We start from the raw sequence: 56870 nt of genomic DNA on the forward strand, positions 1-56870 counted from the left end.
ATCACTGCGTCCCAGGACGACGTTCAGGCGCGGTATGAGATTTACGGCCGCCACGACGCCCAGGGCCGCTACAGCTGGGAGACCGAGCCGGAACTGCTGGCCTCCATCGCCAACCCTTATGGTGGCGGGCAGGTGAGCAGCGATATCCAGCTCATTCCGGACCTGCCCTACGCCACCCTGAGCGACGCCCAGATCACGGCGCAGTGCGCGCTGGTGCGCATGTTGTCGCCCGGTGCGGACGGCAGCCCCGCGCGTATGCCGGTGCTGAGCCCCGCCACGGCCCGGCGCCATGCCACCGCCGATGAGCTGGCGACCATCCGCGACTGGCTGCGCACCCTGCCATATCCGCGCGGCGCCTGAGGGCCGAAGGCCGCGACTCACGCCGCCACCCCATGGATACCATATCCTAATTCCCGGCGGGCGGAGGGTCCCGCTGGTTGCGCTCGGGGCCGCCATGGGGCCATTCATCAACCCAGGGTCCGGCGCAATTGGCACCCCGATGCCGCAGGGGATGCCATGGACTTGCGGGGGCGGTGGCGGCCATGGTCTAAAAGTCGCCATCAGGCACAAAGATGCCGACCGTTCAGGGGGACCATCCTTCATGCGCATCACTACGTTCGTCTCGTGCTTCGCCCTGCTGATGGCCATGGGCGCGCCCACCTATGCCGCTGACAAGCCCGCCGACAAGCCGGGCAAGGAGGCGCCGAAGGATGACGGCGAGCTGGCGCCGTTCCCGGCCCCGAAGTCGGTCAAGCAGACGGCCACCATCGCCGGCAAGCGCGTCGAGTACACGGCCACCGTCGGCTCCCTGCCGGTGAAGGATGAGAAGGGCAAGACCATCGGCGAGGTGGTGTACACCGCCTACACCGTCGCCGGTTCCGGCGCAGCCGCGCGCCCGGTGACCTTCGCCTTCAACGGCGGCCCCGGCGCCTCCTCTGTCTATCTGAACCTGGGGGCCATCGGCCCGAAGCAGGTGGCCTTCGGCAAGGCCGGCGACAGCCCGTCCGACCCGGCCATTCTGAAGGACAACGCCAACAGCTGGCTGGACTTCACCGACCTGGTCTTCATCGACCCCATCGGCACCGGCTTCTCCCGCACCAAGGTGGATGAGGAACAGACCAAGAAGGCCTTCTACACCGCCGATTCCGACATCCATTACCTCAGCCGCATCATCTATGACTGGCTGCTGACCAACAACCGCCTGACCAGCAAGAAGTACCTGGTGGGCGAGAGCTACGGCGGCTACCGCCTGCCGCGCCTGGCCTATTACCTGCAAAGCCGCATCGGCGTGGGCGTGTCGGGCATGACCCTGGTGTCGCCCTACCTGGACCCGCCGGCCATCGGTGAGGCCGACGCCCTGTCGCCCCTGCCGTGGATGATCAACCTGACGGCCATGGCCGCCGGCAATTTCGAGCGCCAGGGCAAGCCCCTGAACGAGACCACCATGGGCCCGGTCGAGAAGTATGACCGCACCGAGTTCATGCAGGATCTGATGGCCGGCCCGCGTGACAAGGCCGCCACCGACCGCCTGTCCGCCAAGGTGGCGGAGCTGACCGGCCTGGACCCCAAGCTGGTGCGCCGCATGAACGGCCGGGTGGACATCGGCACCTACCTGCGTGAAATCCACCGGGCCGAGGGCAAGGTGGGCTCGGTCTACGACAGCAACGTCACCGCCTTCGACCCGTTCCCCTCCAGCGCCGAGGCCCGGTACAACGACCCGCTGCTGGACGGCCTGATCGCCCCCACCACCTCGGCCATGGCGGACTTCGTCACCAACCAGGTCGGCTGGAAGGTGGAGGCGCGCTACAACGCCCTGTCGTATGAGGTCAACAAGCTGTGGGACCGGGACGACACCGACAACCCCGTCACTGACCTGCGCAAGGCCATCGCCAACGACCCCAAGATGGCGGTGACCATCGTCCATGGCTGGAACGACCTGTCCTGCCCCTACTTCGGCTCGCGCATGCTGATTGACCAGATGCCGACCTACGGCGTCGCGGAGCGAGTGAAGCTGCGCATGTACCCCGGCGGCCACATGTTCTACGCCCGCCCCGACAGCGGCGCCGCCTTCCGCAAGGACGTGATGGCGATGTACGACGCGAAGTGAGATTGAACCTGAGGTAAAATGAGCGCCGGCCGGGACACGCTCCCGGCCGGCTTTTCATTTGGGGGGATGGGCATGTCGGATTTCGACGCGGTCGTGGCGCTGGCGGCTGGCCGCCATGGGGGCATGGATGCGCTGGAGGCCAAGCTGGCCGATCACCGGTCGCGCACCGCCGATGCCATCACCGCCATCCCCGACGCCCGCATCCTGGCGGAGATGACGCGCCACCTGTTCCAGGGCGGCTTCTCCTGGAAGGTCATCAACGCCAAATGGCCGGGCTTCGAAGAGGCGTTCGAAGGTTTCGACGTCCACCGCTGCGCGGCCATGTCGGAAGAGTGGTTCGACGACCTGCTGAAGGACACGCGCATCATCCGCAACGCCGCCAAGGTGCGGGCGGTGCAGGTGAACGCCCAGTTCCTGCTGGACCTGGCGGCCGAGCACGGCAGTGCGGCCCGCTTCTTCGCCGGCTGGCCCGACGCCGACTTCGTGGGTTTGCTGGACGTGCTGAAGAAACGCGCCAGCCGCCTGGGCGGCGAGACCGGCATGCGCTTCCTGCGTACTCTGGGCAAGCCCGCTTTCATCCTCACCCAGGACGTGGTGACCGCCCTGATCCGCGAAGGCGTGCTGGCCAAGGCGCCCGGCGGCAAGGGCGACATGGCCAAGGTGCAGCGGGCGTTCAATGACTGGAGTGCCGAGACCGGCCGCGACCTGACGGCGCTCAGCCGCATCCTGGCCATGAGTGTCGAAAGCGGGCCGTATCACTAAGACAGGCGGGCGCCGTTCACCGGATCGAACAGCAGCGGCGCGCCCGGCGGCACGACCAGGCCCACAACTTCACCTGGCGCCAGTGGGCGCGTATCCATGGTGAACAGCTTCAGGCGTTGCGGGCCGAGCGCCAGGTGCACCACCCGGCCGGTGCCCGTGGTCTCCACCACGTCAACGCGGACAGCCGTGCCCTCGGTTGGATCGGTCAGGGCCAGGCGCTCCGGTCGCAGGCCCAGGGTGAGGGTGGTCCCGGCCGCCAGGCCGGTGGGCGGGGAGACGCGGGCCAGCGTTTGGCCCTCCACCACCAGGGTGCCGTTGGGCGCCAGCGTCGCGTCCAGAAAATTCATGGGCGGGGAGCCCAGGAAGCCCGCCACGAACAGGTTGGCGGGCTGGTCGTACAGCTCTTGCGGAGCGCCCACCTGCTGGATGGCGCCGTCGTTCAGGGCGACGATGCGGTCGGCCATGGTCATGGCCTCCACCTGATCGTGGGTGACATAGACGCTGGTGGCGCCCAGCTCGCGGTGCAGCTTGCGGATCTCATAGCGCATCTGCTCGCGCAGGCGGGCGTCCAGGTTGGACAGGGGCTCATCGAACAGGAAGGCCTTAGGCTTGCGCACGATGGCGCGGCCCATGGCCACGCGCTGGCGCTGGCCGCCCGACAGGGCTTTGGGCTTGCGTTCCAGCAGGCTGGTCAGGCCCAGCTTGGATGCGGCGGCCTCCACCGCTGCCTTGATCTCCGCCGGCGGCAGGCGGCGCTGCTTCAGGGCAAAGCTCATGTTTTCCCGCACCGTCATGTGGGGATAGAGGGCGTAGGACTGGAACACCATGGCCAAGTCCCGGTCCTTGGGCGCCACGTCGTTCACCAGCCGGCCGTCGATGTGGATTTGGCCACCACTGGGTTCCTCCAGTCCGGCGATCAGGCGCAGCAGGGTGGACTTGCCACAGCCCGACGGCCCCATCAGGGCCACGAACTCCCCTTCCCGTATCTCCAGGTCGATGCCGCGCAGCACCGGGCCGCCGCCGTAATCCTTGCTGACGTTGGAAAGCGTGATGGTGGCCATGGGGTTGGGTCAGCCTTTCACGGCACCGGCCGTCAGGCCCTGCACCAGATAGCGTTGGATCAGCAGGAAGAAGGCGCCGACCGGCAGCAGGGCCAGCACGCCAGCCGCCATCATTTGCCCGAAATCGACCGAGAATTTGGAGACGAAGCCCAGCAGGCCGGCGGGGAAGGTGCTGACGGCGGCGGAGGAGTTCAGCATCAGGCTGAACAGTAGCTCGCTCCACGCCGCGGTGAAGACGAACCCGCCGGTGGCCGCCAGCCCCGGCAGGGTCAGTGGCAGGATGACCCGCCGCAGGGCCTGGAAGCGAGTGGCGCCGTCCATCATCGCCGCCTCCTCCAAATCCTTCGGAATGGCCTCGAAGAAGGACTGCATGAGGAAGGCGGCGAAGGGGGTGTTGAAGGCGGTGTAGACCAGCACCAGGCCGCTCAGGCTGTTGGTCAGGCCCAGCGGCGCCAGCAGGCGGAAGATGGGCGCCACGATGATGACCAGGGGGAACATCTGGCTGACCAGCATCACCCCCACCACCCAGGCCTTGCCCCGGAAGCGGAAGCGCGAGAAGGCATAGCCGGCGGCCGAGGCGGCGGCGGTGGCCAGCAGGCCGGTCGCGGCGGAAACGATCAGGCTGTTGCGGAAGAACAGCGGGAACTGGCTGTGGCGCAGGACGGATCCGTAATGGTCCAGCGTCACGCGCGACGGCCATAGCCGCAGGCCCTCGCCATACATCAGGTCGTCGGGCGTCAGCGACACCTTCAGCAGCCAGAACAGGGGAAACAGGGCGAAGGCGAGGAACGCCGCCAGCGCCAGGGCATGGGCGACACGGGTTGCGGCTTTGCTCATGCCCGCTCCGTCATCGCGTGGCGCAGCACCATGACGGCAGCGGCATAGGCCAGCAGCAACACCAGCAGCACGGCGGCCACGGCGGAGGCGTAGCCGAAGTCCAGGCGCTGGAAGGCCAGGGTGAAGATGTAGCTGGACAGGATCTGGGTGGCGTCGGCCGGCCCGCCCTTGGTCATCACCACGATCAACTCGGCGAAATTGGCCACCCACACGGTGCGCAGCATGACGGTGATGGCGATGGTGGGGGCCAGCAGGGGCAGGGTGACGCGGCGAAAGCGCAGCAGCGGGCCGGCACCGTCCATGGCCGCCGCCTCATAGATGTCCTTGGGAATGGACTGCAGGGCCGCCAGCAGCGTGATGGCGAAGAAGGGGATGCCCCACCACACATTGGCGGCGATGGGCCCCCACAACGCCAGGTGCGGGTCGGACAGGATGTTCTCCGGCGTGGCCAGCAGGCCCAGCCCGTGCAGCCAATGGGGCAGCGGGCCGATCACCGGGTTGAACAGCCAGGCCCAGGTGAGGCCGGACAGGAAGCCCGGCACCGCCCAGGGCAGGAAAACCAGGGCCTGCACCAGGCCGCGTCCGGGGAAGGGCCGGTTCAGCAGCAGTGCGAGGATGAGGCCGAAGCCGAACTGCAGGGCCACCGATACCGCCGTCCACACCACCGTGTTGCGCAGCGCCGTCCAGAAGCCGTCGTCGTCCAGCATCTCCCGGAAATGATCCAGGCCGACGAAGTCGCCGCTCAGGGGGTCCAGCAGGATCAGGTCATGGAAGGCGTAGGACAGGCCGGTGACCAGCGGCACCAGCATGATGGCGGCGATCAGCAGCAGTGACGGTGCCGCGTAGAGATAGGGTTCCAGCCTCAGGGCCAGGGCGCGGCTCATGGTTTCACACCTTCCGCCTGCTTGCGTCGCGCCTTGGTCAGATAGGCGGCCCATTGCTTGTTCATGGTGGTGGGGCTGATCTGGCCCAGCAGCGCCTGCTGGCTGCTGCGCACCACCAGGCTGTCGGCGAAATAGGCGAAGCCCGGCAGGTAAGTGGGCATGAGGGTGGGCACCACGTCCGGATCCGCCAGCTCCGCGAACCAGCCCTGGTAGATGGCGCCGGCATATAGCGGGTCGTGCGCGGCGGCGGTGTAGACGGGCAGGGCGCCGGTCTGCTGGTTCCAGGCCAGGTTGCCGGCCGGGTCGTTCACCGCCACCACCAAGTCCCAGGCCAGATCCTTGTGGGCGGATCGCTTGAAGATGGACCAGCCCGCGAAGCCCAGGGTGGGATAGGCCTTGCCGTTGGGGCCCTTGGGCCAGGGCGCCACACCGAAATCCTCCGCCTTCATGCGGGCCTTCAGCGCGATCAGGGCGTCGGGGTCCTGGTCCACCATGGCGCAGGTGCCGGTATAGAAGCCGGCCACCACCTCGTTGAAGCCCCAGTTGACGCTGTCCCTGGGCGCCAGCCCGTCCTTGTACAGGTCGATCAGCCAGGTGGTGCCGGCCACCCAGCCGGCGTCGTTCAGGGTGCTGGTGCCGTCGTCATGGAAGAAAGCGTTGCCGCCGGCGATGCTGGCCCCGAACATGACCCAGCCGTTCAGGCCGCCCGGGCCCCCACGCAGGCAATAGCCGGACTTGCCCGGCAGCTGGGCGATCCGGGCGGCGTCGGCGCGCAACTCCTCCAGGGTCTTCGGCGGCTCGGCGATGCCGGCCTGGCGGAACACCGCCTTATTGTAATAGAGCGCCCTTAAGTAAAAGCCGTAGGGCAGCATGTAGGCGGTGTCGGCCACCGAGCGCGCCACCGTCAGGGCCCGGTCGTTCAGGCCCTGGGTCTCCGGCCAGCGGGCCAGATAGGGCTCCAGGCTTTCCAGCTGGCCGTTGCCGGCGTACAGCGACAGCCAGCGGTCCGGCATCTCCACCACGTCGGGGATGTCGCCCGCCGCCACCATGGTGGCCAGCTTCTCAAACGCCGATCCCCAGGCCAGGGAGGTGATCTCCACATGGGTGCCGGGGTGGCGGGCCTCGAACCCCGCGACCAGCCGCTTCAGCGTCTCCGTCCGTTCCGGGCTGCTCAACACCTCCACCAGCCGCAGCTCTTCGGCGCGGGCGGTGACCGCTGGCAGAAGCAGAGTGAGGGCGAGGAGCAGGCGTTTCAGCATCATCAGCGTTTGGCCGCCGTCAAGGCCTGGTCCAGGTCGGCCCACAGCGCCTCCGTACCCTCCAGCCCGACATGCAGGCGCACCATGGTGGCCGGCACGCCGAAATCGAGGGCGGAGTTGGGGCCGGCGGCCTGGACGTGGGTGACCAGCGCCGGCACCACCAGGCTTTCATGTCCGCCCCAGCTGACGCCCAAATGGAAGAACGCCAGGGCGTCGCACAGCGCGGGGATATCGATACCGTCGTCCACAGTGAAGGAGAACAGGCCCGAGGTGCCGGTCAGGCCCGGCGGCAGGGGACCCATCAGCGCCGGATGGTGCACCTTGGCGACGTTGGGATGCTCGGCCAGCCGCCGCGCCAGGGTCAGGGCCGACGCCTCATGCGCCTTCATGCGGATGGGCAGGGTGCGCAAACCGCGCAGCAGCAGCCAGGCCTCGAACGGCCCTAGCTTGGCGCCGATATAGGGGCAGATGGTACGGCGGATGAGGCCGGTCAGCTCCAGCCGCCCGGCCACCACGCCCGCCACCGTGTCGCTGTGCCCGCCGATGTATTTGGAGGCGGAATGCAGCACCAGGTCCACGCCCAGCGCCGCCGGCCGCTGGAAGACGGGTGTTGCCCAGGAATTGTCGATCAGGCTGACGGCGCCGTGCTTCCTGGCCAGGGCCGCCAGGGCGGCCACGTCGTGCGCCTCCATCATCCAGCTGTTGGGGCTTTCCAGGTACAGCAGGCGGGCGCCAGGTAAGGCGGCGTCCACGGCGGCCAGGTCAGCGCCATCGACGTAGGTGGTGGTGACGCCCCACTTCTTCAGCAGCGTCTCGAACAGGCGGTAGGCATCCGGGTAGACATGACGGACGCAGACGATGCGGTCGCCCGGTTGGACCAGCGCCAGCACGGCGCCGGAGATGGCGGCCATGCCGCTGGGGAAGCCGATGGCGTCCTCCGTCCCCTCCAGCGCTGCCATCTTGCGCTCGAACTCCGTCACCGTGGGGTTGGTGGTGCGGGAATAGACGTTGCGCGAGCGCTTGCCGGCGTAGGTGTCCGCCATCTCCTGGAAATTGGGGAAGGTGAACAGCGAGGTCTGGACGATGGCCGGCACCACCGCCTCATAGGCGTGGCTCCCCTCGTCATGCGCCACCAGGCGCTGGGCCAGGGCCACGGGATCTTCGGTAAGGTCGGTCATTGCGGGGAACCGGTTGTGGGGGACATGGCCTGGATGTCTTCTTCGACGATGGCGAGGATGCCCAGGGTTTTCAGCCGCGCGGCTTCCGGATCGCCGGCGCGGATGGCGTCGAAGAGCTCGCGGTGCAGGGCGAAGGATCGGCGGGCGAAGTCGGGGCGGTCGAACGGCTTTTCGAAGAAATGCTCGAACGTCTCGCGGAACTGCTCCAGCAACTGGCGGAACAGTGGATTGTGGGTGGCGTCGTAGATCGCCAAATGGAACTGCAGATCCTCCGGCCCGGCGGTGCCCTGGTCCATGTGCACGCGTTCCATGGCCACCAGCTTTTCCTCCAGGACGGCCAGGTCGGCCGGGGTGGCGCGGCGGGCGGCGGCCTCGCTGGCCGCGACCTCCAGCCCCCGGCGGATCTCCAGGGTCTGCAACAGCCGGTCGCGCAGCAGCCCGGCATCTATTGTCAGCGAGACATGGACGGCGCCGGGCGTTATGGCCCGCAGCAGATAGGTGCCGCTGCCCTTGCGCGTCTCCACCAGGCCCCGCGCCTGGAACTGGCGGATGACCTCCCGCACCGTGGACCGCCCGACGGCCAGCCGCGCCATCAGCTCCCGCTCCGTCGGCAGGCGCTCGCCCGGCTGCAAGGCCCCCTCGGCGATGAAGGCCGCCAGGGCGGCGCTGACCGCCGCGATGCGGTCGGCGCTGGGCAGCGGCTGCAGGGCCGTGCTGGCGGGAAGGGGGGCGGCGGGCGGAACCACGGCACCTCGACTGTCATGCGGGGCTTCAGCGCTGTCCCGACGCCGCCCCAAATTGGTCTGACATCTGATGATCGGTGCGCGGTCAGGGGCTGTCAAGCGGCTCTCGACGCCCGGGGCCCTCGACCCCATATCCCTGGCAGCGATCGCAGGAGGCAGCGCCATGACCGAGAAGACGATCAAGATTCCAGGTCCCGATCATCCCATCACCATCGAGCGCAACCCCAGGCGGGTGGTCGTGACGCTGGGCGGCAAGGTGATCGCCGACACGCGTGATGCGCTCAGCCTGCGGGAGGCGCGCTATCCCGCCGTCCAGTACATCCCGCGCAAGGACGTGGACATGGCGGCGCTGGAACGCACCGACCACGCCACCCACTGCCCCTACAAGGGCGATGCCTCCTACTTCAGCATCCCCGCCGGCGGCGCGCGGGCGGTGAACGCGATCTGGACCTATGAGGCGCCGCACGCCGCCGTCGGGGCGATCAAGGACCACCTGGCCTTCTATCCGGACCGGGTGGATTCCATCGCCGAGAGCGACTGACGGGAAGGCGGGCCCAGCTCAGGGCAGGCGGTTGGCCGACAGCTTGTCGCGCAGCTTGGCGGTCAGCCTTTGCGCGAATTCCACGCCGCGCGGATGCTCCTCCCGCAGTTGCGGGCGGTGCAGCAGGCGCAGCTGGCGGCGCACGGTAGGGCCGTCCAGGCGGATGCGCCGCAGGCGGTCCTCGGGGAAGCCCAGGGTGTACAGCCAGGGCATGACCCCGATGGCCAGGCCGCTCAGCACCAGGCCATAGAGGGAATTGACCTGGTCCACGCGATAGCGGGTGGACGGCGCGAGGTCGTTCTGCTGCAGGGCGGCCGAGGTCAGCTCGCCGATGCTGCCGCCGGCGAAATGCACGATCTCCTGGCCGGCCAGGGCGCGCCACGGCAGGCGGTCGTGGGCGGCCAGGGGATGATCGGCGCGGGCCACCAGCAGCATCTCATCCTCGAACAGCGGCACGCCTTCCAGATCGTCGTCGGGCAGGGCCTGCACCGTCACCACCAGGTCATAGGTGCCGCCGCGCAGGCCCCGGATCAGCTGGTCGGCGCGCCCGTCATGCAGGTGGGGAACGACCCCCGGCATGTCGCCCGCCAGCTCCGCCAGCGAGGCGGCCACCGCCTCCATCGCCGTGGGGATGGCGCCGATGCGCACCGTGGCGATTTCCCGCCCCGCGACCTCATGCATGTCGCTGAAGGCGTTGGCCGCCGTGGTCAGCAGGCGCTGGGCGTGCGGCAGCAGCGAGATGCCCGCGTCGGTCAGCGTCACCTTGTGTGTCGTGCGGTCGAACAGGCGTACGCCCAGGTGCGCCTCTATCTGGCGGATGCCGGCGCTGATCGCCGGCTGGGACACCGACATTTCCTCCGCCGCGCGGCAGAAGTTCCCCGTGCGCGCCAGCTCCACGAAGAAGCGGAGTTGGCGCAGCGAGACGGGATTCTTCCAGGCGGGGGGCGCGTCGATGGTCCGGGACATGGCGGTTTTGTAATAAGGCAAAGTTATAAAAACATAAATGTAAAAACTTTCCCCTCTGAAGGAGCGCGCGTCATACTACATTCATAGTTCAGACGGGGCGGGCCCAAACAGGGCAAGCAAGGTGGCGGGCAGCCGCCGGGTACTGCACGGACTGGACGGGCGACGGGCGGCAAGCCACGCGCCACCTCGGGGGAGGAGCCGCCGACCGGGCAAGTGTCGGGCGCGAAAAAATCAGACGGGGGCTCCATGTCAATCAGCAGGAAGGCGCGTGCGCGCGCCGGGCGTTTCACCGCGACCATCGTCGCCATCGCCGCGGGGCCGCTGGCCGCCGGCCCAGCCACGGCGCAGACCGCGTCCAGCGACACGGCGCTGACCGAGATCATCGTCACCGGCTCGCGCATCCGCAGCCCCGACGCCACCAGCGTCAGCCCCATCAGCACGGTCAATGGCGAGGAGCTGCAGCAACGCGGCGTGACGCGGGTCGAGGACCTGATCAACACCTTGCCGCAGGCCTATGCCGACCAGGGTGCCGGCAATCGCGGCGGCACGGTGGGCGCCAGCGGCACCGCCACCATCAACCTGCGCAACCTGGGCAATCAGCGCACCCTGGTGCTGATCGACGGCCGCCGCCTGATGCAGGGCGACCCTGACCGCACGGCGGCGCAGGCGCCCGATATCAACAACGTTCCGGCGGCGCTGATCGAGCGCATCGACGTGGTCACCGGCGGCGCCTCCGCCGTTTACGGCTCGGACGCGCTGGCCGGCGTGGTCAATTTCGTCCTCAAGAAGGACTTCGACGGCGTCCAGGTCGACACCACCAACGGCTTCTACAGCCACACCAACAACAACCCCATCCGCGCCGTTTCGGCAGCGGCCAAGCAGGCCTATCCCGGCGGGGCCACCTTCGATGGGCCGCAGAACGACGTTTCCATCACCGCCGGCAAGAACTTCGCCGGCGGGCGCGGCAACATCACGGGCTTCTTCAGCTATCGCCATGCCGTAGGGGTACGGACGTCGGACCGCGACTTCTCCATCTGCGGGCTGTCGGCCGGCGCCAGCGGCTATTCCTGCTCGCTGTCCAGCGCCACTTACCCGGCCCAGTTCCAGCCGCTGAACCCGACCACGGGGGCGGCGCGCGGCACCTACACCCTGGACGGTACCACCGGCAACACCCTGCGCACCTACAAGACGTCGGACGGCTTCAACAACGGTCCCACCTACGACCTGCAGTCGCCGGACCAACGCTATAACCTGGACCTGTTCGGCCACTATGAATACGCGCCCGGCCACCAGGTCTATGGCGAGTTCATGTTCATGCGGGACGAGGCGGACATCCGCCTGTCGCCCACCGCCGTGTTCAGCGTGGCGGAAAAGGTCAACTGCAACAATCCCTACCTGTCGGCGCAGGAGGTCAGCGTCTTCTGCACCACGGCGGGGCTGACCTCCGCCCAGACCGCCAACGTGGTGGTGTCGGAACGCGACGTGCAGGCCGGCTCGCGCCACGACTACACCACCCACACCGCCTATCGCGGCGTGCTGGGGGCCAAGGGCGACATCAGTGACGACTGGCAGTACGACGTCTATGCCCAGTATGGCCGCACCAATTATGACTCGCGGCTGACCGGCGACATCTCGCTGTCCAACTTCGCCAACGCGCTGCAGGCCGTGACCAATTCCAGCGGCCAGATCGTGTGCAAGACCGGTGCTGCCGGCTGCGTGCCCATCAACATCTTCGCCATCGGCGGCATCACCCCGGCGGCGCTGGGCTATGTGCAGCAGGATTTCTACCGTACCGGCTTCACCCAGGAAGTGGTGGCCAGCGGCGCCGTCACCGGCCAGCTGTCGGCCCTCACCAGCCCCCTGGCCCATAGCCCTCTGGGCGTGGCCTTCGGCACGGAATACCGCCGGGAGTCGATCGGCCTGACGCCGGACAGCCACTATTCCTCCAAGGACGTGGCGGGCAATTCGGGCGGTGAGTTCCCCATTTCCGGCGCCTTCGACGTGAAGGAGCTGTTCGCCGAGGTGACCGCGCCGCTGGTCCAGGATCGGCCCTTCTTCCACAGCCTGTCCCTGAACGCCGGCGCCCGCTATTCCGACTACAGCACCGCCGGCGACACCACCGCCTACAAGGCCGGTGGCGAGTGGGCGCCGGACACCGACATCCGTTTCCGGGGCAGCTTCCAGCGCGCGGTGCGCGCGCCCAACCTGGTGGAACTGTACGGGCCGCAGCAGATCACCACCGCCAACCTGACCGATCCCTGCGAAGGCGCCCATCCCACCGCCAGCCTGGCGGCCTGCCAGGCCTCCGGCGTGACGGTCACGCAGTACGGCAACATCGCCCCGGCGGCGGGGCAGAAGTCCGGCGCCATGATCGGCGGCAACCCGGGCCTGAAGCCGGAAGAGTCCAACACGGTGTCGTTCGGGACCCAGATCACCCCGTCCTTCCTGCCGGGCGTGACGCTTACCGCCGATTATTTCGATATCGATGTGAAAAAGCTGATCTCGACGGTGCCGGCCACGATCGAACTCAGCCAGTGCATCGCCACCGGCACCTTCTGCAACCTGGTGGTCCGCAACCCCACCACCGGCTCGCTGGTCACCAGCGGCTATGTCGTCACCACCTACATCAATGCGGGCTATCTCGACACCTCGGGCGTCGATTTCTCGCTCTCGGCCAAGTACGATGTGGCCGACCTGATCGGGGTGAACGGCCTGGGCCGGGTGGGGCTGAACTTCTCGGGCACCTTCACCGACAAGTATGAAATCCAGGTGCTGCCCAACACGCCGTCCTACCGGTGCGAGGGCTACTTCGGCGTCACCTGCGGCATGCCCATCCCCAAGTGGCGCCACCGCATGGTGGTGGACTGGACCCTGCCGGACGGCGTGGACCTGATGGCGACCTGGCGTTACATCGGCGGCACCCGCAACGACAAGTCCAGCAGTGCCGTCTACCTGGCGGGCGCCTACCAGCCCTACGACGCCACGCTGCCCAGCGTCAGCTACCTGGACCTGGGCGTGTCGCTGGCCCTGACCGACGACATCAGCCTGCGGATGGGCGTCAACAACGTGTTCGACAAGGACCCGCCCGTGACCGCCAGCACCGGCGGCCAGGTTTCCAATGGCGCTTTCTACAGCGGCATCTACGATGCCCTGGGGCGCTATGTCTTCACCAACGTCAGCGCGCGGTTCTGATGGGGTCATCGATGAAGCTCGTTCATGCGGCGCGCGCCGCCGCGCTGGTGCTCTCCCTGGGCGCGGCCTCTGGGGGCGCGGCGGTTCCCGCCGCCGCGTCCGACAAGACCCTGGTCTATTTCGACAATGATTTCCTGGGGCCTGGCCAGAGCAACATCCAGGCGATGATCCCGCTGTTGCGCGACCCCAAGGTCGAGTTGTTGGGGGTGGGCGTCGTCACCGGCGACGCCTGGCTGCAGGAGGAGACGCGGCACCTGCTGCGTTTCCTGGAGATCGCCGGCCGGCCGGACGTTCCGGTGGCCAAGGGGGCGGAGATGCCCCTGCTGCGCACCCAGGGCGAGATGCGGGCCTGGGAACAGCGCTACGGCGCCATCCCCTGGAAGGGGGCGTGGAACGCGCCGCGCCCGGGCCGGAGCTATCATCCCGACGACCCGGCGCTGGTGCCGCCCCTGCCCGAGGGCGAGCCGCAGATCGCGGCGGTGCCGGAAGACGCGGCGCACCTGCTGATCAGCCTGGTGCGGGCCCACCCGGGAGAGGTCACCGTCATCACCGCCGGACCGCTGACCGATATCGCCCTGGCGCTACGCCTGGCGCCCGACCTGCCGGCGCTGGCCAAGGAGATCGTGATCGAGGGCGGTGGGCTGGACCTGGCGGTGGCCCGGGTCACCGGCAACACCGACTACGCCACCGACTTCAATTTCCTGTTCGATCCCGAGGCGGCGCACATTGTGCTGACCGCGCCGTGGAAGAAGATCACCGTCATGGGCAACGTCACCGGCAGTGTGAAGGTGACGCCGGAGCTGGTCGGGCAGGTGGCATCCGCCGGCACGCCGCTGGCCCGCTATTTCCATGACTACGCCAAGGTCGGCCAGCCGCTGTGGGATGAGCTGACCGCCGCCGTCGCCATCGACCGGTCCCTGGTCACGGAGGAGCTGGTGGCCCGCATGGACGTCGACCTGCTGCCGGGGCCGGCCTATGGCACCGCGCAGATCTGGAAGGACGAATTCGCCCCGCACCAGGGAGAGCAGACGGTGCACATCGTGCAGAAGGTGGACACCACCCGTTTCCTGTCCACGTTCACGGCCCAGGCTCGGCAATGAGGACCCCGGCGATGAGGGTGCTGCTCGACCGCCGCTTCCGCCTGGCGGAGCGTGGCACCAGCGTGGGGCGCGAGGGCGTCGCCGGCCTCACCGCCTTCATGGCGGCGGCCTACCTGATCGTGGTGATCCCGTCGCTGTTGGCCAGCGGCGGCATGGATCGCGGGGCCGCCACCACCGCCGCCATCGCCGTCATGGCTGTGGGCAGCCTGTTCATGGGCCTGTACGGCAACCTGCCCTTCATCGTCGGACCCGGCCTGGGCGGGTCGGCCATCCTGGGCATCACCCTGGCGCAGACCGAGCACATTCCCTGGCCGGCGGGCCTGGGCATCGCGCTGCTGTCGGGTGTCCTGTTCCTGGTGATGACCCTGACGGGTGCGCGCACCCTGGTGATGCGGCTGGTGCCGGCCCCCATCAAGCTGGGGCTGGGGGCCTCACTGGGCCTGTTCATCGCCCTGCTGGGCTGCCGCGACGCCGGCATGGTGGCGCTGAACACCAGGAATGTGGCGCTCTCGCTGGGGGATTTCAGCCAGCCGGGCCCCATCGTGGCCCTGATCGGCTTGGGCGTCGCCGTGGCCCTACAGACGCGCCGGCTGCCTGGCGCCATGCTGGCGGGCATCGTGGCGGCGACGCTGGCGGGCATCCCGCTGGGGCTGACGGTGCTGCCGTCCTCCCTCGTGGCCTTGCCCCGGTCCTTCCAGCCGATCTCGTTCCAGATCGATATCGGCAGCGCCTTTTCGCTCACGGCCTTGCCCTATCTGTTCGCCTTCTTCGCGGGGGAGTTCTTTTCCACCCTGGGCACCACGCTGGCCGTGGGCGCCAAGGCGTCGCTGACCGATGAGCACGGCAACCTGCCGGGCATCGAGCGGCCCTTCCTGGTGGATTCCGTGATGGCGACGCTGGGGCCGCTGATCGGCATCCCGTCGGGCACGGCCCTGGTCGAGTCCGCCGCCGGGGTGGAGGCGGGGGGCCGCACCGGCCTGACCTCGGCCTGGGCGGCGCTGTGCTTCCTCGCCACCCTGCTGGTGACGCCCCTGGTGATGGCGGTGCCCCGGCAGGCGACGGCGCCGGCCCTGATCCTGACCGGCCTGTCCATGTTCGGCACCATCCGCCACCTGGTGGCCGATGAGATCGCCGACCTGCTGCCGGCCCTGGTCATGGTGCTGGTCACCCTGGTCGCCAACAATTTCGGCACCGGCATCGCCGCCGGCATCCTGGCCTACGTCCTGGTGCAGATCCTTGCCGGGCGGGTGGCCCGCGTGCCCGTCGGGCTGCTGATCCTGTCCGTTCCGCTCGGCTACTACTTCTATGTCGCCGCGACCCGGCATTGACCGCCGCGGCGCTTATCATGGGCCTTTCATGACCATTCCCATCACCGACACGCTTGCCACCGTGCCGCCGGCGCAGACCGGCCGCACGGTCACCGAGGCGCAGCGTGCCTTCTTCCGCGCCATGCCCAAGGTGGAGCTGCATTGCCACCTGTTGGGGGCGGTGCGGCCCCAAACCTTCGCTGACCTGGCCGCCAAGCACGGCGCGCCCATGAACGGGGCGGAGATCGAGGCGTTCTACCGGCGCGGGGCTAAGCCGGTGGGCGTGCTGCACGTGCTGCGCGCCCTGGAACGCCACCTGCTGCTGGAGCCGGACGACTTCCGCCGCATCGCCTATGAATACCTCGAGGATGCGGCGGCGGAGAGCGTGCGCCATGCCGAGTTCTTCTGGAACCCCACCGCCACCCTGCGCGACACCGGCCTGGCCTATGGTGAGGTGCAGGCGGCCCTGGTCGCCGGTATCGCCGAGGCGGCGGCCGACCACGGCATCAGCGGCCTGCTGATCCCATCCATCGACCGTGAGGCCGATCCGGCCGCGGCGCTGGAGATGGTGGAACTGATGGCGGCTGCCCGCCATCCGCTGGTACCCGGCATCGGCATCGATTATCGCGAGACGGACCGGCCGCCTGAGCTGTTCGCCGAGGCCTATGCCTTGGCCCGCCGCCAGGGCTTGCGCCTGACCGCCCACGCGGGGGAGTTCGGCACCCCCTGGCACAACGTGGAAACCGTGGTCGACCGCCTGGGCGTGGACCGGGTCGACCACGGCTACAGCATCGTCGACAATCCCGACCTGATGCGCCGGTACGCCGACCGCCGCATGGTCTTCACGGTGGTGCCGACCAACTCCTACTACCTGCGCACCCTGCCGCCGGAGCGGTGGGCGGCCGAGCATCCCATCCGCCGCATGGCCGCCGCCGGCCTGGCCGTCCACCCCAACACCGACGACCCGACCCTGCACCGGGTGAGCCCGGCCGGGGCGTGGGAGTTGATGTACAGCCACCTGGGCTTCGGCATTCCCGACCTGCGGAACATGATGACCGCCGGCATCGCCGGCAGCTGGGCCGATGCCGGGCAGCGGTCCGCCTGGCACGCCCAGTGGCCGGCGCTGTTCGACACCCTGGCGGCGGGGCTGGATTGGGAACCCTCGGCCCTATGACCAGCGCCACCTTCCAGGTCATCCGCCTCAGCCGGGCCGCCGCCGCATCGGTGTCGCCCGCGACGGCGGCGATGGTCCGCCGCTGCATCCTGGACTGGCTCGGCCTGGCGATCGCGGGGGCGAACGAACCTGTCTCCCGCACGTTGCGGGCCATCGCCCTCGCGGAAGGCGGGCGGCCCGCCGCCGCCGCCATCGGCGGGGGCGAGGAGGTGAGCGCCCGCCAGGCGGCCTTCCTCAACGCCGTGGCGGGGCACGCGCTGGATTATGACGACGTCTCGCTGGCCATGCATGTCCACCCCACCACCGTCATCCTGCCGCCGCTGCTGGCGCTGGCGGAGGAGCGTGGGCTGGGGGGCAGGGCGGTGATGGCGGCCTTTGTCGCCGGATATGAGGCGGCGGGCATGATCGGGCGCTGGCTGGGGGCGGGTCCCTACGATCGTGGGTTCCACATGACCGGCACCCTGGGCGCCCTGGGGGCCGCCGCCGCCTGCGCCCACCTGCTGGGCCTGGATGAGGAGGCGACCGCCCGCGCTTACGGGCTGGCGGCGTCACAGGCGGCGGGGCTGAAGGCGCAATTCGGCACCATGGCCAAGCCCATCCATGCCGGCCGGGCGGCCGAGGCCGGGCTGTGCGCCGCCGTGTGGGCCGAGGCGGGGATTTCCAGCCGCACCGACATCCTGGAGGCGCCCCAGGGCTACGCCGCCACCCAATCCGCCATCCCCGCTGGCCCCATCACGTGGGACGGCCATGAGCTGGACCGCAATTCCTTCAAGTACCACGCCTCCTGCTTCGGCACCCATGGCGCTATCGAGGCGATCGCGGCACTGCGCGCCCAAGGTCTGGAGCCGACGGATGTGCGGCAGGTGCGCCTGACCGTGGATGCCGGTGCTGACCGCATGTGCAACATTGCCGCCCCCCGCACCGGTACGGAGGCGAAATTCAGCCTGCGTTTCGTCGCGGCCCTGGCCCTGTTGGGGGCGGACACCGGCAGGCCCGGGCTGTTCACGGATGCCGTGACGGCCCAGCCGGACTTGGTTGCCCTGCGGGACCGGGTGACGGTGGCGTTCGGGCCCCGGGACTGGCCGGCCGACCTGACGGCGGTGGAGGTCACGCTGGCCGATGGATCGCGCCGCGAGGCGCGGTGCGACACCAGCTTGATCGGCGCCGATGACGACCGCCTGCGCGCCAAGTTCCTGCATCTGGCGGCCTCGCTGCCGGACGGGCACGCGCAGCGCCTGGCCGACCAGGTGGCCGGCATCGAGGCCATGACGGACTTGCGGGCGCTGTGCCGCCTCGCAACGCGGGTGGTGTAGGGCAGAGGGCCAGCCCTTTTTCAACGAAGGGGCGAAAGGGGCCTTATGTCCGCCACATTCCGGCGGCCATGATCCTGGCAATACTGTTCGACGGCCCCGGGATGTAGACCTCAGGGCGCGGGCTTGCGCGGTGGGGCGCGGGGCCGTTACAGTATTACATGGATTGGGGGGCGGGATGCGCGACAGGCTGATCGGGCGCTGGGGCATGGGTCGTGCGGTCTGGGTGCTGCTGACGCTGGCGGTCTTCCTGGGCCTGCTGTTCTGGGCGCGCACAGGTGGGGCAACACCAGCGCCGGCCCGGTCCTATAGTCCCGAATTGGTCGCCCGCAATTATATGGCGCCCGGGGGTGCCCAGCCGACCCATGCGCTGACCATCGGCAACCTGGACATCACGGTGAAGATCATCGGCGGGGTGGCGCACACCACGCTGTCGGCCACTTTCGCCAACCCCACCACGGCGGCGGTGGAGGGCGATTTCACCCTGGACCTGCCGGCGGGCTCCGTCGTCACCGGTTATGCGCTGGACGTGAATGGCCAGATGGCCGACGGCGTGCTGGTGGCCAAGCGCGCCGCCACGCTGGCCTATCAGAAGCAGGTGCGGCGCGGCGTCGATCCCGGCTTGGCGGAGGTGACGCGCGACAATGCCTTCCGCACCCATGTCTTTCCCATCTTCCCCAACCGGGGCCGCACCGTGCGGGTTGAGTTCGCCACCCCCATCGGCACGGACCAGCCCTATACCCTGCCGCTGGTGACCTTGGACCCGGTGGCCAAGGTCAACCTGCTGGTCATCGATGTGGACGCCGCCGCCGCACCGGCCCTGGCGGGGCCGGACGGGCTGGACCTGCGCTGGGCCCCCGGCACGGGCGGGTTGGAGGCGCGGGCCAACGCCAGCGGCGTCACCCTGGGCGGCGCCCTCACCATTGGCGGCATGCCGCCGGCGGCCCCGGTGGTGTTGACCCGCCATCATGCCGGCGACACCTTCTTCGAGGTGAACGCAGCCGTGCCCGGCGGCACCGGCGGCGCCAAGCCCACCGGCCGTGTACGCGTCTATTGGGATCGGTCGCTATCGCGGCAGGACGCGGCGCCGGCGGAACTGGAACTGTTGCAGCGCTATCTGGCGGCGGTGGGCCCCAAGGTGGTGGATGTGGTGCTGTTCGCCGACGACACGCCGCACGTGCTGTCCTTTGACAGCGCCACGGCGGCGGACGAGGCGGTGGGCGCCCTGCGGGCCGTGAGCTACGGTGGCGCTACCTCCCTGCAAGGGGTGTTGAAGGCCGCGCCGGCGCCGGCCGACGCCTGCCTGTACTTCTCCGATGGGCGGGTGACCCTGGATGCCTATCAGGCGGAGCGGGTGAACTGCCCACTATTCACCCTGTCCAGCGGCGCCGATGCCGACCATGGCTTCCTGGCGGCGCTGGTCCGCAAGTCGGGCGGGGAGCATCTCGATTTGCGGGCGCGGGGGGCGGACGCCGTCCTGGCCCGCCTGAGCAGCCCGGCCAGCCGCGCCATCGATGTGAAGGCGGCGGACGGCACGGCGCTGGACTTCACGGTGCTGCCGGCGGCACCCGATTGGGTGCGCATCGTCGGCCGTGCCCCGCCGTCGCTGGGCGCCGTCAAGGTGACGCTGGCCGATGGGCGCGTTCTGTCTTTCGACCTGAACGATTTGCCAACGGCGGCGGATGACGCCCTGGGCGCGCTGTGGGCCGCCGACCGCGTGGCGGAGATGACGGCGTCCGACCGGCCGGACCAGAAGGCGGCCGTGGGCTTCGCCCGGCGCTACGGCGTCGCCGGCGGCGGTGCCGTCTTCCTGGTGCTGGAACGGCTGCAGGACTATGTCGACGCCGACATCGCCCCGCCCGACAGCCTGGGCAAGGATCTGCAGAACCAGTTCGCCGCGGCGCAGGCCCGCGCCCAGCAGATCAAGGACATCGCCGCCGCCAACCGGCTAGGGCAGGTGGTCACCGCCTGGCAGGAGCAGAAGGACTGGTGGGCCGGCCGCAAGCCCGCCCCGCCGCCGGCTGTTCCACCGCCCCCAGCACCATCCCGCCGGGAGCCTCCTCCGCCGCATGTCATCATGAACAGCACCACGGTTCGGCCGCCGCCGATGCCGGCCCCGCCGCCGCCCATCGTGGGGTCGGTCAACACGGCCAAGCCGCCGATGGTGGCGCCCCCGATGGCCGCCCCGGTGATGGCGCCTCCGCCGCCACCCCAAGCGGTGCAACCACCGGCTTTCGCACCGCCTGTGGAGGTCAACATCGAGGCACCGCCGCCGCCGGTGATGGCGCCCCTCTCATCGGTCGGGCCCACGCCCAGGGCACCCATCGCCGGCCGCGCAGCGGACCAGGTGGTCGTTACCGGCAGCCGCGCGAACGGCCAGTCCGGTGGCGGCCAATCCGGTGGCGACAGCGCCGGCGCCATTGAGGTGGCGCCTTGGGACCCCAACCGTCCCTATATTCGCGAGATCAAGGAGCATCTGGCCGATGCCGAGGAGTTCCGGGCGGCGGTCACTGCCCAGGCCGCGCGGTACGGCAGCCTGCCGGCCTTTTACCTGGACGTGGCGGAGCTGCTGTTCCGCAACGGCAAGGTGGGCGAGGCGGCGTCCATGGCGCTGAGCGCCCTGGAACTGCCCAGTGCCGACACCGGCACCCTGATCATCGTGGCCGACGACCTGATGCGCTTCGGGCAGGAGGCGCGCGCCATCTGGTTGTATGAGAAGGTGCTGTACCTGGATGGCGACCGGCCGCAGCCCCGGCGCAGCCTGGCCCTGGCCCTGATCGAACGCGCGGAACGGGCGGCCAAGCATGGCGCCCCGGCGGCGTCGGTGCGGGCGGATTACGAACGGGCCATGCGGCTGCTGAACGAGGTCATCACCCGCACCTGGTCGCCGGCCTACACCGGCATCGAGATGGTGGCCCTGATGGAGGCCAACCGCATCCTGCCGCGCCTGGAAAAGCTGGGCGTGCGCGACATCCCGCTTGACCCGCGCCTGCGGGACAAGCTGGACGTGGATCTGCGCGTGGTCCTGGAATGGAACGTGGACGCCACGGACATGGACTTGTGGGTGGATGAGCCCTCGGGCGAGCGCGCCATCTACAGCCATCCCCGCACCGCCATCGGCGGCCGGCTGTCGCACGACATGACCCAGGGCTATGGACCGGAGGAATATCTGCTGCGCCGGGCGCCGAACGGCGAATACACCATCAGCGCCAACATCTACCGCACCGACCGCCTGAACCCGAACGGGCCCATCACCGTGCGCGCCCATCTCTACCGTAACTACCAGCGGGCGACGGAGGAGGTGCAGATGATGCAGATCGAGCTCAAGCCGGGCGAGGATGGCACGCGCGTGGTGGGCCGGGTGACCGTGGGTGGCGGCGCTGCGGCGTCGGACGGCGCGTCGCGCGGGCCTTGAGAGCGTGAACCAGTGTTTGCCCTTCAGCGGCGGGCCGCATGGCCAGGCCCGCCATGGGATGCAAGGTGACCAGGACCTTCAGGGGGCGATGGGGAATGGGCGGCATGCCGAATAACAGCGACGGCCGGGCGGCATCATATTCGATAAAAGTGATCCGCCCTTCGCCTTGAGGAGTGTCGCCATGACCTGGACCGCGCCGCTTTCGCCCCTGACGCCCGAGCAGGTGGTGGACGGCCAGTTGCGCGCCTACAACGCCAAGGATATCGACACCTTCATGACCTATTGGGCCGAGGACGCGCGCATCTACCAGCATCCAGATACCCTGCTGGCCAGCGGGACGGATGAGATTCGGGCGCGCCATCTCATCCGCTTCCAGGAACCCAACCTGCACGGACGACTGCTGCACCGCGTGGCGGTGGGCGCCACCGTGGTGGACCATGAGGTGGTGACCCGGACGTTTCCGGAAGGCCCTGGCACGGTGGAGGTCATCGGCATTTATGAAGTGACGGGTGGCCGCATCAGCCGCGCCTGGTTCACTTTGGGAACGCCTGCATTAGGCTAAAAGAATTTCGCAATACTGCATCAATAAAGGAAACCTGGGCCGTGGCCGTCACCCTCTATGGCATCAAGAACTGCGACACCATGAAGAAGGCCCGCGACTGGCTGGCCCGGCGCGGCATCGACTACGCCTTCCATGACTACAAGGCCATGGGCATCGATCCGGACCGGCTACAGGCGTGGTGCGCCGCGCTGGGCTGGGAAACGGTGCTGAACCGCGCCGGCACCACCTTCCGCGCGTTGCCCGACGCCGACCGCCAGGACCTGAACGCCGCCAAGGCGGTGGCCCTGATGGCGGCCCAGCCTTCCATGATCAAGCGCCCGATTCTGGACCTGGACGGCACGCTGATGGCCGGTTTCAAGCCCGAGCGATATGAAGAGGCGTTCACTGCTGCCGGCCGCTGATTCCATTCCTGGGGGCTCGGACACGGTACAGGCCCCAGGGGTTGCATGTTCTCGTTGTGAGTCCAAAAAAGGAACGAGATGAGAACATTTCCGCTTGTGGTTCCTGGAACGTTCTGGCAACACTAAGTCCACGAACGGCTTGCGCCGACAAGCGCGGCTCCGGATAGACAAACGGTGGAGGGGTAAATGGCGTACATTGCGGTCCACGACACGATGCACGGTGTCGGCTTTGCCCCGAAATCCACGCTGCTGAGCCGCCGCGCCTTAGGCCGGGCCGGTGCGAATGGCGGGCGCCTAGTGCGGGACTTCCTGGCGCTGGCCAGCCTGTTCGCTACTCTTTACGGCGCCGTGCTGATCCTGGGCGCCACCATGGGCGGCTGACGCTGCAACCCCTTTCGGGCTGCTGCTCCTTGCGGCGGTCCAAATGCAAACACCCCGCCCGAGGAGACCCGGGCGGGGTGTTTTCGCATTCAGTGCAAGCGAGTGCTGAAAGCCGGGGCATAAGCCCCAGCAATTCAGCGGCGCTGAGCCCGGTGGTAGGGGATAGGGATGGGCCGGGCCGCATGCTCTTCCTTGCGGCTGGCCGACATCTCGATCTCCATGCGGGCGATCACCTTGCGCAGTTCATGCAGCGCGTCAGTCAGGCCCTGCATGCCGCCTTCGGGATTGGCCTTCCAGGCGGTATAGGCCTCGGCGCTGCGCTGCGCGGCCGCGATCATGCGCTGGTCGGCCGGTTCCGTCGGCGTCTCGGCCGCTTCCAGGCGGGCGGCGTTGCGCTGCTGCTGGCGGTAGGGATATTCCGAACCCACCGGACGGTCGCTGTTGTAGGGGCGGTCCAGCAACTGGTCCATGCTGTCGGTATCGACCGGGGCGCGGTTGCCCTGACGGTCACCATAGGGACGCTGCCCCTGGCTGACGGCCGGCGGCTGGCTGCGTTCCTGGGCCGCATTGGCCACGGCGGCGCCGGTGAGGGTGCGGCGCTCACCCCGCTGCGGACGATCACCGAACCGGTCACCCCGGGGCTGTTCCCCCTCGGCGCGATCGGCCCGGGGTTCACGCTCCGGACGGCCTTCGCGGCTCTCTTGGAAACGGCCCTCCTGTGAACGGCCCTCCTGTGAACGAACGGGACGTTCGCCACGGGGGCCGCGCTCACCGGCGGTGCGCGGGGCGCGCTGCGGCTGCTCGACGACGGGAGCGGCTGCCACGGGGGCGGCTTCCACGGCGGCGGGGGCCGCCTGGGGTGCTGCCGGCGCTTCCGTCACCACCGGCGGCTCCAGCGGCAGGGCGGGGGCAGGGGCGGCGGGCGCTTCCGCCTTGGGCACGCGGGCCGGCTTGGGCGCGGGGGCCGCTTCCACGGCCGGCGCGGGGGCGTCGCCGCCTTCGCCGGGCTGCGCCGTCTCGGCCTTGCGCACGATGTAGGAAATGGCGCTGGGCGTGCAGTCGAACTCACGGGCGATGGCCGACAGGGTGGCGCCGGCGCGATACCGTTCCAGAATGGACGGCCAGGCCGATTGCGGGATGCGACCGCGCCGCTTGGGGGCGTCACCGTCGGCTTCCTTCTCCACGCCTTCCTGGTTCTGGATATCGCTAGGCTGCCACAGGGGCTCTTGGGTCATGTCTGTCACACATCATTCAAAAGGCCGGCAGCCGAACGATGGGGGCTGACCCGGCGGTCGCGGACGGGTGTGTGCAAGGCGCGCCGTCGACACGGGCCAAAGCCCGCCGTGGCGGCACCCCTGATGTCGTCGCCGTTTTTACAACGACGGACCACACCTTTTAAAAGCGATATTCAAAACCCCTAAGTATTCCGGTATCTTTTCAAGCAAAGACCAGGATACCGACGCAGCGCACACGGATTTACGTCCGAAGGGCGACGACGCAAGGTTTATGAAAATCCGGTTGAACTGAAGTGCCGGGTCGCCGTTGCGAACGTCCGCCAGGGCTGGCCGGTGACACCCAAGTCCTGACCTTTATTTAAAAGAAAATCCTTGGACTGCAAGCGTTGATTCCATCGTCATCGCTCTTTTTTAAAAACCTCATTCGCCGACTCGCCGGCGGCCCCCCGGATAGCTGTGTCGATGGCTGTGTCGGCAGGCCCCCGGCCTAGGCGGAATGGAGGGCACCTTACCCGGAAAGCCAGAGCCCCCGGGCGTTTCGGTGCCGGAGGGAGCTGCACATCGCCGCCACCGTCTTTATTGAGCCCGGTCCCCCGCGACTCAGGGGCCCTTTTCCGGCCCGCCTTGCCGTCCGGCGGTGGCGCTGCTATGCCCATGATCCATGGTCAAGCGATCCGCACCCTCCCGTTCCGCTGCATCCGCCCATCAAAGCGGCCGCCCCCCGAAGAGCACCCGCCGCAGGGCAGGCTTGACCCGCAAGGCGCCGGCCGCGCCTTCGCCGGTATCCGTTCGGATCACGCCCCGGGCCCGCTGGCACATGGCGGCCGCGGCCCAGGTGATCGCCGGCGCGGTGCTCATCTTGGCCTCGCCCGCGCTGTGGGCGGCCGTCGTTGCGCTGCTGTTGTTCGCGGCGGCGGCCGGCACCCTGATCTGGGCCCGCCGCCAAGCCTGACCGCCATCTCCAAGATAAGGCCCCAGGTTGCCCAGGACGGGCCGTCTGCCGATAAGGTCAACGCTGGATGGGCCAAAGCCAGGCGGCGCCGCGCACGCCGCTGGAATCACCGTGCCGTGCGGGACGGATGGGCGTGGTGACATCGGGGGAGAAACACCAAGCCGCCAGTCGCCGCGGCAGGCGCTCATAAAGATGGGCCATGTTGGACAGGCCGCCGCCCAAAACGATGACGTCCGGATCCAACAGGTTGACCACGCCGGCCAGCCCGCGCGCCAGCCGATCGACATGGCGGTCCAGGGCCGCTTGCGCCGGGCCATCGCCGCTTGCGGCCAGGGCGGCCACCTCCACCGCCGGCAGGACACGGCCGGTGGCGCGGGCGTGGTCGTCGGCCAGGCCAGGCCCGGAGACCCAGGTTTCCAGGCAGCCCCGACGGCCGCAATAGCAGGCGGGGCCCGGCCTTTCGTCTTCCTGCTGGGGCTCCATCCCAGGCGCTTGCGGGGGCCGTGGCCAGGGCAGGGGACTGTGGCCCCATTCGCCCGCAGCGGCGTGCCGGCCGGTGATGATGCAACCATCCACCACAACGCCCCCGCCACAGCCTGTGCCCAGGATGGCGGCGAAGACGGTGCGGCAGCCGGCGCCGGCGCCATCGGCGGCTTCCGACAGGGCCAGGCAGTTGGCATCGTTTTGCAGCCGCACAGGCCGGCCGATGGCCGCCGCCAGGTCGCGGTCCAGTGTATGGCCGTTCAGCCAGGTGGAATTGGCGTTCTTCACCAGGCCGGTGAGGGGGGACAGCACGCCGGGTATGCCCACGCCCACGCTGGCGGGGGCCGGCACCCGGATCTCGGCATCCAGCCAGGCGACAAGCCCGGCCACCGCGGCCAGGGTGGCGCCGTAATCGTCGCGGGGGGCGGGAATGCGGCGGCGGGCCAGTTCCTCCCCCTGGTCACCCAGGGCCAGCCCTTCGATCTTCGTCCCGCCCAGGTCGATGCCAATACGGGCCATGGCGTTTCCTCATTTTCGTGGAACGGTCACGCCAGGACCCCGCCCTTATGGGCTAGGTCGCGCCCGACTCTTGCTCATGGTGGGCATGCAGGGCTAAAAGTACAAGATGTGGTGGATGCGGGGGCCTGATCGCGGGCGTTCCTCCTGGTCTTGACCGGCAAGGGGGATGTCTTCATGGGGATGTGCCGCGCCGCCGCCACGATGCCGATCGTCCGATACTGATATGGATACCCGCGCCATGACGCGTGCCCGTTTGCTCGCCGCCCCCCTCCTGTCCCTTGCGCTGGCTGCCGCCGTGAGCGTGCCGGCCTTTGCCGCCGACAAGACGACCCCGGCCAAGAAGGCCGTGGTATCCAAGAAGGCCGCACCGGAAAAGGCCGCCAAGACACCCAAGCCGGCCAAGGTGTCCGGTCCCTGCTATTCCCCGGCGGAGTTTGACGCCGAACAGGCTATCCGCTACCACACCCGCCTGATGGTCATCGGCCTGACCTGCCAGCAGCTGGGCGGGAATTACGAAGGCCTCTATGTGCGCTACAAGAAGTTCACGCTGGCGCACAGGACGCAGATCATCGCTTGGGAAGACTCGCTGATCGCCCACTACCGCAAGACGGCCAAGGGCAACCCCAACCGCGCGCTGGACACCTTGCGCACCCACTTGGCCAACGAGATGTCGCAGCACATCGCGGCTGTTTCCACGGACATCTACTGCGCCCAGCATGCCGACATGCTGGCCCAGGCTGAACTGATGAGCGACGCCGACGTGGTGAAGACCGTCACCAACGATGCCATCGTCCGCGTGTCGGAGCTGCCGCGCTGCGACCTGCCGCCGCCGGTCATGACCGCCGCCACGGCCGGTGACCGTATCACCGGCCCCACCCCCGCGGTCGCGACTCCCACCGCCGCCGCCATGAAGGACACCGGCGGTGCCGCCAGTGGCGCGTCCCACTAACGTCAGCGCCACAGGTCATAAGGCCCATGCCCGAATTTCCGGGTATGGGCCTAAGGGCCAGCCCAGGCGGGGGATAACAAAGGGCTGGTGACAAAGTAACGCTATGCCCATAAGCGTGGTGGAAATCGTAATGCTGGGGATTGTTTAATCCGCTCCGCAAGTCGGCGCCCTTCCCGTGAGGCGCGCCTGATGAAAGGAGAATGGGTTATGCCCAATAGAATAGCTCTCCACGAGGCTCTGGATATTATGCCCGCCGGTGGTGAGCCTATTGAACTTCCACCCACGCGTAACAAGGCAGCCAACGTTGCGCGCCCGGCCCGGCAGACGGCCTCGGCGCTGCCTGATCCGATGGCATATGTCATTGAAATCGACGAGGAAGCGGTGGGGCTGGTGACCGTGCATCCCGAGGGCATGGCGTTCCACGCGGTTCACATGCGCGCCCAGGCCCTCGACGGGCAAGTCTTCGCCGACGCGGCGGCAGCCCGTGCTGCGGCAGAATCGGCATTTTACGGTCGTGAATGATATTGGGGCTAACTAAAGCCCTAGGACCGTGCAATATGCGAATGGCGGATGGCGCCTCCGCTACTTATGCAAACCGCGCCCCTTGAAAATTCCTGCCTCAGTTTAACCTCATTTCCATCCGATTAACGGCGTGTCCTGACGGGCCGAACGGCGTAGCTCACAAGGCTGGGTTGCTCCCCGTTCGGTGTTGAAGGATTGAATTAACTCAGGACGTTGTCTAACCCTGCCGTTCGGCGGGACAATCAAAGGCGCCACGTCCTGGCGCGAAGGGTAGTCTTAATTCAACCGAGGGTTCCTTTGGGGAGACATACCCCTCGGTCAGAAGGAGGAGAAACGACGAATGAAACTCCGTCATTCTTTACTGTGCGCGGTGTTCGCGCTCGGTCTGCCGGCCACCGCGCTGGCCCAGACCAACGAGGGCTACTACCTCGGTGCCCAGGCCGGTGTGAACTGGGCTGACAAGACCGACCTGAAGGGTCCGGTCTACACCGACAAGGCTGACTTCACGACCTCGCCCACCGGCCTGGTCGAGGGTGGCTACAAGTTCGGCAACGGCGTCCGCGTCGGTGCGGAAATCGGTTACGGTGGCAGCACCGTCGGCGACATCACCGGTGGCGGCCCGGGCCGCGCCGGCGGCGCCGGCGACCTGACCGCCCTGACCTTCATGGCCGTCACCTACTACGAGTTCAACGTCGACAGCCCGCTGCGTCCGTATGTCGGCGCCGGTATCGGTTTCGGCCGCTACAAGTTCGACGGTGTGGGCGACCTGTACACGCCGGGCCTGTCGGTGGAGACCTCCACCACCGCCTTCACCTACCAGCTGGCCGCCGGCGTCGCCTACGCGCTGAGCGACAACCTGGACTTCACCGTCGGCTACCGCTTCATGGGCACGCCGGACACCACCTACGAGCCGTCGAACGCTCCGAAGTTCAAGGCCGGCTACCAGAATCACTCGGTCCTGGTTGGCCTGCGCTACACCTTCGGCGCCCCGCCGGCCCCGGCGCCCAAGCCGACCCCGACCGTGGCTCCGCCGGCTCCCCCGCCGCCGCCGCCCCCGCCGCCCCCGCCGCCGGCTCCGTCCATTTCGCGGAACTTCACGGTGTTCTTCGACTGGGACAAGACGGACCTGTCGGCTGACGCCAAGACCGTGCTGGACAACGCCGCCAAGGACGCTGCCACCGGCCACATCACGAAGATCAACGTGACGGGCTACACCGACCGTTCCGGTTCGGACGCCTACAACCTGAAGCTCTCCATGCGCCGCGCTGAGGCCGTGAAGGCTTACCTGACGTCCAAGGGCGTCGGCGCCTCCATCGCCACCGATGGCAAGGGCGAATCCGATCCGCTGGTCCCGACCGCGGACGGCGTGCGTGAGCCGTCCAACCGTCGCGCCGTCATCATTTTCCCCTGATCCAGTCAGGGGACCGGTGAGCGGGCCTGGGCGAACCCCAGGCCCGGCTTTCCGGCCAAATGAGGACGACGCCTTGCCGAGCATCCAGCCTTTGGCTCCCGCCTCGGGGTCTGGTTCCGGATGGTGGAAATAAGAAAGGGGCGCCACCCAGCCTGGGCGGCGCCCCTTTTCTCTTGTGGCGCAGGTTTCCCGGGCGGCTTGGTGCCATATCGGCGGCATACCCGTGCCGCTGCGGGACGCGACCGCGTCCGTCGCAGGCTGAGGGACTATTTAACTGAGCGGACCGATGCCGCGCTGGATGGCCCAGACGGCGGCCTGGGTGCGATTCTGCGCGCCGATTTTGCGCATCACGTTCTTGAAGTGCATCTTCACCGTGGACTCGGTGATTTCCAGCCGGCGGGCGATGGATTTGTTGGATTGCCCCGCCAGCAGGCAGCCCAGGATTTGAATCTCGCGCCGCGACAGGTCGGCGGTGGCCGCCACCAAATCGGCCGGCGTGGGCCCCTGGGGTTGCTGCGCCTGGGCCACCAGGGCGGCGGCGCGCGGCGGAAACACGGCATCGCCGGCCAGGATCAGTTCCAGCGCGTCGCGCAGGGTGGCCACGCCGGATGATTTGGACAGGTGGCCGTCCAGGCCGGCGAACAGGCTGGCCTTCAGCACCGAATCACTGGTGTCGGAGGTCAGGACCGCGATGCGGGTCTGGGGGGCGGATGCGCGCAGGCGCCGCAGCTCGCTGGCCACGCGCGGCGGGTCTATGCCCCAAGGGTCGACCATGATCAAATCGGGCGCCGCGATGTCTCGCAGCACCTTCATTGCTTCCTCGACCGAAGGGACGGGAGGTAACAGCTGGAAGCTATCCTCCCCCAGCAATGTACCCAGTGCCGCCCCGAACAACTGATCCTGGTCGATCAGAAGAACGCTGCGGCCTGTCATTGCCTATTCCCCCATTGTGATTGCGGTCTCCCCCACCGGAGACTGTTTATTAAAAATTTTACTAACATTGTCGTGGATACTCGTGAAATGTCGACGCTAACCTGTTAACGGCCTATTTGCCCCGTGGCCAGGTAATAGATCGCCAGTTCTATTGCGACAATCCTATGGGAAAGTGACCCCGAACGCCATGTTTCTGTTGCGGCATGTCTGAAAACGGGTCACAGTCTGTCACATCGTGAGGTGGATCGTTTGGCCACCCGGGAAAATCGGAAGCCGCCAAGGGGGTACCACGGCGGAAATGGGGTTCCCGGGGAAAAAAGGTTAGGCTGCCCCATTTTGGCCGTGTTCGAATGGTCATAATGGCGAAGGTGTCGCTAACCAGTCAGGGTCACGTATTCATCGGAAGTGTCGGTCCGGCGGCCAAAGGTGCCGGAACCGATGGGCGATCATCAGGGACCTGCCACGCGGGGCCCGATGCCGGATGAAGCGTTTTAGATGGCCTGGGCCGGAAGTGGCCGGACTCGAACGTGGGGTTTCAGATGATGAGCATGACCGCGCGTTTTCCCGGGACTGTCAGCAGTCTAGCCGAGGATGGTTTGGAAAACGGAATTGCCGGTGTGGGCGCTTCGCCCCGCCACCGCACTTTTCTTGTCGTGGACGGCCAGGCCCTGGTGCGCCGCGGCGCCGCGCTGATGCTGACCACCCAGTTCCCGGGTGCGTCGGCGCTTGAGGCCGGCACCGTGGAGGAAGCGCTGACGCAGGCCATGTCTGCGCCGGGGATCGATCTCGTCCTGCTCGACCTGGACAGCCTGTCCGGCAGCCGGGTCGAGGCCATCGCCCAGCTGACCTCCGCCCTGGGTTCCGTGCCCGTGGTGGCGGTTTCCGCCGTGCAGGAGGGGGATGAGGTCATCGCCTCCATCCGCGCTGGCGCCCGTGCCTATGTGCTCAAGACCGGCCCGACCGAGGTGCTGGAGCGCACGCTGACCCTGATCCTGTCGGGGGAGAATTACGTGGCCATGCCGCGCCAGGCGCTCACCGCTGCCTTGGCGGGTGTGCGCGGCGCTTCGGGTCCGGCCATGGGTCAGGCCCCGGCCAACCGCGAGGCCGCCTTGGCGGACCGTCTGACGGAACGCCAGCAGGACATTTTCCGCCTGATCCTGGCCGGCTGCTCCAACAAGGAAATCGCCCGCGAGCTGGGCGTGCTGGAAGGCACGGTCAAGGTTCATGTGCGCGCGGTGATGCAGAAGCTGGGTGCCAAGAACCGCACGCAGGTGGCAGTCGCCGCCGCGCGCAGTGGCTTCGGCAGCATGGCCTTCATGGCCGGTACCCTGACCAACTAAATCGACGACATGTTCCGGCCCTGCGGGGACCGATGCACGGTGCAGGGGCCTTCGGGCCCCTGTTGCCGTTTATGGGGCTCGCCACCGTGGGCTCGCGCATTACAGAAGGAATATAAAAAGAGCGCTCCACCGGCATGAGATCGATCTCATGCCAGTCAAGGACGCGACCGCATCCGCCGGAGTTCCACGGGAAGCGTGGCCGGCTGCAAAACGGGAACGAGCCAAGCCGACAGACGCCGGCCCCGGCGTTGGAGAAATCAATCAAACAAGGCGTCGATGTCCGCCTGGGATATGGTCTGGCCGCCGTCCTTGACGGGCCCATGCAGTTCCAGGCCCTCATCATGCTTGTGGATGGAGGGGGGCAGGGGCATGGTCTCGAACTCCTTGGTGTTCCAGACCGACATCATGGCCTCCACCCGCTCTTCGATGAAGCTCAGGGCCTGGACGACCTTGGTGATTCGCTGGCCGGTCAGGTCCTGGAAGTTGCAGGCCTCGAAAATGCGCAGCGTGACCTCGTTCAGGTCCTTGAGGCGGGAGTTCTGGTAGCCTTCCGGCAACTGAGAGCGGACCTCGTTGGCGATGTCGTCGATCTCTTCCGCCGCCTGGATGATGCTGTTGGTGGCGGCTTCGGTGGAGGCGACAACGGCGGTCAGCTGCTGGCTGGCCTCCATGAACGTGTCGTCCTTGGCCAACGGATGGCGCAGGGCCGCCATTTCCAGTTTCGTCGCCTTGATGCGGCCGGCGATGTCGGCGATCTCCACATGGATCGCCTCAATCTGGGTGTGGTCGGTGTTCAGGAAACGATCCAGCTTCTGGCCCAGATGCTGGATGGCCTCCATCACTTCCGACGTGTCCAGGCGGATTTCCTGCGCCGGGGTCAACGGGGCCAAGGCGGCCGGGTTCAGCGTGGCGGCCGACAGCGACAGGGCGTCAACGGTGCCGGGTTGGTCCTGCGCCCGCCGCTGCCGTTGAATTTCCGCCATGAAAGGCCGCTGACCGTTCTGCGCCATCCGCTGGATCCTCTTTCCCCGTCGTATCCACTGATGTCCCCCACAGCGAACCTAACCGAAAGGTTATGTCCTTAGGCAATATGTTCGCCGGCGACCCATTCAACATGGGCGATACCTTGGGTGAAGCCAAGGGCCTCGTGCAGGGCCGGCAGCATTTGCCCCAAAGTTTCATCCAATTGCCAAGGCGGATTAACCAAAATCATGCCGGAGCCGTTCAGGCGGTCCATGCGGGCGTCGTCATTCCAGGTCAATTCGGAGGCCAGGATTTTCGGAATGCCGCTGTCCTCCAGCCGCTGGTGCAGGCGCCAGCTTACGGCGCGGTCCTTGATGGGGTACCACAGGGCGTAGATGCCGGTGGGCCAGCGGCTGTGGGCCAGGGCCAGGCCGGCCACCAGGCGGTCAAAGTCGTCCGCCGCTTCGAAGGGCGGGTCGATCAGCACCAGGCCGCGCTTTTCCTTGGGCGGCAGGTGGGCTTTCAACGCCGTCCAGCCATCCATGTGATGCACCGCCACTTGGCGGTCGCCCCGGAACACGCCCTTCAAGGTCTGCGCGTCTTCCGGATGCAGTTCAGCCAGGATCAGCCGGTCGTTTTCCCGCAGGAAGGTGCGGGCCAGGCAGGGGGAACCCGGATAGGCGCTGACAGGGCCGGCGGGCTGGCCGGCGGCGGCGCGCACGGCGTCCAGGTAGGGGGCCAGCGCTTCGGCCGCGGCGGCATCCAAGGTTCCCGCTTCGGCGGCCTGCAGCAGGCGCTGGATGCCCAGGGCGGACTCACCGGTGCGCGTGGCCTCGTCCCCGGTCAGGTCATAGCGTCCAATGCCGGCATGGGTATCCAGCACGGCGAAGGGGGCGGGCTTGGCGGTCAGGCGGGTCATCAGCAGCGCCAGGATGGCGTGCTTCATGACGTCGGCCGGGTTGCCGGCGTGGAAAGCGTGGCGGTAGTTCATGGGGCCGGAGCATGCCAGCAAGGGCCGGCACCGGCAATCTTCATGGCCGCGACGCAGGAAAGCGAAAGGCCGCCCAATCGGGGCGGCCTGTCCAGCGGCGGGTCAAATGGGGATGGAGCAACCCGGAAGGGGATCAGCCCACCGGCTCGGTCGTGGCGCTCTGGTAGACACGGCGGGTGCGCGGGGTCACAGCCGTGCTTTCCTCGTCGCTGCAGCCGTTGCCATCGATCAGCGAGGCGTTGACGGAGTTCAGGCTGACCAGGTTGCTGCGGACCTTGCACGCATAGGCGTGGGCGGTCTTGCCGCTGCCGCCGTTGTAGCGGGCGACCGCGGCGGCCCAGCTGCCGGCGGTGGCGCGCAGGCGGGCCAGCATGCGGGCCGCGTACTGCACGTTTTCCTTGGGATCGACGATCTTTTCCACCGGGTGGAAGGCCGCCTTGTGGTCGGACAGCGACAGCTGCATGCAGCCGGCGGTCACGTTCTGGCGCAGGTTACCCTTGGGATCGCGGAGATACTTGGCGGCGGCGGTCGGCGTCGAAACAAAATGGGCGGTGCCCTTCACGTTGACGGCGTAGGCCTCCGACGAAATGGACTGGCCGCTTTCCACCAGGGCTACGGCCAGGAGCAGGCCGGACGGCACACCGGCTTCCTTTTCGGCCTGCAGGATATGATCCAGGCAGGCGGCGTGGGCGGCGGGCGCGGCGGCAACAAGGCCCAGGCTGAGGAACAGCCCGGCGATGGCGGTCTTGAAGATGCGGGTGGTGGAGATGAAGCCGCCTGCGGACTCGGATTCGGACTCCCGGCCTAGAAGGGCGTCGCTCCGGCGGCGCGCGATCTGCATGAGAGTCCTCCATCTATCGTCACTGGCGTCGACGACCTCGCGTCGCGACATCCATCTGGCGTCTGTGCTGGTTCCCCAAAGCACATCCCCGCTCGCGGGCGGGGTATTCCGTCAGATCACCGATACTCAGTGCGGTGACCGCTCCCTAACCGAATGGGTCGAACTACCGTTGCCGTCTGGCCGTAAGGCCTATATCCATGCAACGGCCGCATAGCAATTGCAGACAAAACGCAGCAGGTCAACAAAAAATATGACCGGAGTGTGGCAGCCGCGCCACGCTACGACCCTGTCAGCGCGGGCACCATGCCCCATGCCGCCCTGGATTCCAAGGCCTTAGCGTGCGTCATGTTGCCCTCATGTGAACTGCGGGGGCCTCTACAAATAGCGTCACGCCATAGGTTGCCCCCCAGGAATGGAGGGGCCATAAGGGGCTTCCACACCCGTTCCCTGGAACCCGAGTCCGACTATGACCGCCGACAGCTTTCCCGATTATGAACAGCGGATGGTCCAGGCCTATGACGCCCTGGACGCGGGGGATGAGGCGGCGGCGGAGGCGGCACTGATGGCGGCCGTGGCCCTGGCGCCCGATGCGGCCGAGGCACGCGGCGCCCTGGGCGCACTGCTGCGTCGCCAGGGGCGCTTCCAGGACGCCGGCACCCAGTTCGCCGCCGCCGCCGCCGCGGAGCCGGAGCGCACCTCGTGGGCATTGGACCAGGCGGGTTGCCTGGCCGATGCCGGGGACCATGATGCCGCCTGGGCCCTGGTGTCGGCCGCGTTGGCCCGCCGGGCCGATGACGCCGCCGGCCACCGCCTCGCCGCCCGACTGCAGTTGGCGCGCGGGGGGAAGGAGGCCGCGCTGGCCCATGCGCGCGAGGCCCGCTTCCTGGCGCCGCACGATCTGGAAGGCGCCATCGAGGTGGGGCAGGTGCTGGTGGACGCGGGCGACCCGCTGGCGGCGGTGGAGATGCTGGAGCCGCTGCTGGCCCACGCCCATCCGGCCGATCCCGCCCGCGCCGGCGCTCTGGTGCTGCAAGGCCGCGCGTGGGCGGCCCTGGCGGAGGGGGAGAAGGCGGCGCGCTGCTGGCGCCAGGCGCTGGAAGCCGATCCCGAGGATGCCGGTGGGGCCGCCCGTCTGCTGGCGGCGTTGGAGGCGGCCACGGCCACCGGAGATGCCGGCCTGACGCCCACGTATGTGAAGGCGCTGTTCGATCGCTACGCCGACCGTTTCGACACCGACCTGACGCGGAAGCTGCACTATCAGGCGCCGCAGCTGCTGCGCCAGGCGCTGGACACGGTAGGTGTGGGGGCGGGGCTGGACGTCCTGGATATCGGCTGCGGCACGGGCCTCGGGGGTGTGGAGGTCAAGCCGCTGGCCCGGTTCCTGGCCGGTGTCGACCTGTCGCCGCGCATGGTGGAGCACGCCCGCGCCCGTGGCCTGTACGACCGGCTGTGGGACGCCGATCTGATGGGCGCCCTGGCGGAGGCGCCGGGCGCCTGGGACCTGGTGCTGGCGGCCGACGTGCTTGTCTACCTGGGCGACCTGGCACCGGTGTTCCAAGCAGCGGCTGATGCGCTTAAGCCCGGCGGCCGTTTCGCCGCCACGGTGGAGCGCTGGTCGGGTGAGGGGCCCTACGCCCTGCGGGAAAGCCGCCGCTATGCCCACGCGCAGGAGCATGTGCTGGCGGCCGCCAGGGGGGCGGGCCTGGAGGTGGAGCACTTGGCGCCGGTGGCGCCGCGCTGGGAGAAGGGGCGACCGGTTGACGGCCTGCTGTTCATCCTGCGCAAGAGCGTCCTAGGGGGCGCCTGAGGGGGGCGCCTGAGGGTCAGAGCAGCAGGGCCAGCAGCAGCGGTACCGCGAGGGCGGTGATCAGGCCGTTCAGGGCCATGGCGATGCCCGCGAAACTGCCGGCCAGCGGGCTCATGGTGTAGGAGATGGCGGTGCCCACGCCGTGGGCCGCCATACCCATGGACAGGCCCTTGGCCCTGTCATCGCGGATCTTCAGCCAGCGCAGCAGCAGGGGGCCGAACACCGCGCCGATGATGCCCGTTACCATGACCATGGCGGCCGTCAGCGAGGGGATGCCGCCGATGCTCTCTGAAATGCCCATGGCGATGGGCGTGGTGACCGACTTGGGCGCCAACGACAGCACCGTTTCCCTGTCCGCTCCCAGCAGGTGGGCGACGAAGACGGCCGAGGCGGCGGCGGTTATGGAGCCGGCCACCATGGCGATGGTCAGGGGCAGGGCGCCCCGGCGCACGTCTGCACGGTGGCGCCACAGCGGCACGGCCAGGGCCACCGTCGCGGGGCCCAACAGGAAATGGATGAACTGCGCGCCATTGAAATAGGTGGTGTAGGGCGTGTCCGTGACCACCAACAGGATGACCAGGAACAGGGCCGCCAGCGCCACCGGGTTGGCGAAGGGGTTGCGGTTGGTGCGGGTGTAGATCCGCACGCCGATCAGGTAGGCCACCAGCGTGGCCGCCAGCCACAGCAGCGGGCTGGCCGACAGGTAGACCCAGATGTCGCCCAGGCCCTTCTTGCTCATCATGAGGCACCCCCGGCGCCACCGTTCGTATCGGTGTCGAAAGGATCATGGCGGGTGGTTGGATCCGCCGGTGCCGCCCCCTTTCCGCCAAAGCGCCTGTCCGCCCACAGGAAGGCGTAGGCGGTGACGGCGATGGTCAGGATGGAACTGGCGAACAGGGCGGTCACGATGGCCGGCCCCTGGGTCAGGAAGCGCTGGCCATGCTGCACGATGCCCACGGCGGCCGGCACGAACAGCAGCGACAGGTTGCTGAGGATGACGTCGGCGGTGGTGCCCATGGTCTGGGTCGGGCCGCCGCGCCAGGCGAACCAGGCAACCAGCAACAGCAGGCCCAGCACGGGCCCTGGGACGGGCAGGTGCAGGCCGTGCACCACGATTTCCCCGATGAGCTGGCAGACCACCAGCATGGCAAGGGCGCCGACCATGGCGAACTCCGTCATGTGAGGCGGCCCCCGGCGGCGGAAAGCCTTGGGACGCCTGACGCGGTGGGTTTGGTGGATGTGGATTATCGCGACGCCAAGCTGACCCTGCGCGCCACCGGGGTCAACCAGCATGGGCGCAGGCGTGGTCCGCGATTTCTACCGGCCGCCGCCGGTTTCGGGACCGGTGTCGGTAACGCCCGCCGGCGGGACGGCCGGCCGCGCCTCCTGCGTCGTCAGTTCCAGGCCCCGGGCGCCCAGCCGCGCCTCCAGCCAGCGGGCATCCGTCGCCAGGGCGGGCAGCAGGCGGCAAGCTTCCTCCGCCATTGGCGGCGCGCCGGGACGCAGATGCACGATCTCCATGGCGGCGGCATCGCGGAAGCGGTCCAGCGCTGGGGTCAGGGTGTCCCTGGCGCTGCTGCCGGGACGCAAGCGGGCCAGGTGGGCGCGCCAGCCGGTGATGGGGGCGCGGGGGCCGCGTGTCAGCACCAAGGCTGCGCGGCAGCCGCGCAACCGGTCCAGCCGCTCCGCCAGCATATCCGGGTCGGCGGCGGCATCCAGCGCCAGCACGCCCAGGCGGTTCAGCGTCAGGCCCTGCACCAGATCGTTGGCGCCGGCCCAGGCGTTCTCCGCCTTGTCCTCCGTCCCCAGCCCCTGGGCCAGCAGGCGGTGCAGGGCGCGGGGCCCGGCCGCCTTGCCATGGTGCGTCCCCGGGCCGGTCCAGGCCGCCAGGTGGGGCACGCTGGCCATCAGGGCGCGGCGTTCCGCTTGGGCGGGGCCGGCCAGCGTGCCGTCCGTCGCCAGGCCGCGCGGCACCAGGCCACTGAGCACGAACAGGTGGAAGGGCTGCACCCGGTGGCGGGACAACAGGGCGGACCAGGGGGATGGGCCAGAGTGGGGAGGGCCAAACGGGGCGTCGCCGCCAACATCGGCCAGCGCCACGCGCGGCGGCACCGCCATGCCGGGCACGGCGAAGGACCAGGGCGTGCCGAGGTCCAGGAAGCCATAGTCCGCCCGCCCATCCTGTGCACCCCGGGGCACGGCGAAGTCGTAACGCCAGGCGGCGCCCTTGCCCTCGGGCAGTTTGCCCAGCCAGCGGGGCGGCACGGGCAGGCCCACGCCGCCGACCGTCAAGTCTGGCGGCTCATCCTCACCGTCCGTGACGATCACGGCGCTGATGCGCCAGCGGTCGCCCTGGCCGCCCCGGGCCAGCAGCAAGGGCCCCAGCAGCAGCGCGGGCTGGGCGGGCCGTCGGGGAGTGGAGGCGCGGCGTTTCATGGCGGCGGACCATGGACGACAGGGCCCGGCCGGCGCAAGGGTGTAGCGGCTCCCCTATGTCTTATGCCGTCTCCCCGGCCAGATGATCCAGGACCCGTTGGTAGAGGCTGCGGCGGGCCAGCGCGTCCTCCAGCCGGTCGAGGGCCGCGGTCACGGCGTGCGCTTCGGCATCCAGGTCCAGCGCCGCCGCCTCCAGCGCCCGCCACAGGGGGCGCAGGGTGTCCACCAGCGCCACCCCCGCCGGGGTCAGGGCCAGGCGCCGGCGGCGCGCATCGTTCGGATCGGCGGTGGTCTGGGCCAGGCCCGCCTTCTCCAATGAGGCGCGCGTCTGACTGACGGAGACGTGGGTGATGCGCAGGCGGCCGGCCAACTCCCCCACCGTCAGGGGGCCATTCAGCACCAGCTGGTTCAGCACGCCGAACCAGCGCTGCTCGAACGTGACGCCCAAGGCGTCGTAGGTACGGGTGGCGTCGCCGTCTATCGTTTCCGACAGGCGCCGCAAGCGGGCGCCCAACGCCGCCCCGCCCAGGCGGCGGGAATAATCCTCCGGCGGTGTGATCTCATCGGATGGCGGCACGGGCGACAGGTTCCTTGACATATATGTAGGTGCCTACTGATTATAGGAGTGCGGGACCGGGATGTCCAGAATCAGGGTAGGGGGAAGATATGAAACTGACGCGCCGTCATGTGATCGCCGCTGGGGCCGGGGCCCTGATGGCACGCGGGGCCGGGGCCCAAACCCCTGCCCACCTGGATCACGACATCCGCATCACCTTGGCCCAGGCTGGCATCCCTGGTGCCGCGGTGGGCTATGCCCGGGAAGGGCGGGTACGATTTGTGCGCGGCTACGGCTATGCCGACCAGGCCCGCCGCCGGCCGGTGACGCCGGACACGGTGTTCGCCATCGCCTCCATCACCAAGACCATCACGGCGGCGGCCATCCTGCGCCTGGCGGGGCAGGGGCGCCTGACGCTCGATGACCCGGTGGCGGCCCATCTCGACTTTCCCGTCGTGAACCCGCACCACCCCGATGCCGTCATCACGCTGCGCCACCTGCTGACCCACACCTCCGGCATTTCAGACGAAAAGTACTACGCGGTGGATTTCCGGCACCGGGGCGGCGACACGCCGCTGGCGCTGCGCGACATGCTGGTGGGCTATCTGGTGCCGGGCGGCACTTATTATGATGCGAACGGCTGCTACGCCGCCGCCCCGGGGGAGGCCTGGGACTATTCCAATGTCGGTTTCGCCCTGCTGGGTTATGTCGCCGGCCGCGTCGGCGGCTTCGACGCCCGCATGGCCATACGCCAGTTCCTGATGGCGCCCTTGGGCCTGCGGCACAGCTATTGGACCTTGGGCGAGGTGCCGCCCGCCCTGGCCGCCACACCGTATGAGGATGGCAAGCCCGTTGCCACCATGGGCTTCCCCGACTGGTCGGCCGGCATGCTGCAATCCTCCGTCGCCGATTTCACCCGTTACATCGCCGTCTGCGCCAACGATGGCGCGGCCGCGGATGGCGAAACGGGCGGCGTGCGTGTCCTGCCCGCCGGCATGATGGGCCAGATGCTGACGCGCCAACCGGCGCCCAACCTGCCCACGTGGCTGAGCGGTCAAGGTCTGGGTTGGATGATGGGACCCCTGGACGGCGTGGACCGGTGGGAGCACTGGGGCGGGGCGGAGGGCATCTTTACCGTTGCCTATCTGGATCCCGGGCGCCGCCAGGGTGTCACCATCCTGACCAACGCCACGGCGACGGACGCCGCCAAGGCCGCGGTAAAAAAGGTGGCGGCGCGGTTGCTGCGGGAGGGGCCGGATTTATAAGGGGCGACCCTGTGCGTTTGGCGCCACGCTGCGTTGCGTCGCGGCATGTCACGGAATCCTTGGCTTTTGTCGGCCACCCCCGTATGGTCCGCCTCGCCTGAGTGGCCGAGGGGCCCCCTGGCGCATGGTTATGGTCGTCTCCGCTTTCCAGGGGGCGACGCCAGCGCCGCTTCCATAGCCCCGCTTCTTTCGGGGTTGTGATTGCCGGATAGGTCCGGCTTTCCACACGTTCCGACGTTGCGCCGCTCTTTCGTTGGCTGGTGCCGCCTGCCGTTGTTCGGCGGGCGCGGTGCCGGCTTGTTTGTTCGCGTGCCTTTCCCGGGCGGGAGGGGCGCGGCGCTGTTTTGCTATGTGAAGGAAAGTCCCTTGGATTTGCCCGTTACCGCCGATACCGAAGTGACCGAAACCGAAATCCTCGACACCGTCGAGCTGGACGCCGCCAATGACGGCCGCGCCACTTTCGCCGACCTGGGCCTGGCCCCCGCCCTGACCAAGGCGCTGGAAGAAGTCGGCTACCAGTACCCCACCCCCATCCAGGAGCGGGCCATCCCCGTCGCCCTGGCTGGCCGCGACCTGATCGCGTCCGCCAACACCGGTACCGGCAAGACCGCGGCTTTCGTGCTGCCGGCGCTGCACCGCATGGCCACCACGCCCCGGCCGCTGAGCGCCGAGGGCCTGCAGACCTTCGGGCCCCGCCTGCTGGTGCTGACCCCCACGCGTGAGCTGGCGACCCAGGTGATGGACGCCGTCCGCGGCTATTCCAAGTACAGCCGCATCCACACCCTGGCCATCCTGGGCGGCATGCCCTACCGCCAGCAGCTGGAGATGCTGCGCCGCCGGGTCGACCTGGTGGTCGCCACCCCCGGCCGCCTGATCGACCATCTGGAGCGCGGGCGCCTGGATCTCTCCACCGTCGAGATGCTGGTGCTGGACGAGGCCGACCGCATGCTGGACATGGGCTTCCTGGAGCCCGTGGAGATGATCGCCAACGCCTGCCCGGAAAACCGCCAGACCCTGCTGTTCACCGCCACGGTGGACAAGGCCATGGTGCGCCTGGCCGGCAACCTGCTGAAGAACCCGGAGCGCGTTGACGTCGCCGGCGGCAGCGTCAACGTCAGCGCCATCGAGCAGCGCTTCCTGCGGGCCGACGGCCTGGAGCATAAGGAAAAGTTGCTGGCCCACCTGGTGGCCGACCCGTCCATGAACAAGGGCATCGTCTTCGCCGCCACCAAGCGCGACGCCGACCGCCTGGCCGACAGCCTGTCGGAAATGGGCTATGCCGCCGCCCCCCTGCACGGCGACATGCGCCAGCAGGAGCGTAACCGCACCGTCCAGGCCCTGCGCAACGGTCGTGTCCGCCTGCTGGTGGCCACCGACGTGGCCGCCCGCGGCATCGACGTGCCGGACGTGACCCACGTCATCAACTTCGACCTGCCGCGCCAGGCCGAGGACTATGTGCACCGCATCGGCCGTACCGGCCGCGCCGGCAACACCGGCAACGCCTTCAGCCTGTACACCCGTCATGAGTGGGGCCTGGTGCGTGGCATCGAGGGCTACACCCAGACCCGCGCCATCGAACACGTGATCCCGGGCCTGGAGCCGCGCGAGATGCCCAAGCGCCCGGCCGGTGGTCCCGGCGGCGCCCCCGGTGGCCGTCCGCGCAAGTCGTTCGGCGGCCATGGCGGCGGTTTCAAGCAGGGTGGCTTCAAGCAGGGCGGCTTCGGTGGCGACCGGAAGCCGGAAGGTGGCTTCCGCGCCGAGGGGCCCCGGGGCGAAGGCCCGCGCGGTGAGCGCGGCGATCGTCCGGAAGGCGGCTTCAAGAAGTTCGGCGGCCCCCGTGACGGTCATCCCCGTTCCGAAGGCCCGCATCGCGGCGAAGGCCATCGGCAGGACCGCCCGGCCCGCGCCCATGGCGCCGGCCACGGCGGCGGCAATGGTGGCGGTTACCACCCGCTGGATGGCGCCAAGCCGGCCCGCGACGGGGCCCGCAAGCACAGCAACGGCCCGCGCCCGGCCCGGGTGCAGGGTGACGGCGGGACGGGGGGCTTGCGCCGCCCGCGTTCTTCCGCCAATTAAGTCCCGCGTTTGATGACGGGGCCGTCCAGCACCGGACGGCCCCGTTTTCGCCTTTTAAGACTTCAGCCTTACGTTTGGTCCCATGAGCGCGCTCCCCCAGGAAGTCCATAACCGTCGGACGTTCGCCATCATCGCGCACCCCGACGCCGGCAAGACCACGCTGACGGAAAAGCTGCTGCTGTTCGGCGGCGCCATCCAGATGGCGGGCGCGGTCAAGGCGCGCGGCGAGCAGCGGCGCGCCCGGTCGGACTGGATGAAGGTGGAGCGGGAGCGCGGTATCTCCGTCACCGCGTCGGTCATGAACTTCGACTATGCCGACCGTACCTTCAACCTGGTGGACACGCCGGGCCACGAAGACTTTTCCGAAGACACCTATCGCACGCTGACGGCCGTCGACAGCGCGGTCATGGTCATCGACGCCGCCAAGGGCATCGAGGCGCAGACCCGCAAGCTGTTCGAGGTCTGCCGCCTGCGCAACGTGCCCATCATCACCTTCGTCAACAAGATGGACCGCGAGGCCCGCGACCCCTTCGACCTGATGGACGAGGTGGAGCGCGACCTGCAGCTGGAGGTGACGCCCGGTTCCTGGCCCATCGGTTCCGGCCCCGACTTCCGCGGCTGCTACGACCTGATCCGCGACCGGCTGGTCCTGCTGGACCGCCGCCAGGGCGACATCGCCAGCGAGGGCATCCAGTGCGACGGCCTGGACGATCCCAAGCTGGACGAGTTGCTGCCCGCCGACCAGGTGGCCAAGCTGCGCGAGGACGTGGCCATGGTGCGGGAACTGTGCCCGCCCTTCGACCTGGAAACCTATCGCGAAGGCCACCAGACCCCGGTGTTCTTCGGCAGCGCCATCAATAACTTCGGTGTGCGCGAGTTGCTGCTGGGCCTCGCGGCCTACGCGCCGTCGCCCCGGCCGCAGCAGGCCGACAGCCGCACGGTGCAGCCGGAGGAGCCCAAGGTCACCGGCTTCGTGTTCAAGGTCCAGGCCAACATGGACCCCAATCACCGCGACCGCATCGCCTTCTTCCGCCTGTGCTCCGGCCATTTCCGCCGGGGCGTGAAGCTGAAGCACATGCGCTCGGGCAAGCTGCTGGCGGTCAACAATGCCGTGCTGTTCCTGGCCCGTGACCGGGAACTGGCGGAGGACGCCTACCCCGGCGACATCATCGGCATTCCCAACCACGGCACCCTGCGCATCGGCGATACGCTGACCGAGGGCGAGGATCTGCGCTATACCGGTGTGCCCAGCTTCGCGCCCGAACTGTTGCAGCGGGTGAAGCTGGACGACCCCATGAAGATGAAGCACCTGCGCAAGGCGCTGGAGCACTTCGCGGAGGAGGGTGCCAGCCAGGTGTTCAAGCCGCTGATCGGTGCCGACTGGGTGGTGGGCGTGGTGGGGCCCCTGCAGTTCGAGGTGCTGGCCGCCCGTATCGACGCCGAGTACGACATCAAGGCGAAGTTCGAATCATGCGGGTATGATTCGGCCCGCTGGATCGAATGCGATGACCCGGTGGTGCTGAAATCCTTCCTGGACAGCAACCGCTCCGCCCTGGCGGAGGATCACGATGGGGCCCTGGTCTTCCTGGCGCGCAACGGCTGGCAGCTGAACCGCGCGCAGGAGGATTATCCCAAGATCCGCTTCCAGAAAACGCGTGAGCAGAACCGCGCCGTCACCACCTCCGCCCTCGGGTGATGGCGGCGCCCTGCGCTTGAGGACGAAGCCCTTATCCTAAAAGGACGAAATGGCGCATCCGCCGGATGGCGCGGTGACAGGGCCGCGTCCTGGGCGGTATCATCCCGGCCGAAGATGGTAAGTCGGAAGGCGTGACATGTCGGGTTCTTCCCGATCACCGGGTTTCTTGGCGGGTGCCGGGCTGTCGCGGCGCGGCCTGGTTGGCGGATTGGCGCTGGCGCCCTTGCTGACGGGCGGCCTGCCCGGCTTGGCGGGGGCGGTGGCCAGCCGTCCGGCACCCATCCGTCCCGGCCGCACGGTCGTGGTCATCGGGGCCGGCTTGGCCGGGCTGGCGGCCGCGGGTGCCCTGCGCCAGGCTGGGGCCGAGGTCACGGTGCTGGAGGCCCGCGCCCGCGTGGGCGGCAGGGCCTGGACCGAGCCCAAACCCTTCGGTTTTCCTTACGATATCGGCTGTGGCTCGCTGGAGGCCACGGCCGACAATCCCCTGCGCCGCCTGCTGGATGAGCGCGGCATGGAAACCGTGCCGGACGACGGCGCCGACGACCTGCTGTTCTTCGACACCAAGGAGGCCGACGCCGACACCGACGCGGCGGCCGCCGACGCCATCGACCGGCTGGAGCGGGCGGTGAGGGAGGCCGGCCGCGCCCAGATCGACCGCTCGGCCGCTGAACTGTTGCCCGATTTGGGGAACTTGGGCCAATTGGCCACCGCCCTGGTGGGGCCCCTGGACTTCGGCGTCGAGCTGAAGGACCTGTCCAGCCTTGATGCTGCGCGCCGACCGGACGCGGAGGCGGCATTGTGGTTCCCGCGCGGCATCGGCACCGCCGTCGCCAGCTTGGCCAAGGACATGGCGCGTGACGTCAAGATCACCCTGTCCAGCCCCGTTAGTCGCATCGACTGGTCGGGCAACGGCGTGCGGGTCACCACGCCCAAGGGCGTGGTCAGCGCCGATGCCGCCATCATCACCGTGCCCATTTCAGTGCTGGCCTCGGGCGGCGTCACCTTCGACCCGCCCTTGCCGGAAGGTGTGCGCACCGCCTTCGACGGCCTGACCACCGGCTTGGTCAACCGCATCGCCCTGGGCTACAAGCCCGACAGCCTGGACTGCGACCCCTTCACCGCCCTGGACCAGGTGCGCGGCGACGGCCGTGTGCTGGATCTGTGCCTGCGGCCCTTCGGCCGGGAACTGGCCATCGCCACGGTGGGCGGCGACCTGGCCCGCCAGCTGGAGACGGCCAAGGACCAGGAGGCGGTGGACCTGGTACGCGACGCCGTGGCCGACGTCTTCGGATCGCTCACCCGCCGGCAGGCCACCGCCTGGCACGTCAGCCGCTGGGGCGCCGACCCCTATTCCCTGGGCGCCATGACCGCGGCCAAGCCGGGCCATGCCGAGGCGCGCCGCATCCTGTCGGAACCCGTGGGCGACCGGCTATGCTTCGCCGGTGAGGCCTGTTCGCTCACCTGGCCCGGCTGGCTGCCGGGCGCCTATGAGACCGGCGTGGCCGCCGCCCAGCGCGTGCTGGCGCTGCCATCATGACCGCGCGCGCCATCCTGAACGGCATGGCGCCATTCTTCATCGTTCGGGATGTGGTGGTGTCGGCGGCGTTCTATCGCGACGCGCTGGGGTTCACGGTCATGCACATGTCCCCGGAAGAGGCGCCCTTCTTCGCCATCGTCGTGCGGGATGGCGCCATGCTGTTCCTGAAGTCGGTGGAGGCGGAGCCGGTGCCCAACCCCGCACGGGCGGCCAACGCGCGTTGGGACTCGTACGTCAATACCGACGAACCGGACGTGCTCGCCGCTGAATTCCTGGGGCGCGGCGTCGTCTTTTCCGTACCGCTGCAGGACACGGGGGACGGCCTGCGCGGCTTTGAACTGAGGGATCCCGACGGCTATACCCTGTTTTTCGGCCGTCCCCGCGGCTGAGGGGGGGGCGAGGCGGGGCGCCTTCCCCCGATTTTGTTGGCCCGATTTTGTTGAAAGGAAGGGTTAACGCCTTCATGATTATATGAACCTGCCCCGTACTGGGGCGGGACGGTGGGCCCTACCCGGACGGCGTTCGAACGGGGCCCGGTGCACGAGCGTTGCGGGGTAGCATGACGGCCATCGAAACGGATGGTGGGGGCGAACAGGAACTGCCGCGAAAGAAATTCAGCGGCAAGAAGATCGTCATGTTCGTGGTGGTGCCGCTGCTGCTCATAGCACTCATTGCCGGCGGCCTGATCTTTAGCGGCCTGCTGGACGGCCTGCTGGGCAAGAAGAAGGCGGAGGAGGCGGAGGAAAAGCCCGCCGCCGCGGAGGAGGCGTTCGATCCCAAGGCGCCCCCGGTGTTCTTCCCGCTGGGCGAATTGCTGATCAACCTGCAGACCAATGAGCGCCGTCCGGCCTTCCTGAAGCTGAAGATCCAGCTGGAGATCTACAAGGAAGAGGACCGGCCCAAGCTGACCCTGGCCACGCCGCGCATCGTCGATACCTTCCAGACCTATCTGCGGGAGCTGCGGCTGGACGATCTGAAGGGATCCGCCGGCATCTACCGCCTGCGCGAGGAGTTGCTGCAGCGGGTGAACGCGGCGGCCGCCCCGGTGCGGGTGAGGGACGTGCTGTTTGAGGAAATTCTGGTACAATCACAGTGAGATGAGACGGGGCCTTAAACGGCCGTGTCACCGTTTGGGTGATTGGGGTTTGGTGGTTGGGGCGCCTGCTTGCTGGCATGGATATTGCCGCCCCGCTGATCGTAGTATGGCCTGGTACGTGCATGTTTCTGAACATTCGGCGCCCCGCCCGGTTTCCTGATGGGTGGTCCTTGGGGGGCCGGGGCCCCGCATGCGCGTTTTGGACGCTGGAGCGCTGACCGATGCCGGATCCGCAGGAGCTGAGTGAAGAGGAACGCATGGCCGCCGAATGGGCGGCCTTGGCGGATGAGGGCGCCGGCGACAGTGGCTTTGGCGACATGGGCGGCGGGGCCACCCGCGTCCTGAACCAGGATGAAATCGACAGCCTGCTGGGCTTCGACAAGGATGGCGCCGGTGACGGCGACAATTCCGGCATCATGGCGCTGGTCAACTCGGCGCTGGTCAACTACGAACGCCTGCCCATGCTGGAGGTGGTCTTCGACCGCCTGGTCCGCATGATGTCGACCTCCCTGCGCAACTTCACCTCCGACAACGTGGAAGTCAGCCTGGACCAGATCTCCTCGGTCCGTTTCGGCGACTATCTCAATTCCATCCCGCTGCCCGCCATGCTGGCCGTCTGCAAGGCGGAGGAATGGGACAACTATGGCCTGATGGTCATCGATTCGGCGCTGATCTATTCCATCGTCGACGTGCTGTTGGGCGGCCGGCGCGGCACGGCGGCCATGCGTATCGAGGGCCGCCCCTACACCACCATCGAGCGCAACCTGGTGGAGCGCATGGTGCACGTGGTGCTGTCCGATCTGTCGGCCGCCTTCGACCCCCTGTCGCCCGTCACCTTCCGCTTCGACCGGCTGGAAACCAACCCGCGTTTCGCCACCATCGCCCGCCAGGCCAACGCCGCCGTGCTGGTGAAGCTGCGCATCGACATGGAGGATCGCGGCGGCCGCCTGGAACTGCTGATCCCCTACGCCACCCTGGAACCCGTGCGCGAACTGCTGCTGCAGATGTTCATGGGTGAAAAGTTCGGCCGCGACAGCATCTGGGAAACCCACTTGGCCAGCGAGCTGTGGATGACCGACGTGCACCTGTCGGCGGTGCTGGATGAAATCACGCTGTCGCTCTACGACGTGCTGAACTGGAAGGTGGGGTCGCGCGTGCTGCTGAACGTGGCGCCGGACGACACCATCGAGCTGCGGTGCGGCGACGTGCCCATGTTCCTGGGCCGCATGGGACGGAAGGGCGGCAACATCGCGGTCCGCATCGACCGCGAGGCGCCCAAGCCGGAGACCGCGCCGACATGAGCCTGACCATCCTGCTTTCCCTGGCCTTGGATGTGGTGGTCGGCGGCCTGTTGGTCGCCACCATCGTTTACGCCCTGCGCCTGAACCGCCAGATCGCCCAGCTGCGCGACAGCCGGGGCGAGATGGAGGCCCTGGTGCGGGAATTCAGCGAGGCCACCGCCCAGGCCGACGCCGGCGTGAAGGGCATGCGCAAGGCCGCCGCCGAGTCCGGCGAGGCGCTGCAATACCTGATCGGCCGCGCCGACAAGATGCGGGAAGAGCTGGAGCAGATGACCCAGGCGGCCGATGCCCTGGCCGCGCGCTTGGAGGGCGCCGCCGGGCGCGCCCGCGCCAACGCCGCGCCACCGGAGCCGGCGCGCGACAGCCGGCCGGAACCCCGTGACCTACCCCGGGCGGAAGCCCTGCGCGGCAGCGTCGCCAGCGGGGGCATGGCCAGTGGGGGTATTGCCAGTGGGGGCATGGCAGGCGGCGTGAATGGCCACCGGTCCGAAGCGCCACGCGCCGCCGCCAGCATGCGCCCAGACGGTATTCGCCCAGATGGCATCCGCCCCGATCCGCGCCCGCTGCCGGCGCGGCTGGAGGGGGAGCGTGGCGGCCAGGAACGGCCCGCTGAACGCTCCATCGCCGAACGCCAGCTGGCCGAACGGATGGCGGCGGAACGCCAGATCGCCGAGCGGCAAATGGCCGAACGTCTGGCCGGGGAACGTGCCCCCCGGCCCGAGCGGCCGGGCGACCGCTATGACAACGATGCCGGCCTGGACGACAACCGCCCCGCGCCGCGCCCGGCGCCCGCGCGCCTGCCAGCACCGGGTGCCTCTGCCGGGGGCGAGGCCGCCGGCGGCCAGGCGGGCGGCACCCTGCCCGAGGCCCGCTCGCGCGCGGAGCGTGAATTGCTCCAGGCCTTGGAGAACATGCGTCAATGACGGCTGAACCTTCGGCTCCCCGGCAAGGCCGGCCGACGGCCGCCCTTACAACGCCTGGGGCATCCCCGACCGCGGCTGTCCCCAAGGCCGTCGCCCCCCAGGCGCCCCGGACACAGCGTCCGGCGTCGGCGGGCGCGCGCCCGGCGGGGACGCGGGCCACTGCGGGCAAGGGCCGCGTGGCCAGGAAGGACGAGGCCCCCAAGGTCCCGCTGTGGCGCCGCCTGCGCGTGCGCTTGCTGCCGGCCACGATCTTCGCCGCCGTGCTGCTGCTGGGGGCGCGGGCGGGGGACATGTGGTGGACGCTGACCGTGGGTGCTGCCCCGCCCGACGTACCGGCCGCCAAGGCGCAGAGCCCGGCGCCGGAGAAGCCCGCCCCGCAAACGCCTTCTGGCCAGACACCCGCTTCCCAGACACCCGCTGCCGCCCCGGCCGCCAAGCCCGCCGAGGGTGCCGCGAAAGGGGAGGCCAAGGCGGAGGGAGGCAAGCCCGAGCCTTCCGGCAGCCCCACCGACGGCCAGACTTTCACGCCCAAGGATGTGGAGCTGCTGCAGCGCCTGGCGGAACGGCGCGAGGCCCTGGACAGCCGCGAGCGCGACCTGGACCAGCGCGAGGCCATGCTGCAGGTGGCGAGCCAGCGGCTGGACCAGAAGCTGGCGGAGATGCAGGCGCTGAAAAAGCAGCTGGATGGCTTGGTCAATCAGGTCAACGCCGACCAGGCGCAGCAGCTGGACAGCCTGGTGAAGATTTACGAGACGATGAAGCCGGCCGAGGCCGCCCGCATCTTCGAGGCCATGGACGACAAGGTGCTGCTGAACGTGATCAGCCGCATGAAGGAGGCCAAGGCCGCCCCGGTGCTGGCCGCCATGACGCCCAAGCGGGCGGAGCAGGTGACCACCATGCTGGCTGACCGCAAACGACTGCCCAGCGTGCCGCAATGAGCGCGCCCGCCAACCGCACTCAAACTCAACCCCAACCCAGCCGCCACCAGGCCCGATAACCGGCCCATTTGACGAGACGAGAGCCGCCATGATCCGCCCCGCCGCCGACCCGATCCTTCAGGACCGGCTGGATGCCGCCCGCTCCCAGGCCCGCCAGCCCTTGTCGCGGGAAGAGGTCGCCCAGATCGTCTCCACCGTCGTCGCCTCCATGGGCGGCGACGTGACCCAGCACGACATCAAGCTTTATGGCGAGCTGGAGGGCCTGGCCCGTTTCATCCACAACGCCAAGAAGGAAATCGCGGCGCTGCAGCCCAGCGACATCCACGCCGAACACATTCCCCGCGCCACGGATGAACTGGACGCCGTGGTGGGCGCCACGGAGGATGCCACCAACCGCATCATGGACGCCTGCGACCAGCTGATGGGCATGGCTGGCGATGTGACGCCGGAGGTGTCGTCCAAGATGATGGACATCACCACCGGCATCTATGAGGCCTGCAACTTCCAGGACATCACCGGCCAGCGCATCACCAAGGTGGTGAAGGCGCTGAAGCATATCGAGGCCAAGGTGGAGGCCATGCTGGTGGCCTTCGGCGAAGACGTGCAGCGTCGCCACCCCGACGGCCCGCCCGCCGCCGACACGCCGGCCGGCGGCGCATCCGACGATAACTTCCTGCTGCATGGGCCCCAGCTGCCCGGCCGGGCCATCGACCAGGATGAGATCGACCGCCTGCTGGCGAGCTTCGACTGAGTCTTCAGAGGCGATGGGCCCAAAGGCGACGGGTATGACGGTTGGGGCGTCCAGGAACCGGCCCATGGCGGGGCTGGTGTCGGGGGGACGGAAGATCGCCCAGGAGGAGGGCGGGGTCTTCGTCCTCTACCTGTCGGTATTTTTCCTGCTGCTGGCGTTCTTCATCCTGCTGACCTCGCTGTCCACCTTTGAGAACCGCAAGTTCGACGCCGTCGTGCAGGCCGTGCAGGACGCGTTCGGCGTCACCCTCACCCAGGGGCCGGCGGCGCAGGCCGCCCTGGCCCGTGCGGATGAGCGCCTGGGCGCCGTGGGCCGCCGCCTGGTGGCCGTGATGCCCGACGCCGTCATCGACCAGGGCGGCAAGGGCGGCACCCTGGCCGCGACCATGCCGACATCCAGCCTGTTCGCCACAGCGGCGGCGGAGGGGGGCGGTACCATCGTCACCGTCCTGCCCGGCCGCGAGGGTGTGTGGCACCAGATGGCCGAGGCCGTGCGCCCGGATGAGGAGACGGGGCTGGAGATCGACCTGGAGTTCCTGGTGGGCGACGGCGGCAACCCCGGCGCCAGCCTGCCCGTGTTCCAGGCCGGCGCCATGGCCCGCACCCTGGCTGCGGCCGGCGTGTCCCCGCGCGCCATGACCGTGGGGGTGGAGAAGGGCAGGGCGGACACGGTGCGCTTCCTGTTCCGCGCCCGGCTGCCGCGTGCCGGCCTGCCGGCGGTTCCGGTGACGCCGGCGGCGGAGACACGGCCATGACTGAACCCGATGCCCTGCCGCCGCCCATCCCGGGCTTCCTGCCGTCTCTGGCGCCCAAGGTCCAGGCGCCCAAGCGCATTTGGCTGATATCCTTCACCGATTTCGTCTGCCTGATGCTGTCGTTCTTCGTCATGCTGTACGGCATGACGGCCCCCGACGCGCGGCGGGACCAGGTGTTGCAGGCCATCTTCGGCGGTTCCCCTGCCGAGCAGCACGGCAATGGCAACCTGGATCAGGGCAAGGCCACCGACCTGGGCTATTTGGGCCGGGTGATGGAACGCCAGCTCTCCAGCGACCCGGCCTTGGCGGCCGTCCGCGTCATCCACGCGGGCGACCGTCTGGTGGCCGCCCTGCCGGAGGAGGCGCTGTTCGCCCCCGGTGCCACCACCCTGTCCTCCGCCGGGTCCGCCATCCTGTTCGCGCTGGGCGGGGTGGTCAGCAACGTCGCAAACGCGGTTGAGGTCGTGGGCCATACCGACCTCAACACCATTGGCCCCAGCCCCATCGGCCCCAACTCCGTCGCGCCCGGCGCCACCGCCAACGCCGCCTATCCGTCCAACTGGGAACTGTCGTTGGCGCGCGGCCGCACCATCGCCCTGGCGCTGGCCCGCGCGGGCTATGCCGAGCCCATCACCGTGCGCGGCCAGGCCGGCGGCGCCGGTCCGGGCACCGCGACCGACGCCGACCGGGCCACGGCCGACCGCCGCATCGACATCGTCATCCGTGAATACGCCGCCCGGGACGGCAAGCCCCCGTCATGACCGCTTACGCCCCGCTTTTCCGCTCCCTGCTGATGGTTGCCGCCCTGGCGCTGGCGGCGCCATCCGCCCTGGCCGCCCCCCCGGAGACCAGGGAGGCGCCGCCCACCACCACCCAGCCCGCCGCCGCCCAGCCTGCGGCCGCGCAACCGGCGGAGGCGGCCGCCGCCCTGCCCACGGTGGCGGTGCGCGCCGGTGAACATCCCGGCCGCAGCCGCCTGGTGTTCGACTGGGCGGGACCGGTCAAGTCGACGCTGGAGCGCGACGGCGGCAAGCTGCTGATCCATTTCGACAAGCCGGCCAAGGCCGACCTGGGCGCCGCCCGCAAGGCCGGCTCCCCCCGCATTTCGGGGGTGGAGGCGGTGGCGGACGGTCCCGGTCTGACCATCGCTCTGACCATCCCCGCCAATGCGACGGTCGAACAGTCCCGCTCCGGCGACAAGGTCGTCATCGACGTGGGCGACGGGAAGCCTGGCGCCCCACCGGCCCCGGCCAGCACCACCACCTCGGCGCCCCCGGCAGAGAAGGCGGCCTCCGCCGCCAAGACGCCGGTGGTAGTACCCGCTCCCGCGCCCACCCAAGCTGCCGCCCTGCCGCCAAATGGCCCGACCAGTGGGCCGCCGGCTGGCCCGGCCGCCAGTGGCGCTCCGCCCTCGGTGGCAGCACCACCGGCCGATCCGCGCGCGGCCAAGGAAGGCCAGCCGCTGTACCTGATCCAGCAGCAGCAGGCCGCCAAGGATGCCGCGGCGAAAGAAGCTGCGGCCAAGGCCGCGGCACAGGTGACCCAGCCCGCCAAGGCACCGGAAGCGAAGACAGCCGAGGCCAAGTCCGCACCGGCCGGTGAGCATGGCGCCCCCCCGGTGGCGGCGCATCCGCCTGGCGCTTCGGCGCCCGAGGCGGCGACGGACGCCACGGCTGCCCAGCCGGGCGCCGACGCTCCGCCGGCCCCACCGCCCACCTTGGTATTTGATCCCGGCCAACCCTCGGCGGTGGTGGTGTTCGCGCGGGCCGGCTGGCTGTACGTGCTGTTCGACCGCGTGGTGCCGCCCACCACCGCGCCCACGCAACCCGCCAACCAGCCGGCGGTGCTGGGCCAGGTGGAGCCGGTCGCCTTCACCGGCGGCACCGGCTTCCGTCTGCCGGCGCCGGCCGTGCTGGAGCCCAAGGTGACGGGCGAGGGCGCCACCGGCTACCGCATCACCTTCGACCACGCCCCGACCGCGCCGGCTGAGGGCGCGCCGGCGGGCGTGCCGGTGGTGACCGACCCCGACTTCGCCTTGGGCCCGCGCCTGGTGGTGAAGACGCCCAAGCCGGTGAAGGTCTTCACCTTCTCCGACCCGGTGGTGGGCGATACGCTGAAGATCATCCCCATGAGTCCGGCGCCGCAGCTGACGCCAGTGACGCTGCGCTATGCCGAGGCGCAGTTCCTGCCCACGGCCCAAGGCGTGGTCATCCGCCCCATCGATGAACGCCTGCTGGTGCAGCCGGCCAAGGAGGGTGTTGAGCTGACGGTGCCGGGCGGCCTGCGCCTCTCCCCCTCCACCGACATCGCCACCGCCGCCCCGCCGCCGCCGGTGGTGGAGCCCGACCGCTTCTTTGACTTCCAGCGCTGGGCCAAAGTGGACCCCAACGGCTTCGTGGCCGGCCGCGAGCGCGTGATGAACGAGATCGTCAAGGCCCCGCCGGACGATCGGCCCAAGCTGCGCCTGGATCTGGCCCGCTTCTATGCCGGCAACGGCTTCGGGCAGGAGGCGCTGGGCCTGCTGGAGATGGCGCGCAAGGACCAGCCGGATTTGGAGAAGCGGGCGGAATTCGCGGCCGTGCGCGGCACCGCCCGCATCCTGACGGGCGATGCCAAGGGCGGCCTGGACGACCTGACGGCCCCGGCCCTGCAGAATGAGCCGGACGTGGCCCTGTGGCGCGCCTATGCCGCCCACACCACCGGTGACGACGACACCGCCTATCGCCTGTTCCAGAGCCGCCGGGAATTGCTGCGGACCTATCCCGAGCCGTTCAACACCCGCTTCAGCCTGGCCGCGACGGAGGCGGCGTTGGCCAAAGGCGATGTGGACACGGCCAACACCCTGCTGGACCGGCTGGTGAAGCGCGGCGTCAACAAGGGGCCGGCGGAGACCGCCATCAACTACCTGCGCGGTGAGGCGGCGCGCCTGGCGGGCGACCATGAAAAGGCCATCGATTCCTACCGCGCGGCGACGGAGGGGACGGACCGCCTCTACCGCACCAAGGCCCGCATGGCCCTGGTGGATGAGGAACTGGCCGCCGGCAAGCTGACCCCCGCCAAGGCGGCGGAGCAGATGGAGAAGATGCGCTTCGCCTGGACGGGCGATGACCTGGAACTGCACATCCTGCGCCGCCTGGCCGACCTGCACATCAAGGCCGGCAACTTCCCCCAGGCCTTCGACACCATGAAGCGCGCCATCACCCTGTTCCCCAACAGCCCCGAGGCGCCGCTGATCACCAAGCAGATGACGGACACCTTCACCGGCCTGTTCGTACGCAACGGTGCCGACAAGATGCCGCCCTTGGAAGCGCTGTCGCTGTATGAACAGTATAAGGAGCTGACGCCCCCGGGGCCCGACGGTGACACGGTCATCCGCGTGCTGGCGGAACGATTGGTGGACGTGGACCTGCTGGACCGCGCGGCCGAACTGCTGGACCGCCAGGTGCAGTACCGCCTGCAGGGGGAGCAGAAGGCCCAGGTGGGCACGCGCGAGGCGGCCATCCGCCTGCTGAACAACCAGCCGGACAAGGCGCTGGCGGCGCTGGACCAGTCGGAAGTGGCGGGTATTCCCGACACCATGGCGGCGGAACGCCGGTTGCTGCGCGCCCGCGCCCTGTCGCGCACCGACAAGGGGCCGGAGGCCGTGGCCCTGCTGAAGCAGGACAATTCCCGCCCCGCCAACCTGATGCGCATCGACATCGCCTGGCATGCCAAGCAGTGGCCGCTGGCGGCCCAGGCCCTGGCCGATGTCATCGGCCCACCGCCGGCCGCCGGCCAGCCCATCGATCCCACCATTTCGCGCCTGGTGGTGAACCGGGCCGTGGCCCTGTCGCTGGCCCAGGATCTGCCGGGCCTGCAAAAGCTGCGCACCGATTTCGGCCCGTCGATGGACAAGGGGCCGGATTCCAACATGTTCCAGGTGATGACCCGCCCGACCGAGGCCAACGGCCTGCTGGACGCCGCCACCATCCAGAACCAGGTCAAGGAAATCGACCTGTTCAAGAGTTTCCTGGACAGCTACCGCACCCGCCAGACCCAGGGGGCGGCCGTGCCGGGTGAAACACCGGCGGCCGCCGCGCCAGCCGGCGAAGGGGCGCCCAGCGCCGTGGCACCGCCGGGTGGTGGTCAACCGGCCGGCGGCCCGCCACCCACGGCGTCGACAGCGCCGTCGACGCCCGCCGCGGCCCCGCCAGCGCCGGCGAGCCAGCGGCGCTGAGCGGGGTTCTTCAGCGACTTACTGGCAGTTGAGGCCGGCGGCCATGTTGCCGTCGGGCGACAGGGTCACGGTGCAAGTGTGGACGCTGGCCGGCATCTTGGACGCGATCATGATGGCGGTGGCGTCGTAGGCGCAGGCCATCCACAGGTTCTGGGCCTGGGCCGGCGTGAACTGCCAGGTCAGCGCCGTGCGCGACTGGGCGGCCGGGGGCAGGGGCGGCTGGCCGCCGGGTTCGCCGTTCCAGAACAGGATGGCGGCCAGCGGCAGGGGCAGGGCGCTGCCGTCCGGCGCCTTGGGCGGGGTGCCGTCCTGGTAGGCCTTGAAGCCGGCCGGTACGTCCTTGACCGTCTCGGTCACCGGCAGGGTCTTGGGGCACTGCGGGCCGGCCTGGGCGGCCGCCTGGCCGGCCCCCAACCCGGTGACGGCGGTGACGGCGAACAGGGACAGCAGACCGCTGGTCAGAACCTTCTTCATTTTCCTCACTCGGGTCATGTGGACTCAAGGTCACGGGGCGGGGCTTTGGTGCCCACGCCTTATACGAATTTAGGATGGGCGAGCCTGCCGTACAGCGGCAAAGCGCCCCACACTTTGTTGCGATTACTTTCCGCCAAAGCTGAATGCCACCACTTGCCGCGCGAGCGCGTGTCGTTGTTCGTCCCAACGTTTCAACGCCAAGACTTTGAAAAAGATCAATAACGCCAGACACAAGGACCCAGTTACCGATACCCTCCAAAAAATCGGAAATCCCAGTAGCTCGGGCGTGAAGTGATCCAAGTCCGGTGTGGCAAACAACACAACTGGAAAGAACCAAACATATCCAAGCCACCCAACGGCCCGAAGAAACCTGATTCTAAAGACGCTTCCAATTAGGCCGATCAGCATGAGCGCAGGATCGGCAATGCGGTGCACTATGGTTGTTCTTTCAATCAAGATCCCCGGACAATTCAGGACGAACGCAGCCATGACTATCAGAGCGGCGAATACGCCGGCGTTCGCGGCGTAGCTTCTTCTCAGAAGGCTGATCAGCGCAAGGATTCCGGGCCGCTCGGGCATGTCGTATGGCTTCACCGCAGGCCGGGTCCCTTATTCCGCTGTGCCGCGTCGGCGCCGAGGCGCGGCGCTATCCGAAGCTTTTCACCAAGCTGCCGACGATCAGGTACCAGCCGTCCACCAGCACGAAGAAGATGATCTTGAACGGC

At 68.8% G+C, this 56870-nt stretch carries 52 protein-coding genes (2 of these 52 running past the window's edge); 32 read left to right on the forward strand and 20 right to left on the reverse strand.

All coding sequences use genetic code 11. The features are described from left to right. The 3 genes from FBZ88_RS03645 to FBZ88_RS03655 form a co-directional block, all read left to right on the forward strand. A protein-coding gene (locus FBZ88_RS03645; RefSeq protein WP_145615478.1) for a hypothetical protein crosses the window boundary here: on the forward strand, window positions 1–360 show its 3' portion. It extends 48 nt beyond the left edge of the window; the window shows 360 of its 408 coding nt (coding positions 49–408); the start codon falls outside the window, past its left edge; the stop codon is at window positions 358–360. A 241-nt stretch (window positions 361–601) separates the two neighbouring features. Continuing rightward, window positions 602–2107: a S10 family peptidase gene (locus FBZ88_RS03650; RefSeq protein ID WP_145615479.1), complete on the forward strand. Its 1506-nt coding sequence runs from the start codon at window positions 602–604 to the stop codon at window positions 2105–2107. 72 nt (window positions 2108–2179) lie between these two features. Continuing rightward, window positions 2180–2869, forward strand: a complete 690-nt coding sequence (locus FBZ88_RS03655; RefSeq protein ID WP_145615480.1) for a DNA-3-methyladenine glycosylase I — start codon at window positions 2180–2182, stop codon at window positions 2867–2869. On the opposite strand, the gene FBZ88_RS03660 is transcribed toward FBZ88_RS03655, so the two are convergent. The 6 genes from FBZ88_RS03660 to FBZ88_RS03685 are packed head-to-tail and all read right to left on the reverse strand — an operon-like array spanning window position 2866 to window position 8834. Further along, window positions 2866–3930, reverse strand: a complete 1065-nt coding sequence (locus FBZ88_RS03660) for an ABC transporter ATP-binding protein (RefSeq protein WP_145615481.1) — start codon at window positions 3928–3930, stop codon at window positions 2866–2868. The genes FBZ88_RS03655 and FBZ88_RS03660 overlap by 4 nt on opposite strands. A gap of 9 nt (window positions 3931–3939) precedes the next feature. Further along, window positions 3940–4767 carry a carbohydrate ABC transporter permease gene (locus tag FBZ88_RS03665; protein WP_145615482.1) on the reverse strand — a complete coding sequence of 276 codons (828 nt, stop codon included), beginning with the start codon at window positions 4765–4767 and terminating at the stop codon, window positions 3940–3942. After that, window positions 4764–5651: a carbohydrate ABC transporter permease gene (locus FBZ88_RS03670; RefSeq protein WP_186464185.1), complete on the reverse strand. Its 888-nt coding sequence runs from the start codon at window positions 5649–5651 to the stop codon at window positions 4764–4766. The genes FBZ88_RS03665 and FBZ88_RS03670 overlap by 4 nt, the downstream gene beginning before the upstream one ends. Then, complete coding sequence (locus FBZ88_RS03675) at window positions 5648–6913, reverse strand: ABC transporter substrate-binding protein (protein ID WP_145615483.1); 1266 nt, start codon at window positions 6911–6913, stop codon at window positions 5648–5650. The genes FBZ88_RS03670 and FBZ88_RS03675 overlap by 4 nt, the downstream gene beginning before the upstream one ends. Then, window positions 6913–8088, reverse strand: coding sequence for an aminotransferase class I/II-fold pyridoxal phosphate-dependent enzyme (locus tag FBZ88_RS03680; protein ID WP_145615484.1), 1176 nt, complete (start codon window positions 8086–8088; stop codon window positions 6913–6915). The genes FBZ88_RS03675 and FBZ88_RS03680 overlap by 1 nt, the downstream gene beginning before the upstream one ends. Further along, the gene (locus FBZ88_RS03685; protein WP_211102503.1) at window positions 8085–8834 is read right to left on the reverse strand and encodes a FadR/GntR family transcriptional regulator; all 750 of its coding nucleotides are present in this window, start codon (window positions 8832–8834) and stop codon (window positions 8085–8087) included. Before FBZ88_RS03685 ends, FBZ88_RS03680 begins: the two co-directional genes overlap by 4 nt. A gap of 160 nt (window positions 8835–8994) precedes the next feature. Between FBZ88_RS03685 and FBZ88_RS03690 the strand changes: the two genes are divergently transcribed. After that, window positions 8995–9372 carry a DUF427 domain-containing protein gene (locus FBZ88_RS03690; RefSeq protein WP_145615486.1) on the forward strand — a complete coding sequence of 126 codons (378 nt, stop codon included), beginning with the start codon at window positions 8995–8997 and terminating at the stop codon, window positions 9370–9372. A gap of 18 nt (window positions 9373–9390) precedes the next feature. On the opposite strand, the gene FBZ88_RS03695 is transcribed toward FBZ88_RS03690, so the two are convergent. After that, complete coding sequence (locus tag FBZ88_RS03695; RefSeq protein WP_145615487.1) at window positions 9391–10338, reverse strand: LysR family transcriptional regulator; 948 nt, start codon at window positions 10336–10338, stop codon at window positions 9391–9393. A gap of 246 nt (window positions 10339–10584) precedes the next feature. On the opposite strand from FBZ88_RS03695, the gene FBZ88_RS03700 reads away from it, so the two are divergent. The 9 genes from FBZ88_RS03700 (at window position 10585) to FBZ88_RS03740 (ending at window position 23180) form a co-directional block, all read left to right on the forward strand. After that, complete coding sequence (locus FBZ88_RS03700) at window positions 10585–13530, forward strand: TonB-dependent receptor domain-containing protein (protein WP_145615488.1); 2946 nt, start codon at window positions 10585–10587, stop codon at window positions 13528–13530. A gap of 11 nt (window positions 13531–13541) precedes the next feature. Beyond that, window positions 13542–14630 (forward strand): nucleoside hydrolase, encoded by a 1089-nt coding sequence (locus tag FBZ88_RS03705; RefSeq protein ID WP_246138478.1) that lies wholly within the window; start codon window positions 13542–13544, stop codon window positions 14628–14630. 11 nt (window positions 14631–14641) lie between these two features. Beyond that, window positions 14642–15958, forward strand: a complete 1317-nt coding sequence (locus FBZ88_RS03710) for an NCS2 family permease (RefSeq protein WP_211102504.1) — start codon at window positions 14642–14644, stop codon at window positions 15956–15958. Between the two features lie 28 nt (window positions 15959–15986). Continuing rightward, entirely contained in the window at window positions 15987–17111 is a 1125-nt protein-coding gene (locus FBZ88_RS03715; RefSeq protein ID WP_145615491.1) for an adenosine deaminase family protein, read from the forward strand. Beyond that, window positions 17108–18424, forward strand: coding sequence for an MmgE/PrpD family protein (locus FBZ88_RS03720; protein WP_145615492.1), 1317 nt, complete (start codon window positions 17108–17110; stop codon window positions 18422–18424). The genes FBZ88_RS03715 and FBZ88_RS03720 overlap by 4 nt, the downstream gene beginning before the upstream one ends. A gap of 175 nt (window positions 18425–18599) precedes the next feature. Then, a complete protein-coding gene (locus tag FBZ88_RS31240; protein WP_145615493.1) occupies window positions 18600–21836 on the forward strand; it encodes a VIT domain-containing protein in 3237 nt (1078 codons plus the stop codon). 181 nt (window positions 21837–22017) lie between these two features. Continuing rightward, window positions 22018–22398: a nuclear transport factor 2 family protein gene (locus tag FBZ88_RS03730; protein WP_145615494.1), complete on the forward strand. Its 381-nt coding sequence runs from the start codon at window positions 22018–22020 to the stop codon at window positions 22396–22398. A 41-nt stretch (window positions 22399–22439) separates the two neighbouring features. After that, a complete protein-coding gene (locus tag FBZ88_RS03735; protein WP_145615495.1) occupies window positions 22440–22799 on the forward strand; it encodes an ArsC family reductase in 360 nt (119 codons plus the stop codon). Window positions 22800–22985: 186 nt separating this feature from the next. Continuing rightward, window positions 22986–23180: a hypothetical protein gene (locus FBZ88_RS03740; protein ID WP_145615496.1), complete on the forward strand. Its 195-nt coding sequence runs from the start codon at window positions 22986–22988 to the stop codon at window positions 23178–23180. A 134-nt stretch (window positions 23181–23314) separates the two neighbouring features. Here FBZ88_RS03740 and FBZ88_RS03745 read toward each other — a convergent pair whose 3' ends face one another. After that, a complete protein-coding gene (locus FBZ88_RS03745) occupies window positions 23315–24415 on the reverse strand; it encodes a hypothetical protein (protein WP_145615497.1) in 1101 nt (366 codons plus the stop codon). Window positions 24416–25163: 748 nt separating this feature from the next. Between FBZ88_RS03745 and FBZ88_RS03750 the strand changes: the two genes are divergently transcribed. Then, a complete protein-coding gene (locus tag FBZ88_RS03750; RefSeq protein ID WP_145615498.1) occupies window positions 25164–25367 on the forward strand; it encodes a hypothetical protein in 204 nt (67 codons plus the stop codon). 57 nt (window positions 25368–25424) lie between these two features. Here FBZ88_RS03750 and FBZ88_RS03755 read toward each other — a convergent pair whose 3' ends face one another. Further along, a complete protein-coding gene (locus tag FBZ88_RS03755; RefSeq protein WP_145615499.1) occupies window positions 25425–26369 on the reverse strand; it encodes an ROK family protein in 945 nt (314 codons plus the stop codon). A gap of 238 nt (window positions 26370–26607) precedes the next feature. Here FBZ88_RS03755 and FBZ88_RS03760 point away from each other — a divergent pair, with 238 nt between their 5' ends. The 3 genes from FBZ88_RS03760 (at window position 26608) to FBZ88_RS03770 (ending at window position 29251) form a co-directional block, all read left to right on the forward strand. Beyond that, window positions 26608–27318: a hypothetical protein gene (locus FBZ88_RS03760; RefSeq protein WP_145615500.1), complete on the forward strand. Its 711-nt coding sequence runs from the start codon at window positions 26608–26610 to the stop codon at window positions 27316–27318. A gap of 207 nt (window positions 27319–27525) precedes the next feature. Then, complete coding sequence (locus tag FBZ88_RS03765; RefSeq protein ID WP_145615501.1) at window positions 27526–27840, forward strand: hypothetical protein; 315 nt, start codon at window positions 27526–27528, stop codon at window positions 27838–27840. 340 nt (window positions 27841–28180) lie between these two features. Then, window positions 28181–29251 carry an OmpA family protein gene (locus FBZ88_RS03770; RefSeq protein ID WP_145609635.1) on the forward strand — a complete coding sequence of 357 codons (1071 nt, stop codon included), beginning with the start codon at window positions 28181–28183 and terminating at the stop codon, window positions 29249–29251. 270 nt (window positions 29252–29521) lie between these two features. Here the strand turns inward: FBZ88_RS03770 and FBZ88_RS03775 are convergent, their stop codons facing one another. Further along, window positions 29522–30184 carry a LuxR C-terminal-related transcriptional regulator gene (locus FBZ88_RS03775; protein WP_145615502.1) on the reverse strand — a complete coding sequence of 221 codons (663 nt, stop codon included), beginning with the start codon at window positions 30182–30184 and terminating at the stop codon, window positions 29522–29524. A 617-nt stretch (window positions 30185–30801) separates the two neighbouring features. Between FBZ88_RS03775 and FBZ88_RS03780 the strand changes: the two genes are divergently transcribed. After that, entirely contained in the window at window positions 30802–31524 is a 723-nt protein-coding gene (locus FBZ88_RS03780; RefSeq protein WP_050898197.1) for a response regulator transcription factor, read from the forward strand. A 257-nt stretch (window positions 31525–31781) separates the two neighbouring features. Here the strand turns inward: FBZ88_RS03780 and FBZ88_RS03785 are convergent, their stop codons facing one another. The 3 genes from FBZ88_RS03785 to FBZ88_RS03795 form a co-directional block, all read right to left on the reverse strand. Further along, complete coding sequence (locus FBZ88_RS03785) at window positions 31782–32534, reverse strand: protein phosphatase CheZ (RefSeq protein ID WP_186464186.1); 753 nt, start codon at window positions 32532–32534, stop codon at window positions 31782–31784. A 71-nt stretch (window positions 32535–32605) separates the two neighbouring features. Further along, window positions 32606–33478 carry a 23S rRNA (adenine(2030)-N(6))-methyltransferase RlmJ gene (locus FBZ88_RS03790; RefSeq protein ID WP_145615503.1) on the reverse strand — a complete coding sequence of 291 codons (873 nt, stop codon included), beginning with the start codon at window positions 33476–33478 and terminating at the stop codon, window positions 32606–32608. A gap of 133 nt (window positions 33479–33611) precedes the next feature. Continuing rightward, window positions 33612–34319 (reverse strand): transglycosylase SLT domain-containing protein, encoded by a 708-nt coding sequence (locus tag FBZ88_RS03795; protein WP_145615504.1) that lies wholly within the window; start codon window positions 34317–34319, stop codon window positions 33612–33614. A gap of 466 nt (window positions 34320–34785) precedes the next feature. On the opposite strand from FBZ88_RS03795, the gene FBZ88_RS03800 reads away from it, so the two are divergent. Continuing rightward, the gene (locus tag FBZ88_RS03800; RefSeq protein WP_145615505.1) at window positions 34786–36126 is read left to right on the forward strand and encodes a methyltransferase; all 1341 of its coding nucleotides are present in this window, start codon (window positions 34786–34788) and stop codon (window positions 36124–36126) included. A gap of 16 nt (window positions 36127–36142) precedes the next feature. Here FBZ88_RS03800 and FBZ88_RS03805 read toward each other — a convergent pair whose 3' ends face one another. From FBZ88_RS03805 to FBZ88_RS03820, 4 genes are all read right to left on the reverse strand, one after another. Beyond that, window positions 36143–36868 carry an LrgB family protein gene (locus tag FBZ88_RS03805; RefSeq protein WP_145615506.1) on the reverse strand — a complete coding sequence of 242 codons (726 nt, stop codon included), beginning with the start codon at window positions 36866–36868 and terminating at the stop codon, window positions 36143–36145. Beyond that, window positions 36865–37305: a CidA/LrgA family protein gene (locus FBZ88_RS03810; RefSeq protein WP_211102505.1), complete on the reverse strand. Its 441-nt coding sequence runs from the start codon at window positions 37303–37305 to the stop codon at window positions 36865–36867. Before FBZ88_RS03810 ends, FBZ88_RS03805 begins: the two co-directional genes overlap by 4 nt. Before the next feature lie 138 nt (window positions 37306–37443). Then, window positions 37444–38562 carry a hypothetical protein gene (locus tag FBZ88_RS03815; RefSeq protein WP_145615507.1) on the reverse strand — a complete coding sequence of 373 codons (1119 nt, stop codon included), beginning with the start codon at window positions 38560–38562 and terminating at the stop codon, window positions 37444–37446. 61 nt (window positions 38563–38623) lie between these two features. Then, window positions 38624–39139: a MarR family winged helix-turn-helix transcriptional regulator gene (locus FBZ88_RS03820; RefSeq protein WP_211102506.1), complete on the reverse strand. Its 516-nt coding sequence runs from the start codon at window positions 39137–39139 to the stop codon at window positions 38624–38626. An 89-nt stretch (window positions 39140–39228) separates the two neighbouring features. On the opposite strand from FBZ88_RS03820, the gene FBZ88_RS03825 reads away from it, so the two are divergent. The 13 genes from FBZ88_RS03825 to FBZ88_RS31245 all read left to right on the forward strand — a co-directional run bounded on the left by FBZ88_RS03825 (window position 39229) and on the right by FBZ88_RS31245 (window position 55671). Continuing rightward, entirely contained in the window at window positions 39229–40383 is a 1155-nt protein-coding gene (locus FBZ88_RS03825; protein WP_145615509.1) for a serine hydrolase domain-containing protein, read from the forward strand. A 366-nt stretch (window positions 40384–40749) separates the two neighbouring features. Further along, window positions 40750–42459, forward strand: a complete 1710-nt coding sequence (locus FBZ88_RS03830) for a DEAD/DEAH box helicase (protein ID WP_246138479.1) — start codon at window positions 40750–40752, stop codon at window positions 42457–42459. 82 nt (window positions 42460–42541) lie between these two features. Then, entirely contained in the window at window positions 42542–44155 is a 1614-nt protein-coding gene (locus tag FBZ88_RS03835; RefSeq protein WP_088871275.1) for a peptide chain release factor 3, read from the forward strand. A 136-nt stretch (window positions 44156–44291) separates the two neighbouring features. After that, window positions 44292–45692 (forward strand): flavin monoamine oxidase family protein, encoded by a 1401-nt coding sequence (locus FBZ88_RS03840; protein WP_145615510.1) that lies wholly within the window; start codon window positions 44292–44294, stop codon window positions 45690–45692. Beyond that, on the forward strand, window positions 45689–46081 hold the full coding sequence (locus FBZ88_RS03845; protein WP_145615511.1) for a VOC family protein: 393 nt from the start codon (window positions 45689–45691) through the stop codon (window positions 46079–46081). The genes FBZ88_RS03840 and FBZ88_RS03845 overlap by 4 nt, the downstream gene beginning before the upstream one ends. A gap of 170 nt (window positions 46082–46251) precedes the next feature. Beyond that, window positions 46252–46788: a flagellar basal body-associated FliL family protein gene (locus FBZ88_RS03850; RefSeq protein ID WP_004271641.1), complete on the forward strand. Its 537-nt coding sequence runs from the start codon at window positions 46252–46254 to the stop codon at window positions 46786–46788. Between the two features lie 221 nt (window positions 46789–47009). Continuing rightward, window positions 47010–48089 (forward strand): flagellar motor switch protein FliM, encoded by a 1080-nt coding sequence (gene fliM, locus FBZ88_RS03855; protein ID WP_004271642.1) that lies wholly within the window; start codon window positions 47010–47012, stop codon window positions 48087–48089. Further along, window positions 48086–49012, forward strand: a complete 927-nt coding sequence (locus FBZ88_RS03860) for a DUF6468 domain-containing protein (RefSeq protein ID WP_145615512.1) — start codon at window positions 48086–48088, stop codon at window positions 49010–49012. The genes fliM and FBZ88_RS03860 overlap by 4 nt, the downstream gene beginning before the upstream one ends. A gap of 176 nt (window positions 49013–49188) precedes the next feature. After that, entirely contained in the window at window positions 49189–49950 is a 762-nt protein-coding gene (locus tag FBZ88_RS03865; RefSeq protein ID WP_145615513.1) for a MotE family protein, read from the forward strand. Between the two features lie 88 nt (window positions 49951–50038). Continuing rightward, entirely contained in the window at window positions 50039–50701 is a 663-nt protein-coding gene (locus tag FBZ88_RS03870) for a protein phosphatase CheZ (protein WP_145615514.1), read from the forward strand. Window positions 50702–50765: 64 nt separating this feature from the next. Continuing rightward, the gene (locus FBZ88_RS03875; protein WP_186464187.1) at window positions 50766–51455 is read left to right on the forward strand and encodes a flagellar motor protein MotB; all 690 of its coding nucleotides are present in this window, start codon (window positions 50766–50768) and stop codon (window positions 51453–51455) included. Then, complete coding sequence (locus FBZ88_RS03880) at window positions 51452–52216, forward strand: OmpA/MotB family protein (protein WP_145615516.1); 765 nt, start codon at window positions 51452–51454, stop codon at window positions 52214–52216. Before FBZ88_RS03875 ends, FBZ88_RS03880 begins: the two co-directional genes overlap by 4 nt. Continuing rightward, a complete protein-coding gene (locus tag FBZ88_RS31245) occupies window positions 52213–55671 on the forward strand; it encodes a tetratricopeptide repeat protein (protein ID WP_145615517.1) in 3459 nt (1152 codons plus the stop codon). Before FBZ88_RS03880 ends, FBZ88_RS31245 begins: the two co-directional genes overlap by 4 nt. An 18-nt stretch (window positions 55672–55689) precedes the next feature. Here the strand turns inward: FBZ88_RS31245 and FBZ88_RS03890 are convergent, their stop codons facing one another. From FBZ88_RS03890 to fliP, 3 genes are all read right to left on the reverse strand, one after another. Beyond that, window positions 55690–56145 (reverse strand): STY0301 family protein, encoded by a 456-nt coding sequence (locus tag FBZ88_RS03890; protein WP_145615518.1) that lies wholly within the window; start codon window positions 56143–56145, stop codon window positions 55690–55692. A 123-nt stretch (window positions 56146–56268) separates the two neighbouring features. Beyond that, window positions 56269–56724: a hypothetical protein gene (locus tag FBZ88_RS03895; RefSeq protein ID WP_145615519.1), complete on the reverse strand. Its 456-nt coding sequence runs from the start codon at window positions 56722–56724 to the stop codon at window positions 56269–56271. Between the two features lie 67 nt (window positions 56725–56791). Then, window positions 56792–56870 carry the 3' portion of a flagellar type III secretion system pore protein FliP gene (gene fliP, locus FBZ88_RS03900; RefSeq protein WP_145615520.1) on the reverse strand. 695 nt of this gene lie beyond the right edge of the window, so 79 of the gene's 774 nt are visible here — the last part of the coding sequence; its start codon lies off the right edge, out of view; its stop codon occupies window positions 56792–56794.

This window comes from Nitrospirillum bahiense (assembly GCF_007828025.1).
Lineage (GTDB): Bacteria > Pseudomonadota > Alphaproteobacteria > Azospirillales > Azospirillaceae > Nitrospirillum > Nitrospirillum amazonense.

Bases quoted from the DNA above. Each gene is read 5' to 3' on its own strand.
- FBZ88_RS03660 (WP_145615481.1), bottom strand. From the start codon at position 3,930: ATGGCCACCATCACGCTTTCCAACGTCAGCAAGGATTACGGCGGCGGC.
- FBZ88_RS03795 (WP_145615504.1), bottom strand. From the start codon at position 34,319: ATGCAGATCGCGCGCCGCCGGAGCGACGCCCTTCTAGGCCGGGAGTCC.
- FBZ88_RS03860 (WP_145615512.1), top strand. From the start codon at position 48,086: ATGAGCCTGACCATCCTGCTTTCCCTGGCCTTGGATGTGGTGGTCGGC.
- FBZ88_RS03665 (WP_145615482.1), bottom strand. From the start codon at position 4,767: ATGAGCAAAGCCGCAACCCGTGTCGCCCATGCCCTGGCGCTGGCGGCG.
- FBZ88_RS03845 (WP_145615511.1), top strand. From the start codon at position 45,689: ATGACCGCGCGCGCCATCCTGAACGGCATGGCGCCATTCTTCATCGTT.
- FBZ88_RS03790 (WP_145615503.1), bottom strand. From the start codon at position 33,478: ATGAACTACCGCCACGCTTTCCACGCCGGCAACCCGGCCGACGTCATG.
- fliM (WP_004271642.1), top strand. From the start codon at position 47,010: ATGCCGGATCCGCAGGAGCTGAGTGAAGAGGAACGCATGGCCGCCGAA.
- FBZ88_RS03730 (WP_145615494.1), top strand. From the start codon at position 22,018: ATGACCTGGACCGCGCCGCTTTCGCCCCTGACGCCCGAGCAGGTGGTG.
- FBZ88_RS03680 (WP_145615484.1), bottom strand. From the start codon at position 8,088: ATGACCGACCTTACCGAAGATCCCGTGGCCCTGGCCCAGCGCCTGGTG.
- FBZ88_RS03800 (WP_145615505.1), top strand. From the start codon at position 34,786: ATGACCGCCGACAGCTTTCCCGATTATGAACAGCGGATGGTCCAGGCC.
- FBZ88_RS03825 (WP_145615509.1), top strand. From the start codon at position 39,229: ATGAAACTGACGCGCCGTCATGTGATCGCCGCTGGGGCCGGGGCCCTG.
- FBZ88_RS03850 (WP_004271641.1), top strand. From the start codon at position 46,252: ATGACGGCCATCGAAACGGATGGTGGGGGCGAACAGGAACTGCCGCGA.
- FBZ88_RS03880 (WP_145615516.1), top strand. From the start codon at position 51,452: ATGACTGAACCCGATGCCCTGCCGCCGCCCATCCCGGGCTTCCTGCCG.
- FBZ88_RS03775 (WP_145615502.1), bottom strand. From the start codon at position 30,184: ATGACAGGCCGCAGCGTTCTTCTGATCGACCAGGATCAGTTGTTCGGG.
- FBZ88_RS03745 (WP_145615497.1), bottom strand. From the start codon at position 24,415: ATGACCCAAGAGCCCCTGTGGCAGCCTAGCGATATCCAGAACCAGGAA.
- FBZ88_RS03705 (WP_246138478.1), top strand. From the start codon at position 13,542: ATGAAGCTCGTTCATGCGGCGCGCGCCGCCGCGCTGGTGCTCTCCCTG.
- FBZ88_RS03890 (WP_145615518.1), bottom strand. From the start codon at position 56,145: ATGAAGAAGGTTCTGACCAGCGGTCTGCTGTCCCTGTTCGCCGTCACC.
- FBZ88_RS03655 (WP_145615480.1), top strand. From the start codon at position 2,180: ATGTCGGATTTCGACGCGGTCGTGGCGCTGGCGGCTGGCCGCCATGGG.
- FBZ88_RS31245 (WP_145615517.1), top strand. From the start codon at position 52,213: ATGACCGCTTACGCCCCGCTTTTCCGCTCCCTGCTGATGGTTGCCGCC.
- FBZ88_RS03815 (WP_145615507.1), bottom strand. From the start codon at position 38,562: ATGAAACGCCGCGCCTCCACTCCCCGACGGCCCGCCCAGCCCGCGCTG.
- FBZ88_RS03870 (WP_145615514.1), top strand. From the start codon at position 50,039: ATGATCCGCCCCGCCGCCGACCCGATCCTTCAGGACCGGCTGGATGCC.
- FBZ88_RS03650 (WP_145615479.1), top strand. From the start codon at position 602: ATGCGCATCACTACGTTCGTCTCGTGCTTCGCCCTGCTGATGGCCATG.
- FBZ88_RS03770 (WP_145609635.1), top strand. From the start codon at position 28,181: ATGAAACTCCGTCATTCTTTACTGTGCGCGGTGTTCGCGCTCGGTCTG.
- FBZ88_RS03720 (WP_145615492.1), top strand. From the start codon at position 17,108: ATGACCAGCGCCACCTTCCAGGTCATCCGCCTCAGCCGGGCCGCCGCC.
- FBZ88_RS03715 (WP_145615491.1), top strand. From the start codon at position 15,987: ATGACCATTCCCATCACCGACACGCTTGCCACCGTGCCGCCGGCGCAG.
- FBZ88_RS03760 (WP_145615500.1), top strand. From the start codon at position 26,608: ATGACGCGTGCCCGTTTGCTCGCCGCCCCCCTCCTGTCCCTTGCGCTG.
- FBZ88_RS03690 (WP_145615486.1), top strand. From the start codon at position 8,995: ATGACCGAGAAGACGATCAAGATTCCAGGTCCCGATCATCCCATCACC.
- FBZ88_RS03895 (WP_145615519.1), bottom strand. From the start codon at position 56,724: ATGCCCGAGCGGCCCGGAATCCTTGCGCTGATCAGCCTTCTGAGAAGA.
- FBZ88_RS03785 (WP_186464186.1), bottom strand. From the start codon at position 32,534: ATGGCGCAGAACGGTCAGCGGCCTTTCATGGCGGAAATTCAACGGCAG.
- FBZ88_RS03810 (WP_211102505.1), bottom strand. From the start codon at position 37,305: ATGACGGAGTTCGCCATGGTCGGCGCCCTTGCCATGCTGGTGGTCTGC.
- FBZ88_RS03675 (WP_145615483.1), bottom strand. From the start codon at position 6,913: ATGATGCTGAAACGCCTGCTCCTCGCCCTCACTCTGCTTCTGCCAGCG.
- FBZ88_RS03700 (WP_145615488.1), top strand. From the start codon at position 10,585: ATGTCAATCAGCAGGAAGGCGCGTGCGCGCGCCGGGCGTTTCACCGCG.
- FBZ88_RS03710 (WP_211102504.1), top strand. From the start codon at position 14,642: ATGAGGGTGCTGCTCGACCGCCGCTTCCGCCTGGCGGAGCGTGGCACC.
- FBZ88_RS03740 (WP_145615496.1), top strand. From the start codon at position 22,986: ATGGCGTACATTGCGGTCCACGACACGATGCACGGTGTCGGCTTTGCC.
- FBZ88_RS03805 (WP_145615506.1), bottom strand. From the start codon at position 36,868: ATGATGAGCAAGAAGGGCCTGGGCGACATCTGGGTCTACCTGTCGGCC.
- FBZ88_RS03670 (WP_186464185.1), bottom strand. From the start codon at position 5,651: ATGAGCCGCGCCCTGGCCCTGAGGCTGGAACCCTATCTCTACGCGGCA.
- FBZ88_RS03840 (WP_145615510.1), top strand. From the start codon at position 44,292: ATGTCGGGTTCTTCCCGATCACCGGGTTTCTTGGCGGGTGCCGGGCTG.
- FBZ88_RS03695 (WP_145615487.1), bottom strand. From the start codon at position 10,338: ATGTCCCGGACCATCGACGCGCCCCCCGCCTGGAAGAATCCCGTCTCG.
- FBZ88_RS03755 (WP_145615499.1), bottom strand. From the start codon at position 26,369: ATGGCCCGTATTGGCATCGACCTGGGCGGGACGAAGATCGAAGGGCTG.
- FBZ88_RS03765 (WP_145615501.1), top strand. From the start codon at position 27,526: ATGCCCAATAGAATAGCTCTCCACGAGGCTCTGGATATTATGCCCGCC.
- FBZ88_RS03835 (WP_088871275.1), top strand. From the start codon at position 42,542: ATGAGCGCGCTCCCCCAGGAAGTCCATAACCGTCGGACGTTCGCCATC.
- FBZ88_RS31240 (WP_145615493.1), top strand. From the start codon at position 18,600: ATGCGCGACAGGCTGATCGGGCGCTGGGGCATGGGTCGTGCGGTCTGG.
- FBZ88_RS03875 (WP_186464187.1), top strand. From the start codon at position 50,766: ATGGCGGGGCTGGTGTCGGGGGGACGGAAGATCGCCCAGGAGGAGGGC.